Source organism: Arthrobacter sp. UYCu511, assembly GCF_040547105.1.
GTDB classification, from domain to species: domain Bacteria; phylum Actinomycetota; class Actinomycetes; order Actinomycetales; family Micrococcaceae; genus Specibacter; species Specibacter psychrochitiniphilus.
In genome coordinates, this window is record NZ_JBEPPB010000006.1 from 170,965 (window position 1) to 215,609 (window position 44,645).

The window sequence follows — 44,645 nt, forward strand, 5'->3', positions numbered from 1 at the left end:
TGCTTTCTGTGGATCGTAGCCAATGCCTTCCACGGCATTATTGAAGCCGCTGAGCTTGGGGGGGATGAACTGCGCGGTAGTGGCCGTTCCGCCAATGAAGAAGTTATTGGCAAGCGTTGCCTTGTCAATGGCTGATGCGATGGCCTCGCGCACCTTCAGATCAGCCAGTACAGGGACTCTCTGGTTGATACCCAGATACATGACAGAGAAGGGATCCCGTTGCAGGACCTGCTTTCCGCTCTTGATGAGCTTGTCAAAATTACTGGGCGTGACCGGGTCAAAGCCATCGATGGAGCCCTCGTCCAAGGCCGCCAGCCTGGTTTCGGGCTGTTCGAAGGTTTTGAAGTTCAAGACGGTGATCTGACCCTTTTCACCCCAATAGTTTTTGTTGGCGTTCATGGTCACAGACCCTGCGGAGGCCTGCCCAAAGGTGAACGGTCCGGTGCCCACAGGATGCAATCCATAGCGGGACACCTTGTTCCCGGCGAAGGAGCGGTCCAGCACATTGGCGGTAAAGGACTTCAACGCCGTGGGGGAGGAGATGGCAAAGGCTGGCACGGTCAGTGCCTGCAGGAATCCGGTGAGCCGCGTCTTCAACCCCAGGGTGAGCGTCAGCGGGTCATCAACCGTACAGCCTTCATAGAGGGAGTTTTCCGGATCGTCGCTGAAGGCACGGAACACTTGTTTGAAGGTGGACGTGGAGCCGTCTGCGCGGATTGCCGGAGGCAGGGAGTACCAGCGCTCAAAGTTGGCGCACACGGCCGCTGCGTTAAACGGGGTCCCGTCATGGAAAGAAACACCCTTGCGCAGGGTGAAGGTGTAGTGCAGCCCATCCGCATCCTCTACCCATTTCGTGGCGAGGCTTGGTGCCGGTGCCCCTGTGACCGGATTGATGGTCACCAGCCCCTCCATGATCTGGCGTGTTACCCGGTACGACTCCGTGTCCGCAACCAGCGCCGGATCAAAACCCAGCGGGTCAGATCCCGTACCGAAATTGAACACGGTGGGCGTCACGGCGTGGGTGGGTGCCGCCGTGGTACTGGGGGATTGGGGCGCAGGAGCAGTGCAGGAAGTTGCGCCCAGAAGAACGATGGCGGCCAGGGCTGTGGTTCGCAGGATACTCAGGGGCACTGGGTCACCTTGCGCACTGGGTTGGCAGGGCATGGCACGTTCGGGTTCTCCTTGCAGCACGGACTCTCCATCAGCCACTTATCATAGTGGCTGATTCTGGTGGCTTCCTCAGGGTTAGGACCGCTGTGGTTAAAACTACCCGGAGGAGACGGTAGTATTGTTCATGCTTCAATGCACATGCGCGAGTGGTGGAATTGGTAGACACGCAGGTTTTAGGTACCTGTGCCTTCGGGCGTAGGGGTTCAAGTCCCCTCTTGCGCACTAGAAAAAGGCCCCTTATTCGAGGATTCCTCGGTAAGGGGCCTTTCTCATGCTTGGGTCAGGCGGCTAGCCGGCAGCTGTTAGGCGGCGTCGATTTTCAAGTCACGGCGCAACTTGGCCACGTGGCCGGTGGCGCGCACGTTGTACTGGGCCACCTCAACGCTGCCGCTCTCGTCGAGAACAATGGTGGAACGGATCAAACCTTCGTAGGTCTTCCCGTAATTCTTCTTCTCACCCCAGGCCGCGTAGGCGAGAGCAACGCTATGGTCCGAGTCGCTAAGGAGCGGGTAATTCAATTCATCCCGAGCCTTGAATTTTTCCAGCTTGGAGACGGGGTCGGGGGAGATGCCCAACACCTTATAGCCACCGCCCTGCAAGGAAGCAAGGCTGTCACGGAAATCGCAAGCCTGTTTGGTGCAACCTGGAGTCATGGCTGCCGGGTAGAAGAACAAAACCACTTTCTGGCCGGCGAAGTCTGCCAGCGAGGTAGTGCCGCCGTCCGCGTTGGGCAAGTTGAATGCGGGGGCCGGATCGCCGGGGACAAGACGTTCAGTCATGGGTGCTCCTGAAAGGTGGAAGGTGAAAATCTTGTTTTCAGCCTAGGTGAGGTGTGCTGCGGGGCACGAATCCGGCCCTGTCAGCACTTTGGCCGCCGGTGCACCAGATGGGTTAGCGGGCCTCATCGGTCAGCCGGCCTGATGTGGTAGCGGGTTAGGGGCCAAATTGGCGCCGTGCGCTGCTGACAACTTCAAAAAGGGCAACAAAAAACCGCTCCAACCCCGGCGCTTGCCAGTGTTGGAGCGGTTTTACCCTGTGCACCCCTCCGGACTTGAACCGGAAACCCATTGATTAAGAGTCAATTGCTCTGCCAATTGAGCTAGGGGTGCGTATTTTTTTACTGCAGTAAAAAACCGTTCCAGCACTAGTTGTTACCAATGCCGGAACGGCCTTACTCTGTGCACCCCTCCGGACTTGAACCGGAAACCCATTGATTAAGAGTCAATTGCTCTGCCAATTGAGCTAGGGGTGCATCTTCGCTGCAGTGGCACTCAGCAGATTGTGTCTGCTGTGTTCTTTGCAACGACATGAAACTATACGGCTTTTTTGTGCGGGTGTGAAATCGATTAGTCAGATTTTGCCTCTTTTGCGGCAGGGATCACATTCTGAGGTCCTGAGATCCTTGTTATTCCGGGGAATTTGCTCAAATAAATTCTCTGCAAAATGCCGCTGGGTACATGCAAGCCCGGCTAGCCCCCACCAGCGCGAGCCGCCAAGCCGCCTCCAGTACCGCCACCCGCCGGCAAACCACCTAAAGTGGCGCACTTCACGCTTGCGCCATAGACTGGCGCCCATGAGCGTAGAAACGAATTCTGTTGAGCCGGAAGACACAGTTGTACGCACCGCCGATGGGCGCCCGGACATTAAGCCCCGAAGCCGGGTGGTCACCGATGGCATCCATGCGGCCCCCGCCCGTGGCATGTTCCGGGCAGTGGGTATGGGGGACGATGACTTCCGCAAGCCCCAGATCGGTGTAGCGAGTTCGTGGAATGAAATCACCCCGTGCAACCTTTCTTTAAACCGTCTGGCCCAAGGCGCCAAGGAAGGCGTCTTCGCTGCAGACGGTTTTCCCATGCAATTCGGCACTATTTCCGTCTCCGACGGCATTTCCATGGGGCACGAGGGTATGCACTTCTCCCTCGTCTCACGCGAAGTCATTGCGGACTCCGTGGAAACAGTCATGATGGCCGAGAGGTTGGACGGCTCCGTTCTCCTTGCCGGCTGTGACAAGTCCTTGCCCGGCATGCTCATGGCTGCCGCACGGCTCAACCTTGCCAGCGTGTTCCTTTACGCCGGCTCCATCATGCCCGGCTTCGCCAAATTAGAGGATGGCACGGAGAAGGAAGTCACCTTGATTGACGCCTTCGAGGCGGTGGGGGCCTGCGCCGCCGGCAAGATGAGCATGAAAGATCTGGATTCCATTGAGCGCGCCATTTGTCCCGGTGAAGGTGCCTGCGGCGGCATGTACACGGCCAATACCATGGCCTGTATTGGCGAGGCCCTGGGTATGTCTCTTCCCGGTTCGGCTGCACCGCCCAGCGCTGACCGGCGCCGTGACATGTACGCGCGCAAGTCCGGCGAAGCCGTGGTGCATCTGCTGGAAAAGGGCATCCGTGCCCGCGACATTATGACGAAGAAGGCTTTTGAGAATGCCATTGCCGTCACCATGGCCTTTGGAGGTTCCACTAATGCCGTTCTGCACCTGCTGGCCATTGCCCGCGAAGCTAACGTTGATCTGAGCCTTGCCGACTTCAACCGCATTGGCGATAAGGTCCCGCACCTAGGCGATCTGAAACCCTTTGGCCGCTACGTGATGTTCGACGTCGACAAGATCGGCGGAGTGCCTGTCATCATGAAGGCATTGCTCGACGCCGGGCTCCTCCATGGCGATTGCCTCACCGTGACAGGCAAAACAGTGGCCGAGAACTTGGCCGAGATTAACCCGCCGGACCCGGATGGCAAGGTTCTGCGTGCCATCTCGAATCCAATCCACAAAACGGGCGGCATCACTGTGCTCCACGGATCGATGGCTCCGGACGGGGCAGTGGTCAAGAGTGCAGGCTTTGATCTGGACGTCTTTGAAGGTAGCGCCCGTGTTTTTGAGCGTGAGCAGGGCGCCCTGGAGGCGCTTGGCCGTGGTGAGATTCAAGCCGGTGATGTTGTGGTGATCCGTTACGAGGGTCCCAAGGGTGGTCCCGGCATGCGCGAGATGCTCGCCATCACCGGTGCCATTAAGGGCGCCGGGTTGGGCAAGGATGTGCTGCTATTGACCGATGGCCGCTTTTCCGGTGGCACCACCGGGCTGTGTATTGGTCATGTGGCTCCCGAAGCCGTGGACGGCGGGCCCATCGCCTTTGTCAGGGATGGGGACGCCATTCGCGTTGATATTGCCGCGCGCACCTTTGACCTCTTGGTGGAGCCAGCGGAGTTGGAGGCACGCAAGGTGGGGTGGGAGCCGCTTCCGGGCAAGTTCACAACAGGTGTTTTGGCCAAGTATGCCAAGTTGGTCAACAGTGCCTCCACAGGGGCCTATTGCAACTAGCCGCCTTCTGGCGGTTTGTGGGAAGCGGGGTAACGGGCACCACCATGCCCACAGAGTGGACACTGGGTCCACATAGTGAGATGCTAGAGTTGGCCGTTTGACACTCAAGAGCGTAAAACGGGAGACTAAACACATGCAACGAAAGCTCCTAGCCGTCATTAGCTAGCACGTGATGTGAAGCGACCACACCCTTGGTCGCTGACTTGTGGCTTTTACGAATGAGAAAACGTCACAACACGTGCAAACCCCTCGATGAGAGCCTTATGGGCAAGAGGGGTTTTTTTGTTTCCACCACCAGCGGCAACTTGTAACACTGCGTACACCATCCAGAAGTGGACGCAACTGCAGATGAAATACCCGAGAGCCAAGAGTTTCCCCGAAGGAAAGAACCGATGAGCAAAGGAACGCCCGCCAGCCCAGCGCTGATGGCAGCAAAGTCCCCCGGGCACGGTGCGCAAACGAGCAGCCACTCAGGCGTGGTCAGCACCGCAAACCAAGCCTCCGCCGTCCTGGGTCCCAACAATGTTGTGGCGCCTGTCCAGATGAGCGGCTCCGAGGCACTTGTCCGTTCACTTGAAGAATTGGGTGTCAAAGACATTTTTGGTCTGCCTGGTGGCGCCATTCTTCCCACCTATGATCCGCTGATGGCATCAGATCTGAATCACATTCTGGTCCGTCACGAACAGGGTGCCGGGCACGCTGCCCAGGGCTACGCCATGGTGACCGGTGAGGTGGGCGTTTGCATCGCTACCTCCGGTCCGGGCGCTACCAACCTCGTCACCGCCATTATGGATTCCCACATGGACTCGGTTCCCCTGGTGGCCATCACCGGTCAGGTCTCCAGTTCTGTCATCGGCACCGACGCTTTCCAGGAAGCTGACATTGTTGGCATCACCATGCCGATCACCAAGCACTCGTACTTGGTGACCGACCCCAATGACATTCCCCGCGTGCTGGCCGAGGCTTTCCACCTTGCCTCAACCGGGCGCCCCGGTCCCGTCCTCGTGGACGTTGCCAAGGACGCCCAGGTTGGCCAAATGACCTTCTCCTGGCCCCCCGTCATTGACCTGCCCGGCTACCGCCCTGTTTTCCGCGGCCATTCCAAGCAGCTGCGAGAGGCTGCCCGCCTGATCCGCGAAGCCAAGAAGCCTGTCCTCTACGTAGGCGGTGGCGTGGTCAAGGCCAACGCTTCCGCGGAACTGCTGGTTTTGGCCGAACTCACGGGCGCCCCCGTGGTCACCACCTTGATGGCACGCGGCGCGTTCCCCGATTCACATGATCTGCACGTAGGCATGCCCGGCATGCACGGCACGGTCTCCGCCGTGACAGCCTTGCAGCAATCCGATCTGCTCATCACGTTGGGTGCCCGGTTCGATGACCGAGTCACAGGGGTACTGAGCAGTTTCGCTCCCCATGCCAAGGTCATTCACGCTGACATTGACCCCGCGGAAATTTCCAAGAACCGCACCGCCGATGTCCCTATTGTGGGCTCCTTGAAGGAGATCATCCCGGACCTCGTGACGGCCGTCAAAGCCGAGTTTGAGAGCGGCGGAACCCCGAACCTCAGCGACTGGTGGGCGTTCCTGGGCAATTTGCGGGACACCTACCCGTTGGGTTGGACTGAACCCGAAGACGGGCTCATGTCCCCACAACGAGTCATCTCACGCATTGGTGCACTGACGGGTCCTGAAGGCGTCTACGCTGCAGGCGTTGGTCAGCACCAAATGTGGGCTGCGCAGTTCATCAAGTACGAGCGCCCCCGCGCCTGGCTGAACTCCGGCGGCGCCGGGACCATGGGCTACTCGGTGCCTGCGGCCATGGGGGCCAAGGTGGGCAACCCGGACCGTGTGGTCTGGGCCATTGACGGTGACGGCTGTTTCCAGATGACCAACCAGGAACTGGCCACCTGCCGGATCAACAACATTCCCATCAAGGTTGCCATCATCAACAACTCGTCCTTGGGCATGGTGCGCCAGTGGCAGACGCTGTTCTACAACAGCCGCTACTCCAACACCGACCTCAACACGGGCCATGACAGTATCCGTGTGCCGGACTTTGTAAAGATGGCGGATGCCTATGATTGTGTTGGCCTGCGCTGTGAACGCGTTGAGGACATTGACGCCACCATTGAGGCAGCCTTGGCCATCAATGACCGCCCGGTCATCATTGATTTCGTGGTGAGCCCGGACGCCATGGTGTGGCCGATGGTGCCCTCAGGGGTCAGCAACGACCAGATTCAAGTTGCCCGCAACATGACCCCCGTATGGGACGAGGAGGACTAAGGCATGACAAGACATACTCTTTCCGTACTGGTTGAAGATAAGCCCGGTGTATTGACCCGGGTGGCCAGCATGTTTGCCCGCCGCGCCTTCAATATCAACTCACTTGCTGTTGGCCCCACCGAGATTGTGGGTATTTCCCGCATGACGGTAGTGGTTGATGCAGACGGGGACTTGATTGAACAAGTCACCAAACAACTGAACAAGCTGGTCAACGTCATTAAGATCGTTGAACTCGTTCCAGAGAATTCCGTGCAGCGGGACCACATCCTGGTCAAGGTGCGTGCGGACGCCGCGACGAGACTGCAAGTAACCCAAGCTGCAGATCTCTTCCGTGCCTCGGTGGTTGACGTGTCCACAGACTCGCTGACCATTGAAGCCACTGGCTATGCTGACAAGCTGGCCGCCTTGCTCGCAGTCCTGGAGCCCTTCGGGATCCGGGAAATCGTGCAATCAGGCACCTTGGCCGTTGGGCGGGGAAGCCGTTCCATGAGCGATCGGGCGCTGCGCGCTTCCTAGCGCACGGCCCACCGGGACCTGCAGGGCAGGTCCTGGATGAAATACTTTTGATAAAGCACCACACACCATTTATTCAAGGAGTTACACAGTGACCGAAATGTTTTACGACGACGACGCAGACCTGTCAATCATCCAGGGTCGCAAGGTCGCCGTTATCGGCTACGGCAGCCAGGGACACGCACACGCACTGAGCCTGCGCGACTCCGGCGTTGACGTTCGCGTTGGCCTGAAGGCGGGCTCCAAGTCCATCGCCAAGGCAGAGGCAGAGGGCCTGCGCGTCCTCAGCGTTGCTGAGGCAACGGCTGAAGCTGACCTCATCATGATCCTGACCCCGGACCAGGTCCAGCGCTTCGTTTACGCCGAGGACATTGCCCCGAACCTGAAGGCTGGCGACGCCCTGTTCTTCGGCCACGGCTTCAACATCCGCTTTGGCTACATCACGCCCCCGGCTGACGTTGACGTTGCTCTGGTTGCTCCGAAGGCACCGGGTCACACCGTACGCCGCGAATTCGAAGCAGGCCGCGGCATCCCCGACCTGATCGCTGTTGAGCAGGACTTCACCGGTGGCGCCCGCGCCCTGGCTCTGTCCTATGCCAAGGGCATCGGCGGAACCCGAGCAGGGGTCATCGAGACCACCTTCACCGAAGAGACCGAAACGGACCTGTTCGGCGAGCAGGCCGTTCTCTGTGGCGGCGCCTCACAGCTGGTTCAGTACGGCTTTGAAGTTCTGACCGAAGCTGGCTACAAGCCCGAAATCGCCTACTTCGAGGTGCTGCACGAGCTCAAGCTCATTGTTGACCTCATGTGGGAAGGTGGCATTGCCAAGCAGCGCTGGAGCGTTTCCGACACCGCAGAATACGGCGACTACGTCTCCGGCCCGCGCGTCATCACCCCCGAGGTGAAGGAAAACATGAAGGCTGTTCTGGCCGATATCCAGAGCGGTGCGTTCGCCACTCGCTTCATCGAGGACCAGGATGCCGGCGCTCCCGAGTTCCTGGCACTGCGCAAGAAGGGCGAAGAGCACCCCATCGAGTCCACAGGCCGCGAACTGCGCAAGCTGTTCTCCTGGATCTCCACCAACAGCGACGACTACACCGACGGTTCAGTCTCCCGCTAGTCCCCATTCCCTCCCAACTGTTGGTTCGCTAGCGAACCAACAGTTGGGTCCCTCGGGAATGTGGGCCCAGGGCTCTACGTCCTGGTGTTGGACAAATGCGACGTAGATCATGTGATTTATATCGCTTACGTCGGACTTCCCGCCATATATTACGGCACCGAAGCCGGTCTCCCATAAACTGGAGACCGGCTTTTGTCGTTGCTAGGGCACCACAAAAACCATTCACCAAAATCCCCACAAGAACACTAAACGACAAGCTAAAGAGGTCACAGGTGAGCGCCACCAAACCAGTAGTACTCCTCGCGGAGGAACTTTCGCCCGCAACGATCGAGGCATTAGGCCCCGATTTTGAGATCCGCCAGACGGACGGAGCTGACCGTGCCGCTCTGCTGTCCGCCATTGTTGACGTCGATGCGATCCTGGTCCGCTCCGCAACGCAGGTGGATGCCGAAGCCATTGCTGCTGCCAAGAACTTGAAGGTCATTGCCCGTGCCGGCGTGGGGCTGGACAACGTTGATATCAAGGCCGCAACGCAGGCCGGTGTCATGGTGGTCAACGCCCCGACGTCGAACATTGTTTCTGCCGCCGAGCTGACCATTGGCCACATCCTCTCCCTGGCCCGCCACATCCCGGCCGCCAGCACCGCACTGAAAAACGGCGAATGGAAGCGCTCCAAGTACACCGGCACGGAACTGCTGGAAAAGAAGCTGGGCATCATCGGGCTGGGCCGTATTGGCGCCCTGATCACCGAACGCGCCAAGGCCTTCGGCATGGAAATCATTGCCTACGACCCCTACGTCACCTCTGCCCGTGCCGCGAGCCTGGGCGTGCAACTTGTCTCTCTCGATGAGCTGCTGGAACAGGGCGACTTCATCACGATCCACATGCCGCGCACCCCGGAAACCCTGGGCATGATCGGTACCGAGGCCTTCGCGAAAATGAAGAAGACCGCTTACGTCATCAACGTGGCCCGTGGCGGTCTCATCGATGAGGCGGCGCTGAACATTGCCTTGCGTGAGGGTGAAATTGCCGGTGCCGGCATTGATGTGTTCGTGAAGGAACCAGCCACCGACGTTGACTTCCTGGGCCTGGATAACGTCATCGCCACCCCGCACCTGGGTGCTTCCACCGATGAAGCGCAGGAGAAGGCCGGAGTTTCCGTAGCCAAGTCCGTTCGCCTGGCCCTGGCCGGCGAATTGGTGCCCGACGCCGTAAACGTGGCCGGTGGTGTCATTGCCGCCGAGGTCCGCCCCGGCATCCCGCTGATCGAGAAGCTGGGCCGCATCTTCACCGCGCTGACCCACGCCTCGGTGACCCAGATCGACGTCGAAGTGGCCGGCGAAATTGCCGCCCTGGACGTGAAGGCACTGGAACTTTCAGCGCTCAAGGGCGTCTTCAAGGACGTAGTTTCCGAGCAGGTCTCCTACGTCAATGCACCGGTGCTGGCGCAGCAGCGCGGCATCAAGACCAACCTGATCACCACGCTGGAATCAACCGATTACCGCAACGTGCTGACCATCCGCGGCGCCTTGTCAGACGATTCTCAGATCTCCGTCTCAGGTACTTTGACCGGCCCGAAGCAGATCCAAAAGATTGTGGCCGTCAATGGCTACGAGCTGGAAATCCCCATGAGCGATCACCTCTTGGTGATCTCTTACGCTGACCGTCCCGGTGTAGTAGGTACCCTCGGCCGTATCCTTGGCGAGAATAATGTCAATATCGCCGGCATGCAGGTTGCCCGCCACACCGAAGGTGGCCAAGCACTGGCCCTCATCACTGTGGACAGCACCGTGCCGCAGGCGCTGCTGGATTCGATCAAGACCGAAATTGGCGCCACCATGGCCCGTGAGGTCGATCTGGAAGACTAATCCCCACGCCCTCCCAAGGGACCCCAGTGCCGAAAGTTGAAGTCGCGATTCCCGGAGCGGGGATGGATTTCCAAGGTCGCCCTGCGACCGCAGAAATCTTACTGCCGCGAGGGGATCGCGACTTCGGAGTTTAACCGCAGAGTAGGTGCCGCCGTCGTGCGTCAACGGCAGAGGGGACACGAATCAACAATTCCCAGATTTCACGGTAAATTTATGGGGTGAGCACTACTGACTCGGCCAAGACGCCTTACTACCTGACCACCGCCATTACGTACCCTAACGGCGATCCGCACATTGGGCACGCCTACGAGTACATCGCAGCTGACGCCATGGCACGCTTCAAGCGCCTTGACGGGTATGACGTGAAGTTCGTGACGGGTACGGATGAGCATGGCATGAAGATCGCGCAGACGGCCGAGAAGGAAGGCCTGAGTCCCAAGGAACTCGTGGACCGCAATGTCACCATCTTCAAGGACACGCACCAGGCGCTGGGCATCAGCTATGACCGTTTCATCCGCACCACGGACGCCGATCACTACGCTGCATCACAGGCCATCTGGAAGAAAATGGAAGATGCCGGGGATATCTACCTGGGCAAATATGAGGGCTGGTATTCGGTCCGTGACGAGGCCTACTACGGCGAAGACGAGACGGAACTGCGCGAGGACGGCAAGCGTTACTCCAAGGTCACCGATACGGAACTGACCTGGACCGAAGAGGAAAGCTACTTCTTCCGCCTCTCCAACTACCAGGACAAGCTGCTGGCCCTCTACGCCGACCAGCCGGAATTTGGTGCCCCACGCACCCGTTTCAACGAAGTGATCAGCTTCGTCAAGGGCGGGCTGGAAGATCTCTCCGTCAGCCGCACCACCTTCGACTGGGGCGTTCCCGTTCCGGGCAATAACAAGCACGTCATGTACGTGTGGGTTGACGCGCTGACCAACTACATCACGGCCGTTGGTTACCCGGATGTGGACTCCGAAGCATTCAAGAAGTACTGGCCCGCCGATGTCCACATCATTGGCAAGGACATCTCCCGCTTCCACGCCGTGTACTGGCCGGCGTTCCTCATGTCTGCCGGGCTGGAACTGCCCAAGCGCGTCATGATCCACGGTTTCTTGCACAACAACGGCGTGAAGATGTCCAAGTCATTGGGCAACGTGGTGGCTCCGGCCGATTGGGTTGCCCAATACGGCCTGGACCAGGTGCGTTTCTTCTTGCTGCGCGAGGTGCCCTTTGGCGCGGACGGCTCCTACAACCATGACGCCGTGGTGGGCCGGATGAACTCCGACCTCGCCAACAACTTAGGCAATCTGGCCCAGCGTTCTCTGTCCATGGTGGCGAAGAACTGCGCCGGTGTAGTGCCGGCTCATGGCGAGTTCACCGAAGCCGATGAGAGCATTCTGGCCGCGGCCCGTGCCCTTTTAGAACATTCCCGCGCCACCTACCAGGTCCAGGATTTCCACGGCTCGCTGGAAAAGATCTGGCACGTTCTGGGAGACACCAACGCCTACTTCGCCGACCAGGCCCCCTGGGTGCTGCGCAAGACTGACGTCCCCCGTATGGAAACCGTGCTGTATGTGACCCTCGAGGTGCTGCGCATGGTCTCGATCCTCATCCAGCCCGTCATGCCGGATGCCTCGGCGAAGCTGCTAACTGTGTTGGGCCAGGGGGGATCGGCGGACGACGCCGTTCGCCAGTTCGCTGCCATTGCCACACCTCTGGTTCCCGGTACGGTCCTGCCCGCTCCGGCGCCGATCTTTCCCAAGTACGAGGAACCCGCGCCCGTCGAGGCATAGGGTGCACGCATCTGGAGAATGGGACGGCGTTCGCGGATAAAGATGGTGTTAGCCCGCCGTCCTTATCCGCGAACGCCGTCCCTTTTCGCCGAGCGGGCTACTGCCGCCGAAGTCCAGCCTCGTGCAGCACGCGAATGAACCGCTCCTGGTTCATGATGTCCTTCCAATCCCACCGGACAAACCTGACACCTTGTGCTCGAATTTGATCCTCGCGCCACTTTTCCTTTATGACCCGCTGCTGGGTAGTCAGTCCGCTACCCCAGTCAGCGCGCAGGTATTTACCCATGCCATCGAACTCGCCGGCAAGATTGAGTTCCTTGAACCAGAAGTCCGTGTACGCGTTGCTGCCGTCTCGCAGTATGAAGTGTTTTTGTAGTTCGGGTGCGGGGAATCCGAGCAGGTGCATCTTGGCGCGGCTGATCGATTCGCCCGCCGACTCGGACAAGGGAGACGCGAAATGGATGACAGCTAGAGCCCGCTTCTGCGCTGCCTTCGTTGGTAGTTCACCGGCCGCGGCAATGAGGTCTTCGCGCCGCAGCGCCAGCCCCTGCGGGTAAGTGCTCTGCCAGAGCGGAGTGCGCAGTGTCGGCTCCGCATCACGAGCGGTGAAGTGGTTGTAGGCTCGTTGGCGGTTGGAGGTGCGCAGGCTGGAGTCACAGATTGCAACCGCATAGGGAAAATCAAAGCTGAGGATCAACTGCAAGACGGTGTCCACTTTCCCTGTCAGCAGGAACGAGCCGCACCGTTGTACCCGCTCCGTCATGGAGCCGCGGTGGCGGTCCACCCCGTTTTCGTTCCGTCCGCCTCGCATTGCCTCAGTCATGACATGCAGACGTTCCGGTACGCCGACCATCCACAATCCCCATAGGAGTGCTGCCGTTGCGTGGCAGAAGACGGGTTGCTGTGGGGTTGCTACCTGAAAAGCTGAGGCAGTCAGGCCGTACCGCTGCATTGGGCTGAGTTCGCGGAATTCAGTGCTGTTCACGTAAACGCCACGGTGCACCCGCGTCAGCTGGCCCTTGTTACACAGGTCTACCAGCTCCCGGCGGTCTCGGCCTGACTTTTCAAAGTCGGCGGGAATTATCAGTCGTGGCGTGCTCATGAATCAAGCGTCTCATCACGCAGCGTGCCGAAGCAGAGGCAGCCGGCCCGCCTGTGGATAACTTGTTGCGTTGCCCATGTACCTCAAATCGTGAAAAGGACGGCGCTTGCGGATAAGGACGGTCGTCTACGACCGTCCTTATCCGCAAGCGCCGTCCTTTATTCAGAGGTGGCCGCAACATACGCCGATTACCCGCCTCAGTCCATCGCTAAACCTTCAACGGGGGAGAGCTTCGCGGCCAGTCGGGCAGGGACCACGGAGGCCAAGAGCCCGGCAACTACCGCCACCAGCACAACTGTCAGGATTTGGCCCCACGGAATGACCGCCGTGACATCGGCAAAGGATCCCAGCGCTGCCTGCGCACCGCCCCAGCCGTATACGGCACCCAGGGCAGAACCAATGATCGCGGCAACGCCTGCAATGAGCACCGCTTCTAGAGCCAGCATGCCGCGCAACTGCCCACGTGTCAGGCCAAGCGCCCGCAGCAGGGAGTTCTCCCGGGTCCGTTCCAGCACGGACAAGGACAGGGTGTTGGCTACACCGATCAGGGCAATGAAAACGGCCACGGCCAGTAGTGCCGTGACCACAAGGAGCATCATGTCGATGACCTGGTTGAACGTGGCCTTTTCCAGCACGTCCCCACTGACCTGATATTCGTTGACGCCCAGCGCCGTAGCCAGCGAGGTCCGCAAATCCATCAGGGCGTTGGCCTCCAACGATTCATCCACGGAGATCCACAACGGTGCTGCCGCCTCCCGTCGCAGCGGGTCATTCGCTGCAACGGGCGGGAACGCGTCGAGGGAGACCACCGCCATGGGTTCATAGGTTGTGGACGGGGTGGCGGTGATGTTGGTGGTCTGGGTTCCGGAATTCAACGTGGCAGTGGTGGCCTTGACATCTTTGGCCAGCACCACCGAGGTCCGTGTGGGACGGTTAGCGGAATTTGCCAGCAGAGCCGCCGCATCGGCGTCGTGAATCCCGTAAGCCGGAATCTGTAGGTCCCCGGCAGTCACCGTGCCCACCAATTCCAGCCGGGCGATCTGTTTGACGCCGGGCAGGGCTGCGGCGGCGGAGAGCTGATCCGCGGTGATGGCCGGCTCGCCGGGGTAGGCCTGCACCGACAGGTCCACGGGGTAACGGCTGTCCAGCTGGGAGTCGAAGGCCTGCCGGGCCGTGGCTGCTCCTGTCATCATCATGGTCACGAGCGTGACGCCAATGAGCAGGGCGGACGCCGTGGCCGTGGTCCGGCGCGGGTTGCGCACGGCGTTAGCAGCAGCCATCTTGCCTGGCACCCCGGCAGGCACGGCGAGGGTGCCAGCCAGCGCAACGAGCTTGGGCACGAACAGCGTGGCCGCCATGATGACACCCACAAAGGATGCCGCTCCGGCAGGCAAAGCTATCAGCAGGTTGGTGGAAATGCCGCCGTACACAAGGCCCGCGCCACCGGCCAGCAGGAGCACCACACCAATAACCAGGCGCACGCGGCCGCCGGTGTTGTGCATGCTCGCATCGTCAACGGGACGCAGTGCGGCCAGCGGGGCCACGGCAGTTGCGGCCCGGGCCGGGACCAGGGCGGCGAGCACCGTCAACAATGTGCCCACAACCAGTCCGGCAACAATGGCCGACGGCGGCACCGCCAAAGTGGCGAAGGCAAAGTTGGGATTTTGGCCCAGTAGGGTCAAAACGAGTGCCATGGTGCCGGTGGCGACGAGCACGCCTAGGACCGAGGCAATAAACCCAACAGCTATGGCTTCGACCATGACGGAGTTACGCACCTGTGCACGGCTGGCGCCAATACAACGCAGCAAGGCCAGTTCGCGGGTCCGCTGGGCCACCAGTACGGAGAAAGTGTTTGAAACAACCAGTGCCGCCACCAGCAGGGCAACGGCGGCGAACGCGAGCAGCACGATGGTCAGCTGGTCCTGGCCGCCGGTCAACAGAGAGACCTGCTGCGTAGTCTGCTCATCCGGCGTCAGGATTGTGTCCGCCGGCTGATCCAACGTGGTGGCCAGGGCTGCCTTGGCATCTGCAACAGACACGCCCGGTTTGAGCAGCACCGAGATGCCGGTAAAGCCGGAATCGGGGTAACTGAGTTTCTCCACAGCGGCTGTTGTGCCCACGAACTGTGCGGTGCCAGATGACATTGGGTCGAACGAGGCAGCCATGATGCCGGAGACTGTGGCGTGCAGTGAGGCAGGCTCCTTGCCGCCAGCATCCGCTGACATGGTGACCTTGCTGCCCAGGGAAAGTGAGTTGCGCTCGGCCGTGACGCGGTCAACCACCACGTCAGCATCCTTGGTAGGCCACGCACCCGAGAGCAGTTTCACTGGTTCCAGGGCCGGATCCGTGGGCACATCACGTAGTTGTGCGCCGACGGAAGCCTTGCCCAGATTCGTCTGCAGGAACAATGGACGCTGACCAGAGGAGGCGCCAACAACAGGTGAGCTCGTCACGGCGGCCAGTTCCGCCGTCGTCAATGGGGTTTGGGTGGGAGGGGAGATGACAAGGTCCGCCGAGGCGTAGGACTGGCCCAGGGATTCCTTCAGTGAGGCTTTCGTGGAGGCGTTGACCATGAGGGTGGCGGAGAGGAAGGCGACTGCCAGCAGCACGGCCAGGGTGATGGCGATGAAGCGGCGCGAATGGGATTTGAGTTGGCTCAGGGAAACTTGCAGCATGAGTTAGGCCCCCAGTGATGCCAGCGAGGCCAGCACCGAATCAGCGGTGGGGTTTTCCAGTTCGCCCACCAGCTCGCCGTCGTTCATCAAGACAACACGGTCGGCGTAGGAGGCGGCCACGGGGTCGTGCGTGACCATGATGATGGACTGGCCCATCTCACGAGAGGAGCGGCGCAGCATGCCCAAGACCTCGGCGCCAGAGCGCGAATCGAGGTTGCCGGTGGGTTCGTCGCCGAAGATGACGTCGGGGCGGGTGAGTAGGGCACGAGCCACGGCCACGCGCTGCTGCTGGCCGCCGGAGAGCTCGTGCGGCTTGTGCTTGAGGCGGTCAGTGAGGCCCAACGTGGAGGTGATGAACGTGAACCATTCATTATCTACGGTGCCGCCGGCCAGCGCCACGGGAAGGGTGATATTGGCTTCGGCACTCAACGTCGGGACCAAGTTGAAAGCCTGGAACACGAAGCCGATCCGGTCACGGCGCAGTTGTGTCAACGCCTTGTCGTTGAGGGCGGTTAGTTCCGTCTCGCCCAGGTGGATGGTGCCGGAGGTGACTGAATCCAGCCCGGCAAGGCAATGCATCAGTGTAGATTTACCGGAGCCGGAGGGGCCCATGATGGCGGTGAATTGGCCGGCCGGGAACTTCAGGTCAACGCCCTTCAGGGCCGTCACCTCGGTCTCGCCCTTGCCGTAGGTCTTGCGCAAGCCGCGGGCCTGAACCGCCAGCGTGCGCTGTGAATTCTCAGGAGTGATGGTCATGGAACCAGCCTATTTTGCTTGGCGGGCGCAGGGATCGGAGCCGGGGTGGATATCGCCGTGATGTTCGACGCCGGCCCCTCCTACCGTGGGTGGAGGTGCCTTGCGCTGTGGCGGGGCAGAGTCAGCGGACACTCGGGGCAGGGCGGAACTGTAGGCTCCATTACCATGGGGCCTGAACGTCAAAAAGTTCTACTACGGTGAGGACCGATTCGAGGTTAAGAGGCATACGCAGAAAGGTTGGCGCAGACATGAGGGAATGGCTCTGGCAGCACAAAATGATTGCCATTCCGCTGATGATCGTACTGATGGCTATGGTGTCAGTGCTCGTTTACGCGGCCAGCGGGAACGCTTGGTCCTATGGGATCTTTTCTACCCTGTTCAATCTTTTATGGTGGGGCGGACTGTCTTACCTGTTCGCCCGGGAATCACGGAAACGCAAAGCCGCCTTGGAGGAGCGAGGAATCTTCCTCTACCTAAGATATCCGGGGTCCCGTCCAGGATCATTGCATGACATCTGGGCCGGTGGAACGGTGTCCTGCGAGCCACACCGAATCCTATTTCAAGAAGTCATGTCCGGCACAGAGGTCTCCTTGGGTCAGCCGGCAGTATTGGAAGTCATTAAAGTTTCTGACTCTCCGAAGCCTCTGGCAGGCAGCAATGCACGTCACTTGCCCCCTGGCTTGAAGGTGCTGACATTGATCTTGCCACACGGCAGTGTGGAGGTCGCCGCTGACCAGGCGGCCCTAGAAAAACTGCAACAACAGGTGTTGCATGATGGCTAGGCAGACATTGTGCTGCCACATTCTGGATGAGCGGGGACTCACTTCACGCACCGTGGCAACTTCTTCACTGTCGAAAATGTTGAATGTCTGCCCCGGGAGCGGAACAAGTTGATGAGACCTGTCAGCGTGGAGTTGCCGCCGGCGGCGGCATGTGACTCCAAGGCGTTGCGGATCTCGAACAGTTCAAGGACATTGTCGAACAGGAAAAGATCCACGAGCAACGCGAAGCTCTTCAGGATTTCGGCCGGCTCCAGCGAGGAGACGGAGGTTCCCGAGCCAGCCCGCCACACCTACCCGACGGGCCGCAGCCGTTGTGCTCGGCGGGATAGCGTTCGGCAAGACCGCGCCAAAGGTGGGAGAGGGCTGGTGGTGGGGGAGCGGGGCTACCTTGGGGAGACGATGCCCGTCTCGTACGCGATGAGTACCACCTGGACACGGTCGCGCGCGTTCAACTTCGCCAGGATGTGCCCCACGTGCGTCTTCACGGTGGCCTCGGACACGAACAGTTGAGCGGCAATTTCCGGGTTGGAGAGGCCGTTGGCGATCAGCACAAACACCTCGTGCTCACGCGCCGTTAGGGAGGAAACGGCCATGGTGTTGGCGTCGTTGGCTGGGCTGGGGGCAGAAAGCATGGGCGCCACATGGTCCAGCAGGCGGCGCGTGGTGGAGGGAGCAATGACGGCGTCGCCGGCAAAAACGGTACGAATAGCCCCGAGTAGTTCCTCCGGCGGGGCATCCTTGAGCAGGAAGCCGCTGGCTCCGGCCTGGATGGCGGCAAGGGCGTACTCGTCCAAATCAAAGGTTGTCAGCACCACGATTTTCAGCTCCGAGAGCCAGGAACCGGCGGGCGCCGTCTTGGTCCGTTCCATGAGCCGGCGCGTGGTTTCCAGCCCGTCCATGCCGGGCATGCGCACGTCCATGAGCACCACGTCGGCCGCCGTGGCCGCGAGCCCCTGCAGTGCCTCGATGCCGTTGCCGGCCTGCAGCACCACCTCAAGGTCGGGCTGGGAATTGATCAGCATGCCAAAGCCGGAGCGGACCAATTGCTGGTCGTCAACAAGGGCCACGCGAATGGGGGAGGGGGTCATGAAAGTCAGTTCTCCGTGTAGGGGATGGATGCTGTGATGCCGAAGCCGCCGCCTGGCAGTGGGCCGGTGTGCAGGGTGCCGTCATACAGCTTGACCCGCTCGGCCATGCCGCGCAAGCCGTTGCCGCCGTCGGGCCCGGACAGTGCGCCGGATCCCTTCTCCGAGTATGACGCCGATGCGTCCCTCCCGTTGTCCCGCACCGACACGTCCAGACCGCGCGCGGTCCAGTCAAGGGTGACGCTGGCCTCCGCGTTGGGGCCGGCGTGCTTCATGGTGTTGGTCAGGCCTTCCTGCACTACGCGGTAGGCGGTGAGTTCTGCGCCCGGGGGCAGAAGCCGGCGGGCGCCGCCCTTCACCTCAACCGTGACTGGCAGGCCAGCGGCACGGATGCCCAGTAGTAGTTCGTCCAAGTCCATGAGGCCGGGCAGCGGTCGGGTCGATGCCTCGGCGTCGCCGCGCAGCACACCCAGCAGGCGGCGCATTTCTTGCAGCGAGCTACGTCCGGTCTGGGCAATCGTGGCCAGGGTTTCGGGTGCGATCTCCGGGTTGGCCACGGCGGCGTACCGGGCGCCGTCGGCCTGGGTGATGATGACGGAGAGGGAGTGCGCCACAATGTCATGCATTTCGCGGGCAATGTGGGCCCGCTCGTCACTGGCCGCCAGTTCGCGTTCGTGCTGTGCCTCAATCTCCAGCCGGTGTGCGCGGTCTGAGAGGGCCTGTTGCCGCAGCCGCTTGGTGCGGGTCAAATCCCCGGCTGTCCAACTGAACAGCACCAGCACCCAGACGGCTATCACAGTCACCACGCCGTACGGCAGGTCAGCCACGGAGCGGGAGGTGAGGTCATAGAAAAAGCGGCTGACGAGCATGATCGAGCCAATCATGGCCAGACCCAGCCCGCCCAGGCTGGCCCAGCGCGGGCCAAACGCCGCCAGCGCGTACACGATCACCGGCACGGCAATGTCTGCCGGCATGGGCTGGACGAACAGAGCCCACTGCAGGATCGCCACTGCCGCGATGATGCACCCGGCCATGACGGTTCGGGTGCGCCGCCACGCGAGCGGAAAGACAAGTGCCGTGGCGAAGAGGACGGTCAACCATGAGGAGGCGTAGTTGCCGTCGTACACGGAGGTCACCATGCTGAAGGGGGCCAGTGCCAGCCACAGTACGGCCATGAGGATAAAGTCCACGGCAAAGCGGTGACGTAGGAACCAGTCGTAGATGGAATGCATGAACACATCCATAACTCTAGAGCGCAGCCCACACGAGGACATCCTGCCGTGGGTGGAGATCTGCTGGCTCATCCAAATGCTGAGACACTTTGCCCATCATGTGGATACTTTGACTAGGCTGAATTCATGAGCGCATCGACTGAGACTGCTGTTATTGACATTGCTGTAATTGCTGGCGACGGCATTGGCCCCGAGGTGACGGCAGAGGCTGTGAAGGTCCTGAAAAAGGTCACCTCCGCCGAGGGCCTTGAGCTGGCACTGACAGATTACAAGCTCGGCGCCGAGCACTGGCTGGCCACCGGCGAGACCCTGCCCGAGAAAACCATCCAGGCCCTGCGCGGCCATGATGCCATCCTCTTCGGCGCTGTTGGCGCTGCCCCCGGGGACACGTCCATCCCCTCAGGGCTGATCGAGCGCGAGATGCTGCTGAAGCTGCGCTTCGCCCTGGATCATTACGTGAACTTGCGTCCCTCATTCCTGTACGACGGCGTGGCCTCACCGCTGGCGAACCCCGGCGCCATCGACTTCGTGGTGGTCCGTGAAGGCACCGAAGGTCCCTACGTGGGCAACGGCGGCGTGCTGCGCAAGGGAACACCTCACGAGGTTGCCACCGAGGTCTCCGTCAACACCGCCTTCGGTGTGGAGCGTCTGGTCCGGGACGGTTTCCGCCGCGCCAACGAACGCCCCCGTAAGAAGCTCACCTACGTGCACAAGCACAACGTGTTGGTCTATGCCGGGCACCTGTGGAAGCGCACCGTTGAAGCTGTTGCTGCCGAATTCCCGTTGGTCAGTGTGGACTACCTGCACGTGGATGCGGCCATGATCTTTTTGGTCACCGATCCGGCCCGCTTCGATGTCATCGTCACCGATAACCTCTTTGGGGACATCGTTACGGACCTGGCAGCCGCGGTCACCGGCGGAATCGGCCTTGCCGCCTCCGGCAACATCAACATGGACCGCACCGCGCCGTCCATGTTTGAACCGGTCCATGGTTCGGCCCCGGACATTGCCGGCCAGCAGAAAGCGGATCCCACCGCGGCCATCCTCTCAGCTGCCCTGCTGCTGCACCATCTGGGACACAACGGTGCTGCGGCCAAGATCGAAGCGGCCGTGAAAGCCGATGTGTCAACCCGCAACCCGGCCTCACCCAGGTCCACCAGCACCATCGGTGACGCCATTGCGGCGGCACTGTAACGCCGTCGTACGTGGTGGGGTGAGAGTATCTAGTTCGGCGTGAGAACGCAGCTGTGCAGGGGTACGCTTAACCAATAGAGTGAGTGCATATTAACCGAAGGGTTCTGCGCACCGCTGACGGTGCGCAGAACGGCACTAAACTCCTGTCTGACACCGGAATCGGCGAGGGCGGGCACAACCTTGTGGAGGAAGCATGACCGAGACAGCCAGTGAGCTGACCTTTTCCCAGCAGCTCAACGAGAACCCGAAGAGCGCAGCCGTGCGTGAGACGATTTTGGCGAACCCCGGATTCGGCGACTACTTCACGGATCACACAGCTGTGGTGGATTACAAGGTTGATGCACAGGGTGCGGGCGGCTGGTCCAACGCACGCATTGAGCCGTATGGTCCCATCGCCATGGACCCGGCCGCCGCTGTGCTGCACTATGGCCAGGAAATCTTCGAAGGCATGAAGGCTTACCGTCACGCCGACGGGTCCATCTGGACGTTCCGTGCTGAGGCCAACGCAGCCCGGTTGAACGCCTCAGCCCGCCGGTTGGCGCTACCTGAGCTACCACCGGAAACGTTCCTGGAGTCCTTGCGCCAGCTGGTCTCGGTAGACCAGGACTGGGTACCCTCCGGCGACGGCGACGCGCTGTACTTGCGCCCGTTCATGATCGCCACCGAGGCGTTCTTGGGTGTGCGCCCGTCCCGTGAGGTCTCCTACCGCGTCATCGCTTCACCGGCTGGGAACTACTTTGGCGGAGAGTTGAAGCCTGTCTCCATCTGGCTCACCACCACCTTTGCCCGCGCCGGCGAAGGCGGCACCGGTGAGGCCAAGTGCGGTGGCAATTATGCTGCCTCGCTCGCCGCACAGATGGAAGCCGAAGCCAACGGCTGCAAGCAGGTGCTGTTCCTGGACCCGCACAATGACAATGCTGTTGAGGAACTGGGCGGCATGAACATCTTCTTCGTGTTCAAGGACGGCACCCTGGTCACCCCCGAGCTCAACGGGCATATCCTGCACGGGATCACCCGCTCCTCCGTCATGCAGCTGGCTGCGGACCGCGGCTTGAAGGTCCAAGAACGCAAGATCACCATCGATGAATGGCGTGCCGGCGTTGCCGCCGGGGACATCACTGAGGTGTTCGCCTGCGGCACAGCAGCTGTCATCACCCCCATCGGTGAGCTCAAGACGGCCGAAGGCACCATCGCCTCACCAGCCCACGGCATTGGTGAGGTCACAGCAGCCATCCGCGAGCAACTGCTGGGCATCCAGACCGGCACGGTCGAGGACCTTCACGGTTGGCTGACGCGCCTGGCTTAGGAGTTTTTGCAAGACTTTCGGTTTTCGCGCCCGCCTCCCAGATCCGCGCCCGTTCTAACGGGCGCGGATCTGGGAGGCGGGCGCGGTTTTGTTTGAGCTGCTCTGCATATAACTAAGCGTGTGAGGAGCTCAACTCAAGAGTGGGCGCGGGAGCCTCGTCAGCTCCATTTCCGTCTGCTGTGCCCTTCTCCCACCGCTGACGCGGGATTGAGGCAGCATGCAGGTCCTGGATATGGGTCAGCAGGGATTCACGGACCAGGCAGCGCAGATCCCAGAGATCGCCGCTATCCCTGGCACTGACCACGATGCGCAGACGCACCAGTGCGTTGACGGCGTCGGTCACTTCCAGCTTGCCGGTGCGCCCGTCCCACAGGGGCGTGGCCGCCAGTGTCTGGATCAGGTGCTGGCGGAGCTGGTCTACGGGAGCCAGCCAGTCGACGTCGAACTCCACACTGCCCATGATTTTGGGACTATTCCGGGTCCAATTTTCAAAAGGTGTGCTGGTGAAATGGGTGGAAGGCAGAATCAACATCCGCTCATCCCACACGCGCACCACCACATAGGTCAAGGTGATTTCCTCCACCCGTCCCCACAGTCCTTCCACCACCACCACATCGTCAATGCGTATTGCATCGGTAAACGCCAGCTGGACACCGGCAAAAACGTTGGAGAGGGAACTCTGCACGGCCAGGCCGGCAACAATGGAAATCAGCCCGGCGGAGGCTAGGAGACCGGTGCCCAGCGTGCGTACCTCGGGAATGGTCAGCAGCAGTCCCGCCACGGCCAGCGTAATCAGCAAGGCCGTAATAATGCGCCTGCCCAAGGTGACTTGCGTGGTGAGCCGGCGCAGCTTGCGGTTATCCACGCTCTGGGCCGTGAAGTTACGCAGCAGCAGCCGTTCGCCGATGCCCAGGGTGACAATCGCCAGCCAGCACAAAGCGACGATAAACGCGGCCATCGTGACAAAATCCACGGCGGGGAACCAGCCCCTGCCTGATGCGGTGAGCGAGAGTGCAACGCGGACCCCAACAAGGGTAAGGACGCCAAAAACGGGAAGCCTGGCTTTTGCCGAGCGCCGAGGAAAACCAGGAACTTTTCGAAAGGCGTAGTTGGCGCAGAGCCTGATGACCAAGGTCAGCAGTGCTGCCACTGCCACGGCAGCCAAGACCGCCAGAAGGGGCAAAATGTACTTATCGAATGAATCCATCTTCTGATGGTGTCAGAGCCTACCGGGGGTTTGTCCACCTGAGGCCGTGCACATTCACGTCATTTTCACGCCTTTGCGCGTCCCGGGAAGTGAAAGTTTCTGCCGATTCTTGGGGTCAAACGTGCCAGCACTGGCCTACTATTCTCACAGGGAGTTGCCAGTGCAGGGCGGCAGGCGCGTGGGCAAACACGTGGGCAGGCCAGTAAATAGGGGAGCTAAAAGATGGACGAGGATTCATGACGGACGAGGCACGCAGGCGGGAGCTGGGCGAGAACGACGCGGCGGTGGAGGAGGAGATTGAAACCGCCTTCGACGCCATCGTGGATGAGGGTGCGCAGCGGTTGCACCGTACATGGCCCAATGTCTTAGTTACTGGTTTCTTTGGCGGCATCGAGGTGGGCCTCGGTGTCATGGGCTACCTAGCCGTGGAGCACGCCACAGGCAGCAAGCTACTGGGAGGGCTGGCTTTTGGCATTGGATTTGTCGCCCTACTCCTGGCCAAGAGTGAACTGTTCACCGAAGGTTTTCTGGTCCCCATTGCCGCGGTCGTGGCCAAGGAGGCCAGGCTGGGGCAGCTGTTCAAATTGTGGGGCGGGACGCTGGTCGGCAACTTAGCGGGCGGGTGGCTGTTCATGTGGATCGTGGTGCAGGCGTTCCCGCAATGGCGGGAGATGTTGATTGAATCTGGAGCTCAGTTTGCGCTGGCACCCTTCTCGGTGCAGACGGCCGCTTTGGCAGTCTTAGGTGGCAGTACCATCACGCTCATGACGCGTATGCAGCATGGGACCGAATCGGTACCGGGGAAGATTGTTGCCGCCATGGGAGGCGGCTTTTTGCTGGCCGGGTTGCCCCTGTTCCACTCGGTGCTGGATTCGCTGCTGATCTTTGGGGCCATCCATGCGGGAGCAAGTTATGGCTACCTCGAATGGCTGAGCTGGTTCTGGTATGCGGTGGTGTTCAACGTTTTGGGCGGGGTGGTGCTTGTAACAGCTCTTCGCTTAGTGCGTTCACTGGAGCTCATCAAGGAAAGACGCAATGACGGCGGTGGACGCAAGAGACAGGCCAGGTAGCGCGGGAACCACGTTAGCCAGCATTTCCCGATAGACTTTTACACATGCGTATAGCCCGTTTTGTAGTAGACAATGACCCCATGTACGGCATCGTGGAAGGGGCCGCAGGCAGTGAAGTCGTCACCGTCATCAAGGGCGACCCCTTCTTCAATGGTGTGGAAAAAACTACCATCCACTACCCGCTGGATGACGTGCGCCTGGTGGCCCCGATCATTCCGCGCTCCAAAATCATTGGTGTGGGCCGCAACTTCGCCGAGCACGCCCGCGAACTTGGCAACGAGGTCCCCGAAAGCCCGCTGCTGTTCCTGAAGCCCAACACTTCCGTAATAGGGCCCAACGAGCCGATTGTGCTGCCGGAATTCTCCGAAGAGGTCTCCTACGAGGCTGAACTGTGTGTGGTCATTGGGCGCATCTGCAAAGACGTCCCGGAGGAGCGCGTAGACGAGGTCATCTTCGGCTACACCTGCGGCAACGATCTCACGGCCCGCGACGTCCAGGCAGGAGACGGCCAGTGGGCACGCGCCAAGGGCTTTGACACCTCCGCACCCTTGGGTCCGTGGATCGAAACCGAGCTGGACCCTGAGGACATCTCCATCAAGGGCTGGCTCAACGGCGAACTCCGCCAGGACGGCAGCAGCAACCAGATGGTGCGCAGTGTCCGCGAAGTCGTCTCGATCGTCTCCCACGCGTTCACCCTACTCCCGGGTGACGTCATCATGACAGGCACCCCGGCCGGCGTCGATCTCTTGGCGGCCGGCGACCGCTACGACGTTGAAATTGAAGGCATCGGGCGCCTCTCCAACCCGGTGGTGCGCCGCTAGTTTCATGCCTTTTTTGGCGAACGTACGACGACGGGACTTGGCGTGAGCGGCCAGCGCGCCTTTGGGCGCGGGGTTGCCCAAACGATGAACGCGGCTGCGCGGGAGCGATTGAAGAACCCGCCACCCAAGCCGGTGGCGGGTTGGCTCTTTGCCGTAGTGCTCGCGGCCGCCAGCTTCGTGCTGAAGTTGCGCCGGTTGCTGAAGCAGCGCCGGAAGTAGCGGACTGTCCGGCTTTGCCGCCAGGTGACAACTTTAGTTGGATGTGCCGCCTGCCCAGTGAATCTTAGGCTCAAAGCATGAAGATAAAATTGCTTGCCCCCGAAAGCCCGTGGCGCACGGTGGCCCTTGTTGTGGCGGTCGTCGTGGCCGATGTGCTGATGTCCGTTCTCTCGATCGGACTGGGAATTGACGACGGGACAGTGCCCGACCCTGAAAATGCCGGACTTGAGTGGGCATGCTTTGGATTTGCCCCTCTGCTGGCCCCGTTGGGTGCTGTGGCCCTGATTTGGCGGCACCGCTTTCCGCGATCGGTGGCCGCAACGGCGGCTGTGTTGGGCGTGCTCTCGTTCAGTGGCGTGGCATTTTTCGTTGCCCTGTTTCTGTTGGCCAAACGGCGCCTTGACTGGTGGGTGGCGGCAGTGGTTGCCCTGGCGATCGGCACTGAGGCACTGCTGGGGATAGACACGGCTCACTGGCACTATATGCTCCTGTTGTTGGTGTTTGTCTACGGCGCCATTGCCGTGTGGGGCGCCTATCGCGGCCAGCGGCGCCGGCTCCGTGAATCCCAGCTGACTGAGTTGACGAACCAGGCCGCACGGGCCCAAGCCGAACGTGTCACCGATGCCGAACGTACCCGGCTCGCCGAACGCCACAGGATCGCCCGCGAAATGCACGACACTTTGGCCCACCGCATGTCCCTGGTTGCAGTGCAGGCAGCGGCACTGCAGGTTGATGCCGCGGATCCGGAAACGGTCGCTTCGGCCGGGCTGATCCGAGAGACCGCCCACGCAGCACTGGGTGAATTGCGGGAAGTTCTCGGGGTGCTGCGCGATGACGGCACCGCTGCCGGGTCCTCGGATCCGGACGCCGGAACAGGGGATTGGGAGAGTGTTCAACCGGGCGCGAAGTCCAACGCAGACGCCGTCTACGCCCCGGCCGGGATCGCACAGATTGCCGGCCTGGTGACACAGTGGCGCCAGGCCGGCATCGGCGTTAGCTACTCGCCGTTGCCAGTAGCCGCCACCGAGATTCCGGACCCCGAGATTCCGGACGCCGTTAGTCGTGCCGCTTTCCGGGTGGTGCAGGAAGGCCTGACTAACGTGGCCCGACACGCACCGGAAGCACATGCAGACGTGTATTTGGAACTGGCCCACATGTCAGCTGGAAACGCCGAACTCCTTGTTAGGGTCACCAACACGGCCGGTACCCCGAGTGGATCGGTTCCGGGCGCCGGGCTGGGCCTAGTGGGACTTAACGAGCGGGTACAGATTCTCGGTGGGAAGCTGGACTACGGTCCGAAGGGCTCCGGGAGCAACGGGGGCGGATTCGAATTGGCGGCCCGCATGCCTTTCACCGGGCAGGCGCAGAATGACGGCGGCGCCACGGAGGGTCCGAGCGCATGAGTAAAAAAATTCGCGTGATAGTAGCCGACGACGAGGCCCTTGTCAGGGCGGCACTGGTGAAGATGGTCAACTCTCGCCCTGACATGGAGGTGGTGGGGGAGGCTGCCAGCGGCCCGCAAGCGGTGAGATGTGCACAGACGCAACGGTGCGAGGTGGTCCTGATGGACGTGCGCATGCCCGGCGGCGACGGCATCGCGGCGACGGGACAATTGCGCGCCCTGGCTGAGCCGCCGCAGGTGTTGGTGCTGACCACCTTTGATCTGGATGACTACGTGTTCGCGGCACTCGAGGCGGGTTCGGCTGGATTCCTGCTCAAGGACACAGACCCGGAGAGGTTATTTCACGCCATCCGTGCCGTGGCTGCGGGGGAGGGGATGCTGGCACCCACCGTAACGAGGCGGCTCATTGAGCGGACGCGGGAACGGGCGGAGGCTGCGAGGTCGAACGTGGCCGTGGCGCGGCTGGAACTGCTGACGGCCCGAGAAGTAGAGGTCCTTGATGTGCTGGCGCAGGGGATGAGTAATGACGGAATTGCTAAGGCGCTTTTCCTCAGTGAGGGCACTGTCAAAACGCATGTCTCGCGGATTTTAGCCAAGTTGGGGCTGGAGAACAGGGTGCAGGCGGCGCTGGTTTTTAGGGATTCACGCCACTGATGGCGTGATGGGGGAGCTCAACGCGCAGTGATCGGTGAGCGCAGTGATCGGTGAGCTCACCGCAGGGCACTGCCGACCCAAGGCCCCAAGGTTGGCGTAGTAGAATCGTCAAGTCTTTCGCGCCCCAGTTTGTGAGGCCCCGCAGAAACACGGGCATTACAGGGGTGGCGAGTCAGGACGTTAACCGACCTAAGGATTTTTTGCGTGTCACACAACGTCACAGACACAGACACAGACACAGACACAGTCTCACCTTCGCCCGAAAACGACGCAGCGCCAGCCCCTGACCGCGTTTCAGCTGAGGGCTACCAACAGACGTTGTCCCGGCGGCACGTGACCATGATCGCCATGGGTGGGGCTATCGGCGTCGGACTTTTCATGGGAGCGGGCGGGCGGCTGGCCAGTACCGGACCGGCCCTGATCTTCTCCTACGTCATTGCCGGGGCCATCGCCTACCTGCTCATGCGGGCACTGGGTGAACTGATCATGTACCGCCAAACCTCCGGCTCCTTTGTGTCCTATGCGGGCGAGCTTTTTGGCAAAAAGGGTGCCTACCTTTCCGGCTGGATGTATTTCATCAACTGGGCCATGACGGGGATCGCCGAACTCATTGCCATAGGCCTGTACTTCACTTACTTCTTCCCCGGCGTGCCCGTGGAGATCAGTGCGGTGTGTGCGTTGGTGTTGCTGGTTGCTGTGAACCTGCTCAGTGTGAAGGCGTTTGGCGAGTTTGAATTTTGGGCGGCCTGCCTGAAGGTGGGCGCCATTGTGATCTTCCTGGTAGTGGGTACCATCATGGTGGTCATGAACGCGCAGGTGGGTCAATCACACGCCGCTGTGAGCAACCTATTCCTTGGTGGAAGCATGTTCCCCAAGGGTGGGCTGGTCATGATCCTGGCCCTGAACGCCGTGATCTTCGCCTTCAACGCAATTGAATTAGTGGGCATTACCGCCGGTGAGATGAAGAATCCAGAACGCGAGGTACCCAAGGCGATTCGCGCCGTGGTGCTGCGTATTGTGGTGTTTTACGTTGGCTCGGTTTCGCTGTTGGCCATGCTCATGCCTTCTAATCAGTACAAGTCCGGGGAGAGTCCGTTCGTCACGGTATTCGCCACGATGGGTCTGGATTGGGTGGGCTCCGTCATGAACTTTGTCGTGATCACGGCAGCGCTTTCCTCCTGCAATTCGGGGCTGTATTCCATTGGCCGGATCTTCCGAACCATGGCCAACAATGGGCACGCACCCGCCTGGCTGACCAAGATGTCATCGCGGCACGTGCCGTATGCAGCCATTTTGAGCATTGCCGGCGTGTACCTGGTGGGCGTACTGGCAAACATTTGGCTGGGCGGATCCCACGCCTTTGATCTGGCCCTGAACACCGCCTCCATTGGTGTGATCTTCACTTGGGGCTCCATCTTCGCCTGCCAGATCATGCTGCGCCGAAAGAAGGGCAAGGTGTCCTCGCTGCCCATGCCCGGCGCACCGTGGACAAGCTGGATCGGCCTGGTTGCACTGATGGTCATCACGGTGCTCATCGGCTTCGACACCATGAGCAATCCCGACGAAAGCCAGTACCTGCTGGGCCTGTGGACCCTTTGCACTGTGCCCGTGCTGGCGCTGGTGCTCTGGTTCGGGTGGCAGTTTGTGAAGAAGAACGAGCCTAAGAACGCCCTCTTCACCTAGGGGACGGGATCATTTTGCGTTTGGGGTGCGGAGGCTAGCCGGCGAGGATGGCGTCGATCTGGCCCATCGCTTGGCTTATGCCTTCCTCCATACCCATGGCCAGCATCTTTTCCATCTGCTCGGCGCTTTCGAACGTTGTGGTGACGCTCATACGGGTCCCACCGCCGGTGTTGTCGATGGCGACTGCCATGTGGGCCGAACTCATCTCGATCACGGGGGAGCCATGCTCGTCGGCGAATCCGTCGTCGAGTTCAAGGCTGCTCGGCCCGGCCACTGCCGTGAACTTCCACCAGCCCCGGGCCTTGGTGCCGTCAGGGCCTGTCATGAAGTAGTCGGCCTTGCCGCCGGGATGGAATTCGTACCGCTCAAAAGTTGCCGGCCAGGTGGGCGGCCCCCACCAGCGCTCCAGCTGGCGCGGGTCCTCCCAGATCTGCCAGACGCGTTCGACGGCGGCACTAAACTCAGCCGTGATGCGCAGCGAAAGGTTCTCGGTGCTCTTAGTGGTATTGGTGACGGTCATGGGACTGCCTTTCCGTAGCTGTCATCGTGGGGGTCTTCGGCCAAGATTGTGGCGATTCGGTCTACTCGCGCTCGCCAGATCGCCTCGTAGTTCTCCAACAGACGTTGAGCCTTGTGCAGCCCGTTGCGATCGGCGCGCACTATCTGCTCCCGGCCGCGTTTCTCCTTGGTTACCAGGGAAGCGCGTTCCAACACGGCCACATGTTTCTGGACCGCTGCGAAACTCATGTCATAGTGCTGCCCAAGCCCGGAGACGGACAGCCCGTCCAAGCCGACCCGTCTGAGCATGTCGCGGCGGGTGGAATCGGAAAATGCCTGGAACAGGCGGTCCAGTTCAAGTTCTCTTAGCTCATCTACAACCATTTGGTTGTAGATTAGACCGGAACGGAATGCCGTGTCAAGGGGTGGGCCGGGCGGGAGCGGCGCCCGCGTGCCGCCGTGGTGCGTGAAATTGGGGTTCAGTTCGACACCGGCCACAGGGCGTCTAAACTAGAAACCATCATGACTAACGCCTCCGCAATCCCCACTGTCACCGCCGAAACTCCTGTCCGGGTACGCTTTTGCCCCTCGCCCACCGGAACGCCCCACGTGGGGCTGATCCGTACGGCCCTGTTCAACTGGGCCTACGCCCGTCATACCGGCGGGAAGATGATTTTTCGCATCGAAGATACCGACGCCAAGCGTGACAGTGAGGAAAGCTACCTCCAGCTCCTCGACGCGCTGAAATGGCTGGGTATCACCTGGGATGAGGGTGTAGAGGTGGGTGGGCCGCACGCGCCGTACCGCCAGTCGCAGCGTGGGGACATCTACAAGGATGTCATTGCCAAGCTGGTTGCAGGCGGGCACGCCTATGAGTCTTATTCCACACCCGAGGAAGTCGAGGATCGTCACAAAGCTGCCGGTCGAGACGTTAAGCTTGGATACGACAACTTTGACCGTGACCTCACATCTGAGCAGATTGCTGCTTTTAAGCAAGAGGGTCGCCAGCCGGCGCTGCGTCTGCGCATGCCGGATGCTGACATCACGTTCACCGATTTGGTCCGGGGCGAGATCACCTTTAAGGCAGGATCAGTCCCGGACTACGCCATTGTCCGCCCCAATGGGGCACCGTTGTACACGCTGGTGAATCCTGTTGATGATGCCCTCATGGGCGTCACCCACGTGCTGCGCGGCGAGGATCTACTCTCCTCCACACCCCGCCAGGTTGCCCTCTATGAGGCGCTGTACGCGATTGGTGTTGCCGAGTACATGCCGTTGTTCGGCCACCTGCCCTACGTCATGGGCGCCGGCAACAAGAAGCTCTCCAAGCGCGACCCCGAGTCGAGCCTGTTCCTGCACCGCGACCACGGCTTCATCCCCGAAGGCCTGCTGAACTACCTCTCGCTGCTGGGCTGGTCGCTCTCTGCTGACGAGGACATCTTCACCGTGGCCCAGCTTGTGGAAAACTTCGATGTCCACGACGTCCTGGCCAACCCGGCCCGCTTCGACATCAAGAAGGCCGAGGCCATCAACGGCACGCACGTCCGGCTGTTAGAGGCGAGCGACTTCCGCAACCGTCTGGTCCCGTACCTGCAGGCTGCCGAGCTGGTGGGCGAGACGCTGACGCCGCGCGAGAACATCATCCTTTCCGAGGCTGCTCCGCTAGTTCAGGAGCGCATCACCTTGTTGGGTGAGGCGCCGGAGATGATGGCGTTCCTTTTCAAGAAGGACGACGCCGTTGACGTCGCCGAGGATGCCCTCAAGGGCATGCCGGAGAACCTGGGTGAGGTTTTGGATGCTGCCCTGGCGGCGCTGGAACCCTTGGAATCTTGGGACGCCGAGTCTATTCAGTCCGCTTTGAAGTCGGCGCTGGTGGAGGGCTTGGGCATCAAGCCGCGGTTCGCCTTTGGGCCCGTACGGACCGCGATGTCCGGGCGTAAGGTTTCCCCGCCGCTCTTTGAATCCATGGTGATCCTGGGCAAGGAGTCCTCATTGACCCGCCTGCGCGCGTTCAGGGGATAAGTTCCTTGACGCACAGCGCACTACAAAACACCCTTGACTCCGTAGCTTTTGCAGCGCGGGTCAAGGGTGTTTTGTTTGACATTGACGAGACCCTTGTTGACCTCGTGGCAGCCATGTCAGAGGCCATGATCGCCGCGTCCGAGCATTTGCTGCCGCACTTTGGGCCGGAGGAATGGTCCCGTTTTGCCGCCTCATATATGGCAGACGCGCACAACTACTATGATCGCTACGTTGCGGGCGAGTTCACCTTCGCTGAACAGCGCGGACTGCGGGCACAGGCTGTCTTTGAGGAACTGGGTTTCACCGGGTTTGACGCCGCCGTCCAGGCTCAGTGGATTGCCGATTTCGAAGAAGCGCAGCCACGCTCCATCCGCGCTTTTGCCGACGTCGTACCGTTGCTGGACGCGCTGGATGCTGCGGGGATCCCGTACGGTGCCGTCAGCAATAATGTCCACGATTACCAGCGAGCCAAGCTGGACCAAGCCGGGCTGGCGCGTATAGGGGTGCTGGTGGGAATCGACACCGTTTCGGTTGCAAAACCCGATCCCGCCATTTTTCGAGAAGGCTGCCGGCTCCTAGGGACCGCTCCTGAGCAGACACTGTATGTGGGGGACAACTTCATGGTGGACGGCGTGGGTTCCGTCAGCGCGGGCCTGCACGGCATGTGGTTGAACAGGGAGGGCGCCCCCGTGCCCGGTCCTGCGAGCATTGGTGTTGATCCGGCGGTGCTGGCGCTGGTTCACAGCGTGGAAACACTGACTCAGGTGGGCAGCCTTTTGGGGCTTTTTGAACCCGTATCAACGCTGTGATGCACGACTCAGCGAAAAGCTTCCTTTTTGTTTTGGTGTTCAGCAAACTCTCGGGTATAGTTTTATCCCGGCGCGAGGGCCGCTGAAGGAACGGGGAAACCCGGGCATTCAAGGCAATCACCCAGCCATTGGGATATGGTGTAATTGGCAACACATCGGTTTCTGGTACCGACATTCTAGGTTCGAGTCCTGGTATCCCAGCGCTTGCAAAAGCCGCCTTACATTTGGCGGGCAAGACAATCTTGAGGCAATAGCTGAAAGGTTCGTTGAGCTAAAAATGGATGTATTAGGGCCCCATCGTATAGCGGCCTAGTACGCTGCCCTCTCACGGCGGTAACGCGGGTTCGAATCCCGCTGGGGTCACAAGCAAGGCCGGGTATCCACTAGGTACCCGGCCTTTTTGCTGTGCTCCGGGCCCGGGGTTGGGGGCTGGCCGGCAAAATGTGATGCCGCCTGCTGGTGGACCGAAATGTGTCGGATGTATGTAGCGCTAGTTTGCTACTCTGCCCTGCCCACCGGCTTACAATGACTCTTCATTGTTATCGTTAGCCTGATAAAAGGATCCCTATGAAGCATCGCAGTCCTGCCGCGCCACTACTTCTGCCGTTCATCACCTTCGGCGTCTATTCGATTGTTTGGTATGTGAAGAGCAAGGTCGAGATGAATACCCGCGGAGCAGGTATTCCTACCGCGTGGCTGATCTTGGTTCCAATTGCGGACATCTGGTGGATGTGGAGGTTCGCAGTTGGTGTGGAGGGAGTCTCAGGTATGAGCAGGCATGGTGCGTTCTGGCTATTGCTGCTGCTGGGACCCATCGGCGCTGCTGTAGTGCAAAGCAGCCTTAATGGTTCCGCTGCTGCCAGGGGTCAGAAAGTCATGTACTAGGCCTCGCGGGGAAATTGGTGTTACCTCTGCAATGATGGGGTGGTTAATTGGTAACTAAACACTTTCGGCACTTCCTCCAGCGTCGTTACAGACGGAAGAGCCGGCGTCGCGAATGAACCTCAAAGCCTACGAGAACGGGTTGATCCGGCTATGGCCACGCATCAGAGCTCAGTGCGCCGAGTGGGCAGTATAGACAAGGCTCACGGTTTCAACGTTGTCTACACGACTCTGGATCAGACTTGAGGCCGCGGGAGAATCCATCCCGGCGCCGCACTTCGCAGAGGGGCGGCCACCAGGTGTCGATAACCTTCCCGCGAAAGCACGGAAGGCCACGATCGACATGCTGCGAGTCCTCGTTGACATGAACAAGGAGGTGGTGGGCAATGTCGAACAGCATCCCACCCATATGAACCAGGCAGGAGACAGCCCCGCCAACCCCAAAGGCAAGAAGGTCCCGTACGTGGACCCGCACGCCCACCCAGACGCAGACAGCGCCGGCAACATCCCATTGCCGGCTAACTGGTACGACCTAGCCGCAGACGGCTCCCGCAACCGCGGCGCTGAAGAAGACGCCAGAGCCCGCGAGCGCGGCGAAGAAACTCAAGACACCGAAAGGTCAGGTTCATAGTGGCCCGGGCTCTCCGTCCTCAACCGACGATCCTCGTGATTCGCAACATACCGTTCGTTCGCTCTACTTTTGCTGATCTAACTCGCTATGAGTCGGGAACGTCATCGCCCGTCCATGCGCCGGGCTACGAATTCACAAGTGAGTTAGTGCGTTTGTGGATCAATTTCCTAGACCTCCCGAACCTGGGGGAGATTTGCGAGCAGTTGGCACGATGGGCTAACCCCAACCAACCTCCCATTAACGAGGTAACAGCGCCGGTGTTAGCTGCGATTGTAGAGTTTGGCGCAGTATCGCAGCCAACCGGCCCCTATGATCGTGCAGCTATCCGAACGGCTTGGCACTTCCTCTTGGAGACGCTAAGAGATCTGATCGACGGTTTGCTACTAGACCCCACCCAAGGCTACTCGGAGCCACTTACCTTGGAATTTCAGAGTTCCCTAAACAATATCGCGAGAGAAGCAGAGAATCACGAGTCCGCCGGGCAGGCGCACTGGGCCCTTATGGAAAGCCGAGAGCAGGCCGAACGCGCCCAGGAGGCTCGGGAATTTGCAGAGCTTGCTGCTGGCGTTAGCTCAAGTGCTCGGCTAACTGGTAGCTACGACCAGTATGCAACTGCGAACGAAAAAGAATCAAAGTTCTTTCGTCGATCAACCCTTGCTTTAGTGGCTGCTGCGATTATTATCCCATTCATCCTTCACGTGATGCTGCTGACAACATTTCAACTGGAATCTACGAACCTTGCCACGCTCATATATCCTCTGGTCGTGTCGGGCGGTCTATTCGGAGTCGCTGGATACTGCTCTAGGCAGGCCCATCTACACCGAACTCTTGCGACATGGTCCAAGACCATTAGCATCCAACTGCAGACATTCGATGGATTTGTGGCACCTGTCGATAATGTGGCCCTTCGTGACACCCTGAGGTCGCAATTCGCTGAACGTGTCTTCGGCGCCCATCCAAAACTCAAGGGTGAACCTGGAGTCTCTGCCAGTAGCCCTATGATCGATACAGTTCTAACAAAATTTACCCGAGACCCTAGTGCTTAAGGGATTCTTCGGCGTCATTCACAACCGCGTGCGCGGCGAAGAAGGGCAAGTGAGGCTAGGTGGTCTTGACTAAGCCATTCAACACACAATTACATTTGATGGCACCAGCCGTTCCTGTCTGTCATGCTGTAGACACCAGTAAGGCAGGCCCCAATAAGGAGGTGAATAATTGGCCTTTCCCATAGATCTCACGGCAGCACTTACCGGAACTTCAGTTTCGCAGCTTCAGCGCTGGCGGTCAGGCGGACTTGCTGTCCCCGAAATTAGCGGCAAGAATCCCGCAATGTATTCCTTCAGGGACCTTGTCGCGATTAGAACCATCGCGTACATGAGGAGAGATATTTCCCTTCAGAAGATCCGTAAGGCATTCAAGAACTTGGATGTTCTCGACTTCACTGAGCACCCATCGTCCTACCGGTTCGGCACTGACGGTAATACCATCGGCGTTGAAGATGAGTTCAAGCAGGTAGTCGACCTTGTCAAAAACCCTGGTCAGACTAACTTCTTTTCAATGGCTGAGGTTTTCTCCTCATTTACAAATGCTTCAGGATCCCAGGTCGTAGATTTCATGCGCCCCCGCAGACATCTGCAAGTTGATCCACGCCGCATGGGTGGCTGGCCTACGATCGAAGGAACCCGAGTCACCTACGACACTGTGGCCAGCCTCGTTGACGGTGAGACCATCACTACTGACGATGTCGACTATTACTTCCCAGCAGTCAGCAGCGCAGCAGCACGAGATGCCATTTCATTTTCCGACCAAGTCGCACACATCGGTCGAAAGAAGGCAGTGTGAAATTTTTCATCGACGAGAACATCTCACCTCGTCTAGCTGAGCCTCTTGGAGTCATCTACAAAGGCCACGAATTCGGCACAGCTACCACCGAAGGTACGGCCTCCATCCTTGACGAGGACCTCTTCCCCCTGATCCGAAGCCGCGGCTACGATGCGATCATCACCAAAGATGGACAACAGCTTCGGCGCGATACAGAACGTCGCGCCATCTTCGACCAAGGCCTTCATTGGATTGGGTACAAGATGAAAGCTCAGCCCGGTGTTCTCGGGTTCGCTATCGAGTCCTCAACAATCGTTGCTGGCCTTGCCTACTTCTTCGCTGACGTTCGCCAAGAGCCGCATGCATACGAAGTAAAGGGCATGACCACTGAGCCTGGACAGCGAATAAAGACTAGCCCCCTCTGGATACCTTCCTGGAAGTGACAATGTCATAACCTCCCCATGCTCTCGAACGTATGTTCGATCCTTGGGGAGCGCTTCGGCGGCTGACACATATCCACATCTCATTTGTTCGCATGCCCGACGGCGCTCCTGGGCGCACCGACGGCCTGAAAGTAATCTGGTTGGATAGCAGGCTTCAGCAAGACGAGCGTCGCTGCACCTTGGCACACGAGCTCGTCCCCTTGGAGTTTGGGCATGCCGGCTGCCAAGCGCCGAGGATTGAATACGAGGTCCGCGCGGAAACAGCGCGACGCCTCATCCCCCTGGAAGCACTTTGCACACACGCTGCCTGGGCCGCCAGCATCCATGAACTAGCAGCGGATCTATGGGTGACCCCCGAAGTAGCCACCGACCGGCTGCAAACACTCACACCCGATGAGACGGCACAGTTGTCGCTCGTCGAGCACCAAACCCGCTGACCCTCGGGCAGCCCACAAGAATCGAAGAACGTCATGCGAGGTAGGCCTCAACTCCCCATCGACCACTACGGAGACATCGGATACTCAGAACGCATCAACAAAGACGACGCCAAGACCATCTACGCCCGCACCAGCTTCCGTGACTAGGACGGCATCACCCGGCGTATCAGCGCCACCGGAAAATCCAAGGCAGCTGCAGCCCAGGCACTCAAGAAGAAGCTGGCCGACCGCAAGCAGCTCGGCACGGGCGAGATCACTCCGGAGACCCGCTTCAAGATCCTGGCCGAGGAATGGTATGCCGACAAACTCACCGAGGGGCTGGCATACCGCACCACCGAACGTCACCGTCAAGCCCTAGACACATACATCTTGCCGGCCCTGTCAGAACTCCGTCTCCGCGAAGCCACCACCGGACGGCTGGACCGGTTTGTTCGCGCCGTCGGAAAGAACATCGGAGCCCCCACCGCCAACATCGTCAAAGGCATCCTGAAGGGAATCATGGGCATGGCCGCCCGCTACGACACAGTGCCCTCCAACCCCGCCAGAGACGTCCATGTCCACAAAGTAGAGACCGCCGCCATCCGGGCACTCACCCTGGCCGAATCTAAAGCCATGCGCCAGCACGCAGAGGATGAGCTGGCAACGCGGACCACTGACCAGCGCTTGGCCAAGACAGGAGATGCCCGGCGCATGGGAGGGCGCAACCGATCAGGCGTACTCCTAGACATCATCGATGCCCTCATTGCCACTGGCGTCCGCCCAGGGGGAGTACTTGCAATCCGATCAACCAGGCTCGAGCTCGAAGTAGAGGTGCCATCCGTCCGCATCGACTCCACCATCATGCGCATCAAAGGCCAAGGCCTGGTCATCCAAGAGAACACCAAAGCCAACGACATCCGCCGGCTGGCACTGCCGCAGTTCGCCGTTGACCTCTTCACCCGTGCACTTCAAGAACGCCAACCCAACGAATGGGACGTTGTCTTCACCTCGGCCACTGGCACCCTCATGGACCCCCGCAACCTAGGCCACGCCTGGACCAAAACCTTCGCCGGATCTGACTTCGCGTGGGTCACGCCCAAAACGCTTCGAAAAACGGTGGCCACGCTCATCGATGCCGAACACGGCAGCGAGAAGGCCGCCCGTCAGCTCGGCCACGCCTCCGACGAGATGACTAGAAAGCACTACATCGAGCCATCCAAAGCCGCGATCGACCAACGCCAAACCCTCTCCCAGTTCCGGGATGAATAGCGGCCTAGGTAACCAATAATTCACCACTAATTCCGGTAAAAGGATCGAAAAGCCGATACATAGCGGTATCTAAGGGGCCTACGAGCGCCCCCAAAATCCTTGTGTTCTTGCGGAAGATGGGCCATTGGGGGAGTGGCGGTAAGTTGCGGTATTTCCTGGAGCGCTGTTCGGCGGTAACGCGGGTTCGAATCCCGCTGGGGTCACAAGCAAGGCCGGGTATCCACTAGATACCCGGCCTTTTTGCTGTGCTCCGGGCCTCCAAACTGCCCGGCAGCTCAGTTATCAGTGGTGGCAAAAGTGCCTGGCATCTGAGTTATCAGTGGTGGCGAGCTCACGCCGTAACTGGCGTATCTCGTCCCTCAGCACTTTGATGTCCTCCACGCTCGCGGTCTGTGCACGGGCGTCATTGGTTGAGACTTTTTCAACTAGCCATGAGGCAAGTGTGGCTGTGATGGTGCCCAACAAGGCAATGCCACCAATCATCAATCCGACGGCGATGAACCGACCCGTTGCACTTACAGGGGAAAGATCGCCATAGCCCACCGTCGTGATGGTGACAATGGCCCACCAGGCAGCATCACCAAAAGAATTGATAGACGCCTGCGGTGCGCTCTTCTCGGCGTCGTACATGGCAAGTGCGCCAATATAGACGAGTAGTCCGGAGGCGGCAATGACATACGTGACAACGCGACCCCGAAGGGCGTTGCCCGCCACTCTCTGCAACACACTGATCAAGGTGACAAGGCGCAGCAGGCGAAGGGGCCGGAGCATTGGCAGCAGCACAATTGCCAGTTCAAGAAGATGCCGGAAAAACCAGCTCAAGCGTTGAGGTGCCAGCCACAGCGAAACTACATAGTCGATGACGAATAAGCCCCACGTGATGTAAATGAACCAGCCGGCAACAGTTGTTGCCGGACCGGCAGCAATGACCTGCACGGAATAGGCGGTCAAGAAAAGGATGGAAATAATGATGAGTGGCCATTCAGCGGCCCGCTGCCAACGCTCCAAAGTCATTCCGCGAGCTTATAGTCTGAAGCCGCCACTCATTGTCAGGCGTGAGTGGCGCAGTTGGTAGCCGCTACAACACCCACCACAACAATTTCGAACCGGAACCCCTCCAATGGGCCCAATGGATGTACCGAACTGGCATGATGAAGCTTGTGAACCCCACTGATTCGAGTGACCCCCGTGGCATCAGCGGCGCCCCCGCCCCGGCCCACACCCCCACCGCGGGAACGAGCGGCAACCAGGACGCCCCAGCTCAACAGGTGGCTGCCATCGGCCTTCTCGAAGAGGTCCGCACCGAGCTGGCCGGCTTGGAATTGCCTCTGGCCCTGCCCAACGCCGATGAGGCGCGTGCCACGGCTGTCAACGCTCTCGGTCAGCTCGAGGACTACATCCTGCCGCGATGGCGCAGCCTCGACGCTCCGCTGTTGGCGGTGGTTGGCGGCTCCACCGGCGCCGGCAAATCAACGCTTGTGAACGCATTGGTGGGCCACCCTGTCACCCGTTCCGGGGCCATCCGTCCCACCACTCGACAGCCCATCCTGCTCCACCATCCTCACGATGCGGACTGGTTCACCTCCACCCGGGTGCTGCCTTCGCTGAGCCGCGTTCAGGGCGAGCTCATCAAGGAGAACACGCCTGCCTCGCGCGCCGGAGTGGCCCCGGATGCGCGCGCCATGACGTCTCTGGTGCTGGTGGCGGATCCTGCAATACCGCAGGGCGTGGCCCTCTTGGACGCCCCGGATGTGGACTCCATTTCCGATGACAACCGCCAGCTCGCCGGGCAGCTCCTGGCTGCTGCGGATCTCTGGCTTTTTGTCACCACGGCCAATCGCTATGCCGATGCTGTGCCGTGGAAACTCCTCCTGGACGCTGCCTCACGCGATATCACCGTGGCCGTCATCTTGGACCGGGTCCCGGCCGGTGCCGAGCAGGAAGTTGCCGCAGACCTGCACGCCATGCTGAACCGTGAGGGGTTGGCCGGCGCACAGTTATTTGTGGTCCCAGAGACAGAACTCAATGAGCTTGGCATGCTCCCGCCGCCAGTTGTTGCGCCCATCAACGCCTGGCTGGCCAACATCAGCGAGGATGCTGCTGGCCGCGCAGAGATTGTCCGCCGCACCCTCAACGGCACCGTCCGCTCCCTCTCCGGGCGGCTTACCGCGCTTTCCCAGGCTGTTCAAGACCAGCACGACGCCGGTGCGCAGCTTCGCGACGACGTCCAGGCTGCTTTTGCGGACGCTGGGACCAGGATCAGCCAGTCCACCTCAGATGGCACCCTTCTCCGGGGCGAGGTGCTGGCCCGCTGGCAGGACTTTGTTGGCACCGGCGAGTTCTTTAGGGCTCTTGAAAGTAACATTGGCCGTCTCCGTGACCGGATTGGCGCCTTCTTTAAGGGCCAGCCGCCACCCGCTATCAAAGTTGAGTCCGCCATTGAAACGGGGCTGCAGGCAGTCATCCTCGATCAGGCTGCCCGTGCTGCGGAGGACGCGGATCAGCGCTGGCGGGCGGATCCTGCAGGACGCCAGCTCCTTGGACTTGAGGATCTCTCAGGCGTCACCGCGGAATTCCCAGCAGAAGTGGCCGCTGAAATCAGGGCCTGGCAGGGCGAGGTACTAGAACTCATTCGCTCCGAGGGCGCCGCCAAGCGTTCGCAGGCCCGCTGGCTCTCCTTCGGGGTCAACGGATTGGGAGTGGTCCTGATGATCGTTGTCTTTTCCTTCACCGGGGGACTCACGGGAGCCGAGGTGGGGATCGCAGGAGGCACCGCCGTCGTGGGTCAGAAACTGCTCGAAGCGATTTTTGGCGAGGATGCTGTGCGCCGTCTGGCCAAGGACGCCAAAACCGCCCTCGACACCCGGTGCGCCCGCCTCTTGGACGGCCAGCAACAGCGATTTTTCGAGTGTCTGGCACCCACACAAGCGGATGCCAGACGTCTTGGCGACCTCGCGGGGCAACTGGCAGAACTCGGTACGCAGGGAGGTGCTGCATGAGCCGCCACCGCGAAAGTCGCGCCGAATCCACACTGGACCGCCAGCTGATTGCCCTCAATCAAGCCCGCGAATTGGGTGAGGGCCGCCTCGACGACGCTACGCTGGATGCCGTTTACGGGGTCCTGGAACGGGCCTCCTCGCGGCGATCTTTGAGCGCCGATCACACGGTGGTGGGTTTCTTTGGGGCAACCGGAAGCGGGAAGTCCTCGCTGTTCAACGCCGTCTCTGGCGCGGATGCCGCCCGGGTTGCCGTGCGCCGCCCCACCACCAGTGAGCCGCTCGCCATGGTGTGGGGCCTGGACGGCAGTGCTCCGCTGCTCGATTGGCTGGAGGTGACTGACCGCCGTGAAGGCACCCCGGTCCCGGACCTGGTGGACAACTCCGGCGGGCTGGTCTTGTTGGACCTGCCGGATTTTGACTCGGTCCAGCTGGGCAATAGGGCCATTGTGGAACGGTTGGCTGGGCAGGTGGATGTTCTGGTGTGGGTATTGGACCCGCAAAAGTACGCCGATGCGGCCATCCACAACGATTTCATCCGAGCTTTCTCAACCCATGCAGACGTCACGCTGGTGGTGCTGAATCAAGTAGACAAGCTCGCTCCCGCGGAAGTTAAACCCGTGCTGGAATCCTTGGCCGCTATTTTGGACCGTGACGGGCTCCCCAATGTGAAAATCTCGGGTGTCTCCGCGACCACGGGACTAGGTGTGCCGCAGCTGCGTGGGCGCATTGCCTCCGTGGTCAAGGCTAAGGCAGCCAAATCTGCCCGGCTGGCAGCTGACGTGGCTGTGGCGGCGCGGCATCTGGCTGATGCGGGCGGAGTTGGTGATGCCGCGGGTGTGCACCAGCAGGATCGCAAAATGTTGGCTGCGGGGTTGGCCGGTGCCGTGCACGTGGAAACAGTGGTCGATGCCGTGAAGACGTCTTACCGATTGGAGGCCACCAAGCGGACGGGTTGGCCTGTGACGCGGTGGGTAGCGCGCTTCCGTAAGGATCCACTGCGCCGCCTGAGCCTGCGGCGGGAAGGTTCTTCAGAGGTGAACCGTACCTCGCTGCCTCCGGCCGGGGCCGCCGAACAGGCCCGGCTTGACACCTCCGTGCGGGACTTTTCCGATGCGGTCAGTGCCGGGGCGCCCGGTCCGTGGCGGGCTTCTATCCGGGCCGCCGCACGCAGCAACCGCAAACAGCTTCCCGATGCACTGGATCAGGCAGTGGCCGGCACCGATTTGAAGGCGAACACCCGGGCGTGGTGGTGGCCGGTAGTCTCACTCATCCAATGGCTGGCATTGCTGGTGGCGGTGGGCGGATTGGGGTGGCTGGGCGCGCTGGCCGTGCTCGGCTACCTACAGTTGCCCGTCCCGGAAACCCCGCAGGTGCAGGGTTGGCCACTGCCTACCTTGATGCTGCTCGGGGGAGCGGTGCTGGGGATATTCCTGGCGGTCAGCAGCAAATTCATAGCACTGGCTGGGGCTAACGCTCGCGCAAACCAAGCCCGACGGCGGTTACGCGAGAGCGTTGCTGCCACAGGTGAGCTCCTGGTGGTAGCCCCGGCCGAGGCTGAAATTGCACTCTCACGGCAGTTCCAGGAAGCACTCGCGGAAGCCCGCTAAGTTGATTTCTGATCCCCGCGGCTAGATCTGTTGGGCCTCACGCAGGCTCAGCCGGCCAGGAAGTCCTGCGCCTTGAGCAATGTGCGCAAGTTGCGAGTGGTTGTTGTGCTCTTATAGCGAGCTTTCGCGGACAGTTTACTAAACGGGCTGTCCAGGGTACTTCCGGCAGTTGCCGGCCACGCGATGGCCTCGGGGCTGAGGCGCACAAATTCAGCCCCGGGGATTTCACTGGCGTGCCGGGCCAGTTCATCAAGTGCCGCGGGGTCTGAGCTGAGCGTGACATAGCTTGTGGTCTGCGCGTCATCGGCCGGGTAGGGGCAGGCATCGATGATGGATTCCAGGGTGGGCGCTTCGATGACCACAACCCAGGCGTCGTAACGGAACCGCTCGCGCAAGAGGGTCTCAACCATGGATTTCAGTTCATCTGCGGTGACTTCGGCGGAGCAAACAACGTTTCCCGAGGCCAGCAGAGTCCGCACCTTTGACAGGGGGAGGGTGGCCAGTGCTGCTCGGAGCTCGGCCATCTTCAAGTTGATGCCGCCCACATTGATCCCGCGCAGGAAGAGCGCATATTTGCTCATGCGCAAACTCTACCCGACGGCCAGGGATCCACTGAGGCGGCGCTGCGTTAACGTATAAACGGTGTGCCACTCCAAGAGTGGCACACCGTTTGAGCGTAATGGAACGCAGGCATCGAGGGAGGCCCGGCGCGGTTGGGGTGATGCTGCTAGAAGTTCTTAGGACGTGCTCTTGCGCAGGGCTTCGGTCAGGATCCGGGAAGCGTTGCACACAATTTCCGCGTGCAGGCGCCCTGGCTGACGGGTCAGGCGCTCAATGGGCCCTGAGATGGAGACGGCAGCGATCACCCGGCCGGACGGGCCACGCACCGGGGCCGAGACCGAGGCAACCCCAGGCTCACGTTCGCCAAGGGACTGACCCCACCCACGCCGTCGTACTCCAGCCAAAACGGTGGGTGTGAAGCGGGCGTTATGCAAGCCCTCCAGCAAACGCTCGTGGTCCTCCCACGCCAGCAAAACCTGCGCGGCGGAACCGGCCTTCATGGTCAGCTGCGTACCCACAGGAATGGTGTCGCGCAGGCCGATGGGCCGCTCGGCCGAAGCCACGCAGACACGGGAATCGCCCTGGCGGCGGAATATTTGTGCGCTCTCACCGGTGGAATCACGCAATTGCAGCAGCACCGGACCGGCGGCGGCAATCAGCCTGTCCTCGCCAGCGGCCGAGGCAAGCTCAACGAGCCTGCTGCCCAGCACAAACCTGCCCTGCATGTCACGGCTGACGAGCCTGTGATGTACCAAGGCTAGTGCCAACCTGTGCACGGTGGGCCGGGCTAGTCCGGTGGCCGCGACGAGCTGAGCCAAGGTGGTGGGGCCGGCTTCTAATGCATCAAGCACAAGAGCCGCTTTGTCGATGACGCCAACGCCACTAGAATTGTCCATGTACTGATATTACCGTCTCATTATGTGAGATGCCAATCGAAGGATTGGCATCCTCCTCGATGGGGCTGGAACAGTGGTCATATACAAACCAGCGAACACGCTTGACGTTCCCGTCACATTCTACGCGACGGGGTTTTGCGGCAGGGGTTCAACAAGTGAAGGGAGCTGCTGTGAGCGAGTCAATCACTCCCCGCACAGTGGACAATGCAGCAGTGGATAAGGCTATGAGCGCCCCGCGCAAGGAAGCGAAGACGTTGGCCGAAAAAGTGTGGCGCGATCATGTTGTCCGCCAGGGTGAAGGCGTGGGCGATGCTGCTCAGCCTGATCTTCTTTACATTGACCTTCACTTGGTCCATGAGGTCACCTCCCCGCAGGCGTTCGAGGGTTTGCGACTGGCTGGCCGTCCGCTGCGCCGCCCCGACTTGACGATCGCCACGGAGGATCACAACACTCCCACGTTGGCCATTGACCGTCCTATTGCTGATCTGACGAGCCGTACGCAGATCCAGACTTTGCGTAATAACTGCGC

General features: G+C 60.6%; 40 protein-coding genes and 5 tRNA genes (1 of these 45 running past the window's edge). 29 read left to right on the forward strand and 16 right to left on the reverse strand.

The window, feature by feature from the left end; translation table 11 throughout:
* Nucleotides 1–1,191 carry the 5' portion of an ABC transporter substrate-binding protein gene (locus ABIB48_RS10640; protein ID WP_354212950.1) on the reverse strand. Its footprint begins 537 nt before the window's first position, so only the first 1,191 of its 1,728 coding nucleotides appear in the window; its start codon is at nucleotides 1,189–1,191; its stop codon lies beyond the left edge, outside the window.
* A gap of 119 nt (nucleotides 1,192–1,310) precedes the next feature.
* On the opposite strand from ABIB48_RS10640, the gene ABIB48_RS10645 reads away from it, so the two are divergent.
* Nucleotides 1,311–1,392, forward strand: a tRNA-Leu gene (locus tag ABIB48_RS10645).
* Between the two features lie 80 nt (nucleotides 1,393–1,472).
* Here ABIB48_RS10645 and bcp read toward each other — a convergent pair.
* From bcp to ABIB48_RS10660, 3 genes are all read right to left on the reverse strand, one after another.
* Nucleotides 1,473–1,949, reverse strand: coding sequence for a thioredoxin-dependent thiol peroxidase (gene bcp / locus ABIB48_RS10650; RefSeq protein WP_110106690.1), 477 nt, complete (start codon nucleotides 1,947–1,949; stop codon nucleotides 1,473–1,475).
* A 257-nt stretch (nucleotides 1,950–2,206) separates the two neighbouring features.
* Nucleotides 2,207–2,279: transfer RNA gene (locus tag ABIB48_RS10655), tRNA-Lys, on the reverse strand.
* A gap of 70 nt (nucleotides 2,280–2,349) precedes the next feature.
* A tRNA-Lys gene (locus ABIB48_RS10660) sits at nucleotides 2,350–2,422 on the reverse strand.
* 321 nt (nucleotides 2,423–2,743) lie between these two features.
* Here ABIB48_RS10660 and ilvD point away from each other — a divergent pair.
* The 6 genes from ilvD (at nucleotide 2,744) to metG (ending at nucleotide 12,074) form a co-directional block, all read left to right on the forward strand.
* Nucleotides 2,744–4,492: a dihydroxy-acid dehydratase gene (gene ilvD, locus ABIB48_RS10665; protein WP_110106691.1), complete on the forward strand. Its 1,749-nt coding sequence runs from the start codon at nucleotides 2,744–2,746 to the stop codon at nucleotides 4,490–4,492.
* 392 nt (nucleotides 4,493–4,884) lie between these two features.
* Entirely contained in the window at nucleotides 4,885–6,774 is a 1,890-nt protein-coding gene (locus ABIB48_RS10670; protein WP_315913143.1) for an acetolactate synthase large subunit, read from the forward strand.
* A gap of 3 nt (nucleotides 6,775–6,777) precedes the next feature.
* The gene (gene ilvN / locus ABIB48_RS10675; RefSeq protein ID WP_110106693.1) at nucleotides 6,778–7,290 is read left to right on the forward strand and encodes an acetolactate synthase small subunit; all 513 of its coding nucleotides are present in this window, start codon (nucleotides 6,778–6,780) and stop codon (nucleotides 7,288–7,290) included.
* Between the two features lie 88 nt (nucleotides 7,291–7,378).
* Nucleotides 7,379–8,407, forward strand: a complete 1,029-nt coding sequence (gene ilvC, locus ABIB48_RS10680; RefSeq protein ID WP_110106694.1) for a ketol-acid reductoisomerase — start codon at nucleotides 7,379–7,381, stop codon at nucleotides 8,405–8,407.
* 272 nt (nucleotides 8,408–8,679) lie between these two features.
* Nucleotides 8,680–10,275 carry a phosphoglycerate dehydrogenase gene (serA, locus tag ABIB48_RS10685; protein ID WP_354212951.1) on the forward strand — a complete coding sequence of 532 codons (1,596 nt, stop codon included), beginning with the start codon at nucleotides 8,680–8,682 and terminating at the stop codon, nucleotides 10,273–10,275.
* 218 nt (nucleotides 10,276–10,493) lie between these two features.
* Entirely contained in the window at nucleotides 10,494–12,074 is a 1,581-nt protein-coding gene (gene metG, locus ABIB48_RS10690) for a methionine--tRNA ligase (protein WP_315913145.1), read from the forward strand.
* A 97-nt stretch (nucleotides 12,075–12,171) separates the two neighbouring features.
* On the opposite strand, the gene ABIB48_RS10695 is transcribed toward metG, so the two are convergent.
* The 3 genes from ABIB48_RS10695 to ABIB48_RS10705 form a co-directional block, all read right to left on the reverse strand.
* Nucleotides 12,172–13,176, reverse strand: a complete 1,005-nt coding sequence (locus ABIB48_RS10695) for a type IV toxin-antitoxin system AbiEi family antitoxin domain-containing protein (protein WP_354212952.1) — start codon at nucleotides 13,174–13,176, stop codon at nucleotides 12,172–12,174.
* A 197-nt stretch (nucleotides 13,177–13,373) separates the two neighbouring features.
* Nucleotides 13,374–15,851 (reverse strand): ABC transporter permease, encoded by a 2,478-nt coding sequence (locus tag ABIB48_RS10700; protein ID WP_354212953.1) that lies wholly within the window; start codon nucleotides 15,849–15,851, stop codon nucleotides 13,374–13,376.
* 3 nt (nucleotides 15,852–15,854) lie between these two features.
* The gene (locus ABIB48_RS10705; RefSeq protein ID WP_110106699.1) at nucleotides 15,855–16,607 is read right to left on the reverse strand and encodes an ABC transporter ATP-binding protein; all 753 of its coding nucleotides are present in this window, start codon (nucleotides 16,605–16,607) and stop codon (nucleotides 15,855–15,857) included.
* Nucleotides 16,608–16,855: 248 nt separating this feature from the next.
* Here ABIB48_RS10705 and ABIB48_RS10710 point away from each other — a divergent pair, with 248 nt between their 5' ends.
* Nucleotides 16,856–17,389 (forward strand): hypothetical protein, encoded by a 534-nt coding sequence (locus tag ABIB48_RS10710; RefSeq protein ID WP_110106700.1) that lies wholly within the window; start codon nucleotides 16,856–16,858, stop codon nucleotides 17,387–17,389.
* A 38-nt stretch (nucleotides 17,390–17,427) separates the two neighbouring features.
* On the opposite strand, the gene ABIB48_RS10715 is transcribed toward ABIB48_RS10710, so the two are convergent.
* From ABIB48_RS10715 to ABIB48_RS10725, 3 genes are all read right to left on the reverse strand, one after another.
* Nucleotides 17,428–17,604 (reverse strand): hypothetical protein, encoded by a 177-nt coding sequence (locus ABIB48_RS10715; protein ID WP_170120973.1) that lies wholly within the window; start codon nucleotides 17,602–17,604, stop codon nucleotides 17,428–17,430.
* Nucleotides 17,605–17,772: 168 nt separating this feature from the next.
* Entirely contained in the window at nucleotides 17,773–18,477 is a 705-nt protein-coding gene (locus ABIB48_RS10720) for a response regulator (RefSeq protein ID WP_315913150.1), read from the reverse strand.
* A 5-nt stretch (nucleotides 18,478–18,482) separates the two neighbouring features.
* Nucleotides 18,483–19,706, reverse strand: a complete 1,224-nt coding sequence (locus tag ABIB48_RS10725; protein WP_396334197.1) for a sensor histidine kinase — start codon at nucleotides 19,704–19,706, stop codon at nucleotides 18,483–18,485.
* Between the two features lie 126 nt (nucleotides 19,707–19,832).
* Between ABIB48_RS10725 and ABIB48_RS10730 the strand changes: the two genes are divergently transcribed.
* Complete coding sequence (locus ABIB48_RS10730) at nucleotides 19,833–20,900, forward strand: 3-isopropylmalate dehydrogenase (RefSeq protein ID WP_110106703.1); 1,068 nt, start codon at nucleotides 19,833–19,835, stop codon at nucleotides 20,898–20,900.
* Between the two features lie 193 nt (nucleotides 20,901–21,093).
* Entirely contained in the window at nucleotides 21,094–22,206 is a 1,113-nt protein-coding gene (locus ABIB48_RS10735) for a branched-chain amino acid aminotransferase (protein WP_315913151.1), read from the forward strand.
* A 112-nt stretch (nucleotides 22,207–22,318) separates the two neighbouring features.
* Here ABIB48_RS10735 and ABIB48_RS10740 read toward each other — a convergent pair whose 3' ends face one another.
* Entirely contained in the window at nucleotides 22,319–23,413 is a 1,095-nt protein-coding gene (locus ABIB48_RS10740; RefSeq protein ID WP_110106705.1) for a mechanosensitive ion channel family protein, read from the reverse strand.
* 236 nt (nucleotides 23,414–23,649) lie between these two features.
* Here ABIB48_RS10740 and ABIB48_RS10745 point away from each other — a divergent pair, with 236 nt between their 5' ends.
* The 6 genes from ABIB48_RS10745 to ABIB48_RS10770 all read left to right on the forward strand — a co-directional run bounded on the left by ABIB48_RS10745 (nucleotide 23,650) and on the right by ABIB48_RS10770 (nucleotide 29,262).
* Nucleotides 23,650–24,483: a formate/nitrite transporter family protein gene (locus ABIB48_RS10745; protein WP_354212954.1), complete on the forward strand. Its 834-nt coding sequence runs from the start codon at nucleotides 23,650–23,652 to the stop codon at nucleotides 24,481–24,483.
* A gap of 44 nt (nucleotides 24,484–24,527) precedes the next feature.
* Nucleotides 24,528–25,304 carry a fumarylacetoacetate hydrolase family protein gene (locus ABIB48_RS10750; protein ID WP_354212955.1) on the forward strand — a complete coding sequence of 259 codons (777 nt, stop codon included), beginning with the start codon at nucleotides 24,528–24,530 and terminating at the stop codon, nucleotides 25,302–25,304.
* 42 nt (nucleotides 25,305–25,346) lie between these two features.
* The gene (locus ABIB48_RS10755; protein ID WP_315913153.1) at nucleotides 25,347–25,523 is read left to right on the forward strand and encodes a hypothetical protein; all 177 of its coding nucleotides are present in this window, start codon (nucleotides 25,347–25,349) and stop codon (nucleotides 25,521–25,523) included.
* A gap of 77 nt (nucleotides 25,524–25,600) precedes the next feature.
* Nucleotides 25,601–26,926 (forward strand): sensor histidine kinase, encoded by a 1,326-nt coding sequence (locus ABIB48_RS10760; RefSeq protein WP_354212956.1) that lies wholly within the window; start codon nucleotides 25,601–25,603, stop codon nucleotides 26,924–26,926.
* Nucleotides 26,923–27,579: a response regulator gene (locus ABIB48_RS10765; protein ID WP_354212957.1), complete on the forward strand. Its 657-nt coding sequence runs from the start codon at nucleotides 26,923–26,925 to the stop codon at nucleotides 27,577–27,579. Before ABIB48_RS10760 ends, ABIB48_RS10765 begins: the two co-directional genes overlap by 4 nt.
* Nucleotides 27,580–27,783: 204 nt before the next feature.
* Nucleotides 27,784–29,262 carry an amino acid permease gene (locus tag ABIB48_RS10770; protein WP_502914126.1) on the forward strand — a complete coding sequence of 493 codons (1,479 nt, stop codon included), beginning with the start codon at nucleotides 27,784–27,786 and terminating at the stop codon, nucleotides 29,260–29,262.
* A gap of 34 nt (nucleotides 29,263–29,296) precedes the next feature.
* On the opposite strand, the gene ABIB48_RS10775 is transcribed toward ABIB48_RS10770, so the two are convergent.
* Together ABIB48_RS10775 and ABIB48_RS10780 are read right to left on the reverse strand one after the other, a co-directional pair.
* Nucleotides 29,297–29,782, reverse strand: coding sequence for an SRPBCC family protein (locus tag ABIB48_RS10775; RefSeq protein WP_354212958.1), 486 nt, complete (start codon nucleotides 29,780–29,782; stop codon nucleotides 29,297–29,299).
* The gene (locus ABIB48_RS10780; protein WP_354212975.1) at nucleotides 29,779–30,144 is read right to left on the reverse strand and encodes an ArsR/SmtB family transcription factor; all 366 of its coding nucleotides are present in this window, start codon (nucleotides 30,142–30,144) and stop codon (nucleotides 29,779–29,781) included. Before ABIB48_RS10780 ends, ABIB48_RS10775 begins: the two co-directional genes overlap by 4 nt.
* Nucleotides 30,145–30,282: 138 nt before the next feature.
* Between ABIB48_RS10780 and gltX the strand changes: the two genes are divergently transcribed.
* The 10 genes from gltX (at nucleotide 30,283) to ABIB48_RS10830 (ending at nucleotide 38,053) form a co-directional block, all read left to right on the forward strand.
* The gene (gene gltX / locus ABIB48_RS10785) at nucleotides 30,283–31,782 is read left to right on the forward strand and encodes a glutamate--tRNA ligase (protein ID WP_354212959.1); all 1,500 of its coding nucleotides are present in this window, start codon (nucleotides 30,283–30,285) and stop codon (nucleotides 31,780–31,782) included.
* Between the two features lie 5 nt (nucleotides 31,783–31,787).
* Nucleotides 31,788–32,591 (forward strand): HAD family hydrolase, encoded by an 804-nt coding sequence (locus ABIB48_RS10790; RefSeq protein ID WP_354212960.1) that lies wholly within the window; start codon nucleotides 31,788–31,790, stop codon nucleotides 32,589–32,591.
* Nucleotides 32,592–32,720: 129 nt separating this feature from the next.
* Nucleotides 32,721–32,792: transfer RNA gene (locus ABIB48_RS10795), tRNA-Gln, on the forward strand.
* Between the two features lie 89 nt (nucleotides 32,793–32,881).
* Nucleotides 32,882–32,954: transfer RNA gene (locus ABIB48_RS10800), tRNA-Glu, on the forward strand.
* A 204-nt stretch (nucleotides 32,955–33,158) separates the two neighbouring features.
* On the forward strand, nucleotides 33,159–33,476 hold the full coding sequence (locus ABIB48_RS10805) for a DUF4234 domain-containing protein (RefSeq protein WP_354212961.1): 318 nt from the start codon (nucleotides 33,159–33,161) through the stop codon (nucleotides 33,474–33,476).
* Between the two features lie 214 nt (nucleotides 33,477–33,690).
* Nucleotides 33,691–34,104: a hypothetical protein gene (locus ABIB48_RS10810; RefSeq protein WP_354212962.1), complete on the forward strand. Its 414-nt coding sequence runs from the start codon at nucleotides 33,691–33,693 to the stop codon at nucleotides 34,102–34,104.
* A 1,215-nt stretch (nucleotides 34,105–35,319) separates the two neighbouring features.
* Nucleotides 35,320–35,946, forward strand: coding sequence for a DUF433 domain-containing protein (locus ABIB48_RS10815; RefSeq protein ID WP_354212963.1), 627 nt, complete (start codon nucleotides 35,320–35,322; stop codon nucleotides 35,944–35,946).
* Nucleotides 35,943–36,368, forward strand: a complete 426-nt coding sequence (locus ABIB48_RS10820) for a PIN-like domain-containing protein (protein ID WP_354212964.1) — start codon at nucleotides 35,943–35,945, stop codon at nucleotides 36,366–36,368. The genes ABIB48_RS10815 and ABIB48_RS10820 overlap by 4 nt, the downstream gene beginning before the upstream one ends.
* 32 nt (nucleotides 36,369–36,400) lie before the next feature.
* Nucleotides 36,401–36,805, forward strand: a complete 405-nt coding sequence (locus ABIB48_RS10825) for an ImmA/IrrE family metallo-endopeptidase (protein ID WP_354212965.1) — start codon at nucleotides 36,401–36,403, stop codon at nucleotides 36,803–36,805.
* A gap of 279 nt (nucleotides 36,806–37,084) precedes the next feature.
* A complete protein-coding gene (locus tag ABIB48_RS10830; RefSeq protein WP_502914127.1) occupies nucleotides 37,085–38,053 on the forward strand; it encodes a tyrosine-type recombinase/integrase in 969 nt (322 codons plus the stop codon).
* 282 nt (nucleotides 38,054–38,335) lie between these two features.
* Here ABIB48_RS10830 and ABIB48_RS10835 read toward each other — a convergent pair whose 3' ends face one another.
* Complete coding sequence (locus ABIB48_RS10835; RefSeq protein ID WP_354212967.1) at nucleotides 38,336–39,067, reverse strand: potassium channel family protein; 732 nt, start codon at nucleotides 39,065–39,067, stop codon at nucleotides 38,336–38,338.
* 137 nt (nucleotides 39,068–39,204) lie between these two features.
* Between ABIB48_RS10835 and ABIB48_RS10840 the strand changes: the two genes are divergently transcribed.
* Complete coding sequence (locus ABIB48_RS10840; RefSeq protein WP_502914128.1) at nucleotides 39,205–41,052, forward strand: dynamin family protein; 1,848 nt, start codon at nucleotides 39,205–39,207, stop codon at nucleotides 41,050–41,052.
* Nucleotides 41,049–42,659, forward strand: a complete 1,611-nt coding sequence (locus ABIB48_RS10845) for a GTPase (protein ID WP_354212969.1) — start codon at nucleotides 41,049–41,051, stop codon at nucleotides 42,657–42,659. Before ABIB48_RS10840 ends, ABIB48_RS10845 begins: the two co-directional genes overlap by 4 nt.
* Nucleotides 42,660–42,706: 47 nt before the next feature.
* On the opposite strand, the gene ABIB48_RS10850 is transcribed toward ABIB48_RS10845, so the two are convergent.
* Nucleotides 42,707–43,240, reverse strand: coding sequence for a DUF1697 domain-containing protein (locus ABIB48_RS10850; protein ID WP_110106716.1), 534 nt, complete (start codon nucleotides 43,238–43,240; stop codon nucleotides 42,707–42,709).
* 156 nt (nucleotides 43,241–43,396) lie between these two features.
* Nucleotides 43,397–44,116: an IclR family transcriptional regulator gene (locus tag ABIB48_RS10855; protein ID WP_110106717.1), complete on the reverse strand. Its 720-nt coding sequence runs from the start codon at nucleotides 44,114–44,116 to the stop codon at nucleotides 43,397–43,399.
* A 224-nt stretch (nucleotides 44,117–44,340) separates the two neighbouring features.
* Between ABIB48_RS10855 and ABIB48_RS10860 the strand changes: the two genes are divergently transcribed.
* A partial coding sequence (locus ABIB48_RS10860; RefSeq protein ID WP_354212976.1) for an aconitase family protein occupies nucleotides 44,341–44,645 on the forward strand: 305 nt, incomplete at its 3' end.

What these genes read in the sequence shown, in the direction of transcription:
- bcp (WP_110106690.1), bottom strand. Translation starts at nt 1,949, where the DNA reads ATGACTGAACGTCTTGTCCCCGGCGATCCGGCCCCCGCATTCAACTTG.
- ilvD (WP_110106691.1), top strand. Translation starts at nt 2,744, where the DNA reads ATGAGCGTAGAAACGAATTCTGTTGAGCCGGAAGACACAGTTGTACGC.
- ABIB48_RS10670 (WP_315913143.1), top strand. Translation starts at nt 4,885, where the DNA reads ATGAGCAAAGGAACGCCCGCCAGCCCAGCGCTGATGGCAGCAAAGTCC.
- ilvN (WP_110106693.1), top strand. Translation starts at nt 6,778, where the DNA reads ATGACAAGACATACTCTTTCCGTACTGGTTGAAGATAAGCCCGGTGTA.
- ABIB48_RS10695 (WP_354212952.1), bottom strand. Translation starts at nt 13,176, where the DNA reads ATGAGCACGCCACGACTGATAATTCCCGCCGACTTTGAAAAGTCAGGC.
- ABIB48_RS10700 (WP_354212953.1), bottom strand. Translation starts at nt 15,851, where the DNA reads ATGCTGCAAGTTTCCCTGAGCCAACTCAAATCCCATTCGCGCCGCTTC.
- ABIB48_RS10705 (WP_110106699.1), bottom strand. Translation starts at nt 16,607, where the DNA reads ATGACCATCACTCCTGAGAATTCACAGCGCACGCTGGCGGTTCAGGCC.
- ABIB48_RS10710 (WP_110106700.1), top strand. Translation starts at nt 16,856, where the DNA reads ATGAGGGAATGGCTCTGGCAGCACAAAATGATTGCCATTCCGCTGATG.
- ABIB48_RS10720 (WP_315913150.1), bottom strand. Translation starts at nt 18,477, where the DNA reads ATGACCCCCTCCCCCATTCGCGTGGCCCTTGTTGACGACCAGCAATTG.
- ABIB48_RS10725 (WP_396334197.1), bottom strand. Translation starts at nt 19,706, where the DNA reads ATGCATTCCATCTACGACTGGTTCCTACGTCACCGCTTTGCCGTGGAC.
- ABIB48_RS10730 (WP_110106703.1), top strand. Translation starts at nt 19,833, where the DNA reads ATGAGCGCATCGACTGAGACTGCTGTTATTGACATTGCTGTAATTGCT.
- ABIB48_RS10735 (WP_315913151.1), top strand. Translation starts at nt 21,094, where the DNA reads ATGACCGAGACAGCCAGTGAGCTGACCTTTTCCCAGCAGCTCAACGAG.
- ABIB48_RS10740 (WP_110106705.1), bottom strand. Translation starts at nt 23,413, where the DNA reads ATGGATTCATTCGATAAGTACATTTTGCCCCTTCTGGCGGTCTTGGCT.
- ABIB48_RS10745 (WP_354212954.1), top strand. Translation starts at nt 23,650, where the DNA reads ATGACGGACGAGGCACGCAGGCGGGAGCTGGGCGAGAACGACGCGGCG.
- ABIB48_RS10750 (WP_354212955.1), top strand. Translation starts at nt 24,528, where the DNA reads ATGCGTATAGCCCGTTTTGTAGTAGACAATGACCCCATGTACGGCATC.
- ABIB48_RS10760 (WP_354212956.1), top strand. Translation starts at nt 25,601, where the DNA reads ATGAAGATAAAATTGCTTGCCCCCGAAAGCCCGTGGCGCACGGTGGCC.
- ABIB48_RS10765 (WP_354212957.1), top strand. Translation starts at nt 26,923, where the DNA reads ATGAGTAAAAAAATTCGCGTGATAGTAGCCGACGACGAGGCCCTTGTC.
- ABIB48_RS10775 (WP_354212958.1), bottom strand. Translation starts at nt 29,782, where the DNA reads ATGACCGTCACCAATACCACTAAGAGCACCGAGAACCTTTCGCTGCGC.
- ABIB48_RS10780 (WP_354212975.1), bottom strand. Translation starts at nt 30,144, where the DNA reads ATGGTTGTAGATGAGCTAAGAGAACTTGAACTGGACCGCCTGTTCCAG.
- gltX (WP_354212959.1), top strand. Translation starts at nt 30,283, where the DNA reads ATGACTAACGCCTCCGCAATCCCCACTGTCACCGCCGAAACTCCTGTC.
- ABIB48_RS10805 (WP_354212961.1), top strand. Translation starts at nt 33,159, where the DNA reads ATGAAGCATCGCAGTCCTGCCGCGCCACTACTTCTGCCGTTCATCACC.
- ABIB48_RS10825 (WP_354212965.1), top strand. Translation starts at nt 36,401, where the DNA reads ATGTTCGATCCTTGGGGAGCGCTTCGGCGGCTGACACATATCCACATC.
- ABIB48_RS10835 (WP_354212967.1), bottom strand. Translation starts at nt 39,067, where the DNA reads ATGACTTTGGAGCGTTGGCAGCGGGCCGCTGAATGGCCACTCATCATT.
- ABIB48_RS10840 (WP_502914128.1), top strand. Translation starts at nt 39,205, where the DNA reads ATGAAGCTTGTGAACCCCACTGATTCGAGTGACCCCCGTGGCATCAGC.
- ABIB48_RS10845 (WP_354212969.1), top strand. Translation starts at nt 41,049, where the DNA reads ATGAGCCGCCACCGCGAAAGTCGCGCCGAATCCACACTGGACCGCCAG.
- ABIB48_RS10850 (WP_110106716.1), bottom strand. Translation starts at nt 43,240, where the DNA reads ATGAGCAAATATGCGCTCTTCCTGCGCGGGATCAATGTGGGCGGCATC.
- ABIB48_RS10855 (WP_110106717.1), bottom strand. Translation starts at nt 44,116, where the DNA reads ATGGACAATTCTAGTGGCGTTGGCGTCATCGACAAAGCGGCTCTTGTG.